This is a genomic window from Thioalkalivibrio sp. ALD1, from assembly GCF_000381245.1.
Lineage (GTDB): Bacteria > Pseudomonadota > Gammaproteobacteria > Ectothiorhodospirales > Ectothiorhodospiraceae > Thioalkalivibrio.
In genome coordinates, this window is record NZ_KB906243.1 from 56,975 (window position 1) to 113,254 (window position 56,280).

Here is a 56,280-nt window from a genome sequence, read left to right on the forward strand (position 1 = left end):
CCCGGATGGCGCCACCCTGCGCCACCGGATCGAACGGGCGCGCGACCGGATGACTACACTCGCGGCCCAGCGCGTTTCCCAGCACCGGCAGACGCTGAACGCCCTGTGGACCCGACTCGAACGGCGCCACCCGCGCCAGCTGATGGAACGCAACGCGCAGCGCCTGGACGACCAGAACGAGCGCCTGCAACGCGCCTGGCAGCGCCGGCACGAGCAGGCCGGCCAGCGCCTGCAGCATCTACGCCTGCGCCTGGCCGGGGCCTCGCCCGGCAACCGCATCGCCTCCGCGCGAATGCGCCTTGACCACCTGCACCAGCGTCTCGCGCGCGCCGCCCCGGCACACGACATCCCCACGCACCGCGAACGCCTCGCGCGCCTGCACCGGGATCTCGAATACCAGATGCGCCAGGCCCTGACGCTCCGCCAGCAGCGGCTGCAGGCCACCCGGCGCCAGCTGAGCGCCCTCGGCCCCCAGGCGGTCCTGGAACGCGGCTATGCGATCCTGCAAACGGAACAAGGACAGGTCCTGCGCGACGCCGCAAGAACCGAGATCGGCGCGCCGCTGAAGGCTCGCCTGGCGCGCGGCGCGCTCGAACTGAAGGTGACGGCGACGAAATCGCCCGAGGGAAACTGAAAAAGCGCTTCAGCCCGCCTGTTGGAGCGCGGCCTTCAGGCGCGCACGTACCCGCTCGCGCCCCAGATACTCGAAGATACGCGGCAGCTCGGGCCCATGCGTCTGGCCGGACAGCGCTGCGCGCAGCGGCATGAATAGCTTGCGCCCCTTCGCACCCGTCGCTGCGCCGACGGCCTTTGCCAGGGCCGGGAAATCCTCGGCCTCGTCCAGGGCATCCAGGGCGGCGCGGTAGAAATCGGCACCCGCCTGCTGCAGCTCGGCGGCGGCCGCCTCGCTCACCGGGGCCGGATCGGCGGCAAAGGCCTCCACCCAGATACGGGCGTCCTCGGCGCGGGTGATGTTGTCACGCAACAGCCCCGCCAGTGCCGGGCGCTGGTCCTCTGGCACCTGCCCGAATACATCGAAGTCCCCGAGATAAGCCAGCAGATCGGGATCGGACAGCTGGCGCAGGGCCTCGGCCTGCCAGTGTTCCAGCTGCTGTGCATCGTGGCGTGCAGCGCTGTGACCGATACGCTCCGGGCTGAACCCGGTCGCCAGTTCCTCAACGCTCAACAGTTCATCCGACTCGTACCGGTGCCCAAGGCGGGCGAGATGGTTGAGGATCGCGAGCGGCAGGTAGCCCGCCGTGCGCAGATCCTCGACGCTGGCCGAGCCATTGCGCTTGGACAGCGGCGCACCGTCGTGCCCCATCACCAGCGGCAGGTGGTGATAGGCCGGCGCCGCCAACCCCAGCGCCTCCAGCAGCAACATCTGGCGCGGGGTGTTGGCGATATGGTCCTCGCCGCGCACCACGTCGGTTACGCCCATCAGGGCGTCGTCGATCGCATTGGAAAAGAAGAAGGCGGGCGTGCCGTCGGAGCGGCGGATCACGAAATCGCCGATCTCGTCGGTGCGAAAGCTCACCGGCCCGCGCACCCCGTCCTCGAAACGGACCGTGCGGCCCAGCGGCACACGAAAGCGCAGGGTCGGTTTCTGCCCTTCGGCCGCGCGCCGCTCGGCCTCCTCCACGCTCAGATGGGCACAGGTCCCCGGGTAGCGCGGCGGCTTGCCCTGGGCGCGCATGCGCTTGCGCCCCCGTTCCAGCTCGGCGGGCGAACAGAAGCAGGGGTAGGCCTGACCGGCATCGATCAACTGCTGGTAATACCCATCGAAGATCCCGCCACGTTCGGACTGGGCATACGGTCCGGCATCGCCACCGGCGTCAACGCCCTCGTCCCAGTCCAGCTTCAGCCAGCGCAGGTCGCGCATCAGCGCGGCCACGAACTCCGGGCGCGAGCGCTCGGCGTCGGTGTCCTCGATCCGCAGCAGAAAATGCCCGCCGCGCGAGCGGGCGAACAGCGCGCTGAACAACGCGGTGCGCACGTTGCCCAGATGGAGGAGCCCCGTGGGACTGGGCGCGAAACGGGTCTTGGTCGGCGGTGTCGTCATCGCGCGCATGGTAGCGGAGCACCTCGCGGGCCACCAGCCGGGCTGGCCGTGGCCCTAGGGAGACGCTGATTGAATCGCACGTCCGCGTTGGTGCCCCCTGTTTTCCGAGACAAGGCGCGTCGTGCAGCGGGTAGTGGTTCTACCCGCCCGTTTTTGATGAATGCGGGGCGCAACGCAGGATCGGGGAACAGGGGGGCACCAACCCCACAAGCCATTGAAAGCAGGGGCTCGGCCGCCCGTTGTTGATCAAAAACGGGCGCGGGAACGGCGTTGCGGTTCCCTTGTGCAGAATGACTGCACGGCAGTCGCCGCGCCTTGTTCGCACGCAAAAGCGACTTGAGCGCGGACGCGCGATTCAATCAGCGTCTCCCTAGCAGCGTTGCTGGCAGGCACCCCGCCTGCCGGGTACCATGGCCGCCCGACATTCATCCGGAGGGCCAGTCCCGTGCAGCAATCCCGTTTCCGGCTTGGCATTGTGCTGGCCACCGCCCTTCTTGCCCTACTGCTTTCAGGAGCCCCCATGGCCGATACCAATCCGCAGGTCGCGATCGAAACCAACCATGGCCGCATCGTGCTGGAACTCAACGCCGAAGCCGCCCCGGAGACGGTCGCCAACTTCATGTCCTACGTGGATGACGGCTTCTACGACGGTACGATCTTTCACCGCGTGATCCCGGGCTTCATGGTCCAGGGCGGCGGCTTCGACAAGAACATGAGCCAGAAGTCCGCTGGCGAGCCGATCCGCAACGAGGCGGACAACGGCCTGAAGAACGAAGTGGGTGCGATCTCCATGGCCCGCACCCAGGATCCGCACTCGGCCACCGCGCAGTTCTTCATCAACGTGAACGACAACGATTTCCTCAACCACACGGCCCCGAATGCGCAGGGCTGGGGTTATGCGGTCTTCGGCAAGGTGACCGAGGGCATGGACGTCGTGCGCCAGATCGAGTCCGTGCCCACCGGGCGTTCCGGTATGCACCAGGATGTGCCGCAGGAGCCGGTCGTGATGGAAAGCGTGAAGCGCGTCGAGGACTGAGCCACCCCGTGGCTTCCAGCGCGCCGGCCCTGGTCATTTCCGACCTGCACCTGGATCGCGAGCCCGGCCCCCTGCTGGAGGCCACACTCGCCTTCCTGAAGGGACCGGCGCGCAACGCCTCGGCGCTGTACATACTCGGCGACCTGTTCGAATACTGGGTCGGCGATGACGCCGGCTTCCCGGCCGCCGAACAGCTCGCCGACGCCCTGCAGACACTCGAGAGCCCGGTGGCCTTCATCCATGGCAACCGGGATTTTCTCGTGGGTCCGGACTACGCCGCGCGCGCGGGGATGCAGCTGGCGCCCGAGCCGCTGCACGCGGCCCTGCCCTGCGGACCCGCCGTGCTACTGCATGGCGATTCCCTGTGCACCGACGACACCGAGCACATGGCCTTTCGCCAAGAGGTGCGCGGCGGCGAATGGCAGCGGGCCTTCCTGGCCCAGCCGCTGGAGGAACGCATCCGGCAGGCGGAGTCCATGCGCGCCACTAGTCGTGACAACAGCCGGATGAAGGCCGACGCGATCATGGACGTGAATGCCGACGCCGTAGCGGATACCTTCCGCGACGCCGATGTCCCGCTGATGATCCATGGCCATACCCACCGCCCCGCGATCCACGGCCTGAGGGTCGACGGGCAGCCGCGGCAGCGCTGCGTGCTCCCGGCCTGGGACAAGCACCCGGGCTACCTGGAAGTCGCGGCGACCGGCCCCGTCCTGCGCGAGCTGGACGGCTCCCCCTACCCCGCGCACCTGCTTCACGCCTGAACCACGCGCTTCGCGCCGTTGTAAAGCTGGGCCTCGTTCTCGGCACTCGGTGTTTACGGTGCCTTCGGCCGGCCGCCTGCCTGCGCTGTCTCGCCAGCGCGCCTCGAGTTCCTTCTTTGCTCGTGCAAAGAAGGAACCAAGAAACACGCCCGGGATTCGCCCGGGAACCTTGCTCCGGACGCGCCAGGCCGGCGGCGCTGAAACTCGCTACGCTGTCGCTTCGCTCAAACAGTCAGCGCCTTTTCTCCGGCCTGTCCCGCCCTCCACAAGGGGCTCATATCGGGAGGGAAGGTCCAAACAGAAGGTGTTCCAGCACCTGCGGTAAGCCCCGAACTGTAGGGTGCGTTGAGCACAGCGAAACGCACCATCCCGGCGCCGGGGCTAATCGCTGATGCGATTCGCTGCGCTCATCCGCATCCTACATGGGGTCTGGCGCCCGCTGGCGGGCGCGGCACGCCATGGCCGCAGGCCGAGCGTGCCCAGGATGTCGGAATACCTTGCCTCCATCCATTCGCAAGAACATGAGGATCGCCGTTGTCTTGACCTTCTCCCCCCGTATGAAGCCCCTTGCGGAAGGGTCCTCGGGACGGAAGAGAGGCGCTGACTGTCTGAGCGAAGCGAGTTTCAGCGCCGCCGGCCCGAGGGCCCTGGAGCAAGGTCCCCGGGCGGAATCCGGGTGCCCTTCTTTGGGTACTTTCTTGGGCAAGCAAGAAAGTACCTCGGGGTGCGCTGCCGAGACAGCGCTTGGCAGGCGGCGGACCAAAGCCACCGTAAACACCGGATGACGAACCAGGACCAGCCTCATCAAGGCAGGCGGTCGGGGTTATGGCGACGTTTCGGTGGTGGCCTGGGCCTCCAGTTGCGCCATCTCGGAGTCGGTGAAGCCGGCGGCGCGGCGGGCGGCGTGGGCGAAGGGCGGGCGTACGCGGCCCGGCATGTACTCGGCCAGCAGCTCGAGGAACAGCGGCTCGGGATCGAGCCCGCGTGCATGGGCCAGCTCGCGGAACCAGCGCGTGCCGATCGCCACGTGGGCGACCTCCTCGCGCTGGATGATCTCGAGAAGCGCCACGGTTGCGTGATCGCCCGCGGCCATCAGGCGCTCGATCATGCCGGGGGTGACGTCCAGCCCGCGCGCCTCCAGCACGCGCGGCACCAGGGCCATGCGGATCATCACGTCGTGGTCGGTCGCGAGTGCGGCCTCCCACAGCCCGTTGTGGGCCGGCAGGTCGCCGTAGTCCGCCCCCAGCTCGTGGAGCCGCGCACGCAACAGCCGGAAATGGCGCGCCTCCTCGGCCGCCACCTGCAGCCAGTCGCTGACAAAGGGTGCCGGCATGTCGCGAAAGCGATAGATCGCATCCAGCGCCAGGTTGATCGCGTTGAACTCGATATGCGCGACCGCGTGCACCAGGGCTACCCGCCCGGCCGTGCTGTGCAGCCCGCGCCGCGGCAACTCGCGCGGATGCACGAGCACCGGACGCTCGGGGCGGCCGGGCACCTCCAGGCGCCGCGGGGGTGGCGCCGTGGTTGGCGCCGTCGCACCGGACCACCAGGCGTCCATCAGCGCCAGCACGCGCTCGCACTTGGCCTCCGGATCGGATTCCAGCAGGGCGGCCCCGGCCGCCCTGTAGAGGTCCGCCTCCGGTCGCGGTGTCGTGTCCATGGATCTCCCTGTACGTGCAGGCGTGCCATCAGGCACGCACGCGGACGTTCACCATCATGTCGTTGTCCTCGTGCTCCAGGTTGTGGCAGTGGAACACGTAGAGCTGGTCGCCATCGTAGTCGTGTGTGAAGTCGATGGCGATGCGCACGGTCTCGCCCGGCCACAGCAGGACCGTATCCTTCCAGCCCAGATCCGCGACCGTCAGTCCGTCGTCATTGACCGCCCTGTCGCGCACGAAATCGGGGCCACCGGAGCGCGACAGAACCTGGAACGAGAAGCCATGGATATGCATCGGATGCGGCATGCTCTGGTCCGCATTGCGGATGACCCACACCTCCTTCGTGTTGGCATCGACCTCGATCGGCACCCGGTCCGGGTCATAGACCTCGCCGTTGATGCGCCACTGCATCGGGGCCATGTCCAGGCGGATGTCCCGCTCCCCGGCATCGGTGACGTCGATGGGCTCGATCCGCGACAGGCGTTCGGGCACCCGGGCGGTCACGGCCTCGCCCTCGCGGACCACGAATTCGAGCAGCGCGAGCGGGTCACCGTCGTGCATCGCGCCGCCCATCATGCGGCCCATGCCACCACGACCCATGCCTCCTCCCATGCCGCCGCGGCCCATCATGCCGCCGCCGGCCATCGGGTCGAATTCGAGGCTGTGCAGTTCCACCCGGTCGCCCCCGGCAAAGGCCGCGAAGTCGACCAGCACCTCCAGACGCTCGCCCGGTGACAGGAAGGCCTCTTTCACCTCCCGGGGCGACTCCAGCAGACCCGCGTCCGTGCCGATGACCTGGAACGGGACCACGTCGCCATCGGCCCGCAGGGCGAGGCGATAGATCCGGGCGGTGGATCCGTTCAGCAGGCGCAGGCGATGGATGCGACGCTCGACCTCGTGGCTGGCGGACGGTGTCATGTTCACCAGCACCTCGTCCCCGAGATACCCCATCATCCCCTGCATCGGATTCGGCCGGTACACCAGATGCCCGAGCCGGTCGAAGCGCTTGTCCTGCAGCACCAGCGGCAGATCGGTGCTGCCCAGCTCCAGATCCAGTGCCTCGTTCAGAGCGTCGTTGTCGTCATCCCCGACCAGCAGGAAGCTGGCCAGCCCCTGGTGGGCCTGGCGCGCGGTCCGGTGGTGGGCATGGGTGTGATACCAGTAGGTACCGCCGCGGTTGGTCACCTTGAAGCGGTATTCGTACTGCTCCCCGGGGTCGACCGTATGGATCGGGTGGCCGTCCTCCCGTCCCGGCACATGCAGGCCGTGCCAGTGGATGATGGTGCCCTCGTCGAGCTGGTTGTCCAGGGTCACGTCCAGTTCGTCACCCGTACGCAGCAGCAGGATCGGATTCTGATAGTCGGCGCCGTTCACCTGCGTGCGGTACCACAGGAATGGGGTCTCGCTACGGCCCGGCACCGGCAACCACCCCTGTTCGGCCACCAAGGTGAACGGCGCATCGGGCGCCAGTACTGCAAACGGCCCGTCACTCCCGGGCAGGAACAGCGTATTGTCGAAACGCGGGGCGGAGACCGCATGGTTGAACAGGGTCCAGCCGCCAAACGTGGTGACCACGGGCAGCGCCGCGGCCAGCCCGAGAAACTGACGTCGTTTCATGATTGTTCTCCTTTGGGCATGCTGCGGCGCAGCAGAATGGAGTTGCCGATCACCGAGAGCGAGCTGGCGGTCATCGCGATCACGCCGATCATCGGGTGCAGCAGACCGACCGCGGCGATGGGGATCGCGGCGGTGTTGTAGCCCCAGGCCCAGAACAGGTTCTGCACGATCTTGCGGAACGTCATGCGCGAGAGTTGCACGGCCTCGACGACCTTGGTCAGCTCGCCACGCACCAGAGTGACGTCGGCGGCCTCGATGGCCACGTCCGCCCCGGCCCCGATCGCGATGCCCACGTTTGCCTGCTGCAGCGCAGGGGCATCGTTGATGCCGTCACCGACCATCGCCACGTGATCACCGTACTCGGCCTGCAGTTCGCGGATCGCCTCGACCTTGCCCTCCGGCAGCACGCCGGCGCGGACCTCGTCGATCCCGACCTGCGCGGCCACGGCCTTGGCGGTGCGCTCGTTGTCGCCGGTCACCATCACGCAGCGGATGCCGAGGGCATGCAACTGTTCGATGGCGGCCTGTGACTCTTCCTTGAGCGTGTCGGCGACCGCGACGATGCCGGCCGGTCGATCGCCAATGGCCACCAGCATCGCGGTCTTGCCGGCATCCTCGAGCTGCCGCAGCGATTCCAGAAGGCCGGACGGATCCAGGCCATGTTCCTCCAGCAGCCGCTCGCTGCCCACCAGAACGCGTTCTCCGTCGAGGCGGGCCTCCACCCCGCGCGCGGTGTGCGACTGGAACTGTTCGACCTCGGCGATCGCCAGTTCCTGGTCGCGCGCGCCCTGCACAATGGCCTCGGCCAGCGGGTGCGCGGAGCCGGCCTCCACGGCCGCGGCCGCGCGCAGCACGCGCGACTCGTCAAAGTCCTCGGACGCGATCACGTCGGTCAGTGCCGGCTGCCCGCGGGTGATGGTGCCGGTCTTGTCGAGCACGATCACGCGGATGTCCTTCAGCGTCTGGATCGCGGCGCCCGACCGGATCAGCACGCCGCGCTCGGCCCCCATGCCGGAGCCCACCATCAGGGCGGTGGGCGTGGCCAGCCCCAGCGCACAGGGACAAGCAATGACCAGCACGGCAATGGCCGCGAGGATGGCCAGCACGATCGGCGGCCGCTCCGAGTCGACCCAGGGCAGGAACCCCTCGCCCCAGATCAGGATCGGCTGCAGCGCCCCGGAGAACGCCAGCCAGGCCGCGAACGCCGCCAGCGCGATGACCAGCACCGCCGGCACGAAGCGCGCAGTGATGCGGTCCGCCAGCTCCTGCACCGGCACCCGCGAACCCTGCGCCTCGTTCACCAGACGGATCACCTGCGACAGGAAGGTGTCGGCCCCCACGCGGGTCGCACGCACCTTCAGCCGCCCCTGCTGGTTCAGGGTCGCGCCGAGCACGGTATCGCCCTCGCCCTTGTCCACCGGTACCGACTCGCCGGTGGCGATGGATTCGTCTACGGTGCTCTCGCCAGAGACCACCTCGCCATCGGTGGGGACCTTTTCGCCCGGGCGCACGATCATCACCTCGCCCACCTGCAGCGATTTCACCGGCACCTCGACCTCTTCGCCATCACGTTCGACCCGGGCCGTCTTCGCGCCCAGATCCAGCAGCTTGCGGATCGCAGAGGAGGCTTCGCCCTTGGCGCGGTACTCCAGGTACCGCCCGAGCATGTGGAAGGCCATGATGGTCGCGGCCATCTCGATGAACGAGGTCATCGGATAGACGAAGCCGATCAGCCCGATCAGATAGGGCGGCAGCGAGCCCATGGAAATCAGCACGTCCATGTTGAGGCTGCCGCTTTTCAGCGCGCGCCAGGACGAACGGTGGGTCGCCGCACCGCCCGCCATGAACACCACCGGGAAGGCCAGCACGGCGATGATCAGGAGATAGCCGGGGATCTCCTGCCAGAACATGTGCGGCATCATCAGCACCATGATCGCGATGGTCGGGATCATCGCGATCCACAGCCGGCGCCAGGCCTGCTTCAGGTAGGCGGCGTCGATCTCGGCGTCGTCCGCCTCGCTGCCGGCCTCCTCGGTCTCCACCGCCGCCACGTCATATCCGGCCCCCTCGACCGCGGCGCGCAGGGCCTCGGCGTCGGGGCCTCCGGGACCGGGTTCCACGGTCACACGGTGATCGCCGATGTTGGTGCTCACCGCCTGGATGCCGTCCAGCTTCTCGATCGCACCGCGCACAATCCCCGCGCAGTGATCCGAACCCATGCCGGGTACCACCAGACGCACCGCACCGGCACCGCCCGCCGCGCCCTCGACCTGAGCAACATCGTAGCCGGCCCCTTCCACGGCGGCCCGCAACCCCTGCGGGTCCACCTGCTCGGGATCGTATCCCACGGTGACCCGGTGGCGGGCGATATTGGTCCCCACCGACGCCACGCCCGGCATCTTCTCCAGCGCCGCGCGCACAATCCCCGCGCAATGGTCCGACCCCATACCGGGGACGATCACTACTGCCTCGCGGGCATCCGCTGGCTTCGTTTCCGTCGTCATTGCACGATTCCTTTAGCGATTGCTGAACAGATATTTGATCAGGGCCGCGATCCCGAGGATCAGCAGCACCAGAATCAGGAGACCAATCCAGCCATGGCCGAAGCCGAGGCCCGTCATCCAGCCAAAACCTTGTTCATGCATCATGGTGTAGTCCTCCCGGGGACAGAGTGAAAAACGCAGTGCGCGTAAAGACGCATTGCACGGGTGGTCCACGACCACCCGGCGCCGGGCGGAACCCCGGCCAGGGAGGAATCAGAGCGGTGGGCGCAGATCCGGTGCTGCAGGGATACCGGGGCCCATGGCCACGGGAAGGGAGGCAAGAACGGGTGCCGCCGCGGTGACCGGCGTACCGGCGGGCGAAGGCAGGGCCGAGATCCCGCAGACGCCACAGACCGCGCAGGGCATCTCGCAGGCCGAAGGCTCGGCCTGGATCACGAGGTCCGAGGAAGGGTCCAACGACACGGGTTCCGAAAGCGATCCGGTACCCTGGTCCGGGCAGTGGCCCGCCGCCGTCATGCCACCGCGGGCATCGCCGTGCATCATCCCCGCACCGGCGATCGGCGCCAGCAACAAGGCGGCGACGATCAACAGGTTCAGCAGATGGTGCAGGGCTCGCGACACGGCAGGCCTCTAAGCGGCATGTTCTGTGCAAGTCTAGCACTGGCGCTGCGCCTGCACATGACACAGATCAAGCCTACCGGTCACTGCCTTGAACGCTAGTTGAAATCCCTCATTAGATTGTCCCCGCGTAGGCCGAGGACAACCTTGTGAGACGCCACATCTACAGCACCGGCGCCAGCAGATAGGCAGCCCGCGCGGCCACGCGGCGCCACAGCGGCAGGTCGTCCACGTCCTGCCGGGTCATCTCGCGCGAGCGGGCGAAATCGGCCTCGAACATGCGCGCCGTCTCGTGGGCAAACCCCGGGTCCATCACCAGCGCGGTGACCTCGAAATTCAGCCGGAACGAACGGTTGTCCAGGTTCACGGTCCCCACCGCCGCGCCCATGTCGTCCACCACGAAGGCCTTGCCGTGCAGGAAGCCCTCCTGATAGCGGTAGACGCGCACGCCGGCGTCCAGCAGCGGGCCCAGGAAAGCGTAGGCCGCATGCGTGGTCAACGGGTTGTCGGTGACCTCGGGGATCAGCACGCGCACGTCGACGCCACTGAGCGCGGCCAGCTTGAGCATGCCCTGCACACCCTCGTCCGGCACGAAGTACGGGCTGGCGATCCAGATGCGTCGCTCGGCCGCGTGGATCGCCTGCTGCATCATCAGGCTGGCGGTCTCGAACTCGTCGGCCGGGCCGGAGGGCAGGATCAGCACCGGGACACCATCGTCCGCCATGGTTGCCGGCTGCCATTCCAGCTCCGGGATCTCTTCGGTGGCCCAGTGCCAGTCCTCCAGGAAAACCGACTGCAGGGCCAGGGCGGACGGCCCCTCGATACGCAGGTGGGTGTCGCGCCAGGGCCCGATCTTCGGGTCCCGCCCGAGGTACTCGTCCCCCACGTTCAGGCCACCGACCCAGCCCTGTTCGCCATCGGCCACCACGATCTTGCGGTGGTTGCGGAAATTCAGCTGAAAGCGATTGCCCCGCCCGCGGGTGGAGTGGAAGTGCTGCACATGCACCCCCGCCTCGCGCAGGGTGTCCAGATAGTTCCCGGGCAGACGGTAGCTGCCGATCTCGTCATACAGGAAGTAGACCTCGACCCCGTCCTGCGCCCGCTCCACCAGCCGCCGCTGGAGTTCGCGCCCGATCGCGTCGTCGCGCACGATATAGAACTGCACCAGCAGGTAGCGCTCGGCCTCCTCGATCCCCTGAAAGATACTGTCGAAGGTCGCTTCGCCATCCACCAGGAGCTCGACCTCGTTGCCGTGCAGGAACGGCCAGCGGGCGAGCCGCTGTACGCCGTCCAGGTGCTTGCTCGGCTCTTGTGCGATGTACTGGTGCGACCACAGCTCCTCGGTCTTCGGCTGCAGGGCCCGAGCCAGGCTGGAATCCTCGTCGCGGCGCGCCACCACGTAGCCGCGAAACTCGCTGGCGCCGAATACCCAGTAGGCCGGGACGGCCACATAGGGGACGGTGTTAAGCGACACGATCCAGGCCACCGCGCCCTGCGGCGTGCGGGTGGACATCAGCGCATCCAGCGATGACAGAAATCCCAGCAGGTGGAAGCCAATAACAACCGTCAGCAGGATCCGCCAGCGCGGGCGCCGCCGCAGCTTCGGATGGACATCACCGGATCTAGGATTGGACATGCCCGTGCGGTCGATCCGGCTCCGGCGTCAGAGCGCGTCGAGCCCGCGGGCCAGGTCGCGCTGGATGTCGGCGACCGCCTCCAGCCCCACGGCAACCCGCACCAGGGCCTCGGTAATGCCCTGGGCCTCGCGCTTGTCCGGGTCCACGCGGCCGTGGGTGGTGGTGGCCGGGTGGGTGATGGTGCTCTTGGTATCGCCCAGATTTGCGGTGATCGACAGGAACCTCGTGGCGTCGATCACCGACCAGGCGGCCTCGCGTCCACCGGCGACCTCGAAGCTCAGCACACCGCCGAACCCGCTTTGCTGGCGCTTCGCGATCACGTGCTGCGGATGGTCCGCCAGCCCCGGATAATGCACCGCGGTGACCTTCGGGTGGGCCTGCAGCCACTGCGCCAGGGTCAGGGCGTTGTCGCTGTGGGCGCGCATGCGCAGGGCCAGGGTCTCCAGCCCCTTCAGGAACACCCAGGCGTTGAACGGCGACAGCGTCGGGCCGGCCGTGCGCAGGAAGCCGTAGACGTCCTTTCCGACACGCTCGGCGTCGCCGACCACCGCGCCGCCCAGGCAGCGACCCTGACCGTCGAGGAACTTGGTCGCCGAGTGGATAATGATGTCGGCGCCCAGATCCAGCGGACGCTGCAGGATCGGCGTGCAGAAGCAGTTGTCCACCGCCAGCAGCACGTCATGCCGATGCGCGATCTCCGCCAGCGCGGCGATGTCCACCACCTCGCCCAGCGGGTTGGACGGCGTCTCGCAGAAATACAGCCGGGTGTTCGGCTGTGTGGCGGCCTCCCAGGCCTCGAGGTTCGACAACTCGACGTAGGTGACCTCCACGCCGAAACGGCCGAGGTAATTGTTGAACAGCACCGTCGTCGTGCCGAACACCGAACGCGAGCAGACCACGTGATCGCCGGCCTTCAAAAGCCCCATCATGGTCGCGAGGATCGCGGACATGCCGGAGGCGGTGGCCACGCAGGCCTCGCCCCCCTCCAGCGCGGCCAGTCGGTCCTGGAAGGTGCGCACGGTCGGGTTGGTGAAGCGCGAGTAGATGTTGCCGGGGACCTCCCCACCGAAGCGCGCGGCGGCCTCCGCGGCCGAACCGAATACGAAGCTGGAGGTCGGGAAGATCGCCTCGGAGTGCTCGCCCTCCGGCGTGCGCTGGTAGCCATGCCGGATGGCCACGGTCTGCGGGTCGTAATCCCTGGGGTCAAAAGCGTCGGGGTCGAAGTCGGTCATCGCGGCATCCTAGGGAAACACTGATTAATGTGCACGCTCGCTGCTTCGTCGCTTTTGCGTGCGAACAAGGCGCGGTGACTGCCGTGCAGTCATTCTGTACAAGGGAGCCGCAACGCCGTGCGCGCGCCCGTTTTCGATAACAACTGGCGGCCGAGCCCCTGCTCTCAATACGTTGTGGGGTTGGCACCCCAGGTTCCCCGATCCTGCGTTGCGCCCCGAATCAATCGAGAACGGGCGGGTAGAACCACTACCCGCTGCACGACGCGCCTGGTCTCGGAAAACCTGGGGTGCCAACGCGAGTGTATACATTAATCAGTGTTTCCCTGGAATCCGGGATGCGACAGTGTATCAGCGCGCCGGCTGCAGGCGATCCGCCACGCGGGTCAACAGCTCGTAGCTGATGGTGCCAGCCGCGCGCGCGACCCGTTCCACCGGCAGCCCCTCGCCCCACAGCGTGGCAAGATCGCCGACCCCGGCCTGGGGACAATCCGTCAGGTCCACCGCCAGCATGTCCATGGACACGCGCCCTATCAGCGGGCAGATCCGGTCGCGTACCCGCACGGGCGTGCCTGAGGGGGCATGGCGCGGATAGCCATCGGCGTAGCCCATGGCCACGATGCCAGCCCGAGCGGGCGCATCAGCGGTCCAGGTCGCGCCGTAGCCGATCGTGCTGCCCGGCTCCAGGGGCTGAATTGCGATGATCGGCGCCTGCACGGTCATCGCCGGGCGCAGGTCGACCTGCGGCCCTTCCGGTGGCTCAGCCTCCGGGACGGAGACCGGGTGCACGCCGTAGAGCATGATCCCGGGCCGGGCCCAGCAGACTCGATCGGGCGCCAGTCCCTGCACCCGACCCCAGCCCGCAAACAGTGCCGCGGAGTTGGCCACACTGACGTGACCCGGGAGCGGCGAAACCGCCGCGGCGAAACGCTCCAGCTGGAGGACATTCTGCGGGTGTTCGGGTTCGTCGGCGCAGGCCAGGTGGGTCATCCAGTGCACCCCCCTGGATCCGTGTCCTGCCGCGCGGAGACGACGGGCCACACCTTCGGCCTCGACCGGGTCGAAGCCGAGACGGTTCATCCCGGTGTTCAGCTTGACCCACACGGTGGGCAGGCCAACCCGCACGCTTTCCAGATGTTCGAGCTGGGAGGCTTCGTGGATCACCGGTTCCAGATTCAACTCGTGGCAGGCGCGCACCTCGCTGGTCTCGTGGGGCCCCTGCAGCACCAGCAACGGACCGGCAAACCCCGCCTCGCGCAGGGCCCGCGCCTCGCCGATCTGGGACACGGCCAGACCATCGCTCGTCCCGGCGAGAGCCTCGGCCGCCCACAGCAGCCCATGGCCATAGCCCTCTGCCTTGATCACCGACCACATGGAAACCCCGGGGGCGAGCTCCCGTGCCACGCCCAGGTTGTGCCGCAGGGCCTCGGGATGGAGCTGGATGCTGGCCGCGCGTCTCACGCCTTGCCTCAGGCCTGACCGATCTCGCCGTAGACATCGGGGGCGTAGTTCTCGAAGCGGGTGAACTGCCCGCGGAAGGTCAGGCGCACCGTGCCGATCGGGCCGTTACGCTGCTTGGCAATGATGATCTCGGCTGTGCCCTTGTCCGGCGATTCTTCGTTGTAGACCTCGTCCCGGTAGACGAAGGCAATGATGTCCGCGTCCTGTTCGATGGCCCCGGATTCGCGCAGGTCGGACATCACCGGGCGCTTGTTCGGGCGCTGTTCCAGCGAGCGGTTGAGCTGGGAGAGCGCGATCATCGGCACGTTCAGCTCCTTGGCCAGGGCCTTCAACGAACGCGAGATCTCGGAGATCTCGTGGGCACGGCTCTCGCCACTGCCGGGAAACTGCATCAACTGTAGATAGTCGACCACGATCAGCTTGAGCCCCTTGTGCTCGCGCATCAGCCGACGCGTACGGGCACGCAGCTCGGTGGGTGACAGTGCCGGGGTGTCGTCGATAAAAAGCGGCGCCGAGGACAACATCTGCACCGCGCTGGTCAGCCGCGGCCAGTCACCGTCCTCCAGGCGGCCGGAACGCAGCTTCTGCTGGTTGATCCGCCCCATCGACGAGAGCAGACGCATCGCGAGCTGCTCGCCAGGCATCTCCATGGAGAAGATCGCGACCGGTTCGGCGTTCTTCATCGCCACGTACTCGGCGATGTTCATCGCGAACGAGGTCTTGCCCATCGAAGGTCGGCCAGCGACGATCACCAGGTCACCGGGGTTCAGGCCGGAGGTCAGGCGGTCCAGGTCATCGTATCCGGTGGCGACCCCGGTGATCGGGTTCTGGGTCTCGTAGAGATGCTCGATCTGCTCGACCGCGGCGGTCAGCAGCGGCTTCATACCGCGAAAGCCCTGGGACCCGCGCGCGCCCTGCTCGGCGATGCGGAAGACCTTCTGCTCCGCCAGGTCCAGGAGTTCCTTGGATTCCCGGCCATCGGGGACAAAGGCCGAGTCAGCGATCTCGGTGCCCACCGAGATCAGGGAACGCAGGATGGAGCGCTCGCGAACGATATCCGCGTAGGCGACGATGTTGGCGGCACTCGGGGTTTCGGACGCCAGGCGCCCCAGATAGGGCATGCCGCCCGCGTCCTCCAGCTCGGAGCTTCGCTCGAGCTGCTCCGAGACAGTCACCATGTCGAACGGGGCGTTGCGTTCGGCCAGGGCGGCCACCGCCCGGAAGATCAGGCGATGGTCGTGGCGATAGAAGTCTCCATCGGTAATGCGGTCCGCCACCCGGTCCCAGGCAGCGTTATCCAGCATCAGCCCACCGAGGACCGACTGTTCGGCCTCCTCGGAATGCGGCGGGATGCGCGGATTCGGCGTCATGGGCCGGTTCATGCCCGGGGGCACCCGAACCGGCCGGCCTGCCGGGCATCAGCGACCTGTGGCCACTCTCCCGACATGGAGAGGATCACTCCTCGCCGATGACCACGACGTGGATATCGACGTCCACGCCCGAGTGCAGGTGCAGCCCCACTTCGAACTCGCCGGTGGTGCGCAGCGGGCCTTCCGGCATGCGCACTTCCTTCTTCTCCACCTCGGTACCCTTGGCGGTCAGGGCATCGGCGATATCGGCGGGGCCGATGGAACCGAACAGCTTGCCCTCGCCACCGGCCTTGGCGGTGATCTCCAGAACGGTGCCTTCCAGCTGCGCCTTGCGCGCCTCGGCAGCGGCCAGCGCCTCGGCCGCAGCCTTTTCCAGCTCCGCACGGCGAGCCTCGAACTCGGCAATGTTCTCCGCGGTGGCGAACTTGGCCTTGCCCTGCGGCAGCAGGTAGTTGCGGGCGAAGCCGGAGCGCACGTTCACGCGGTCACCCAGACCACCCAGGTTATCGATTTTTTCCAGCAGAATGACTTCCATCTTCGGTATTCCTGTAACGTTGGGTCAGCCCCAAAACGAGGCATTTTACACCGGTCGCGGACCGGCCTCACGAATTGTTGTCACCACCCGGTCCATCACCCGGACCCTTGCGCTCGCCCAGCGCGCCCAGACGCGAGCGGATGTCCGCCCAGGCATCGATCACCCCGATCGTCGCCAGCAGCAGAAACACCTGGGGCAGGGCCAGCACCATCAGCACATACATGCCTACCAGCCAGAAGCTGCTCATGTTCTGGTGATGCGTCAGCGCATGCACCAGCGCGATCCCCTGGAGGAAGAACAGCACCCCCAGGATGAACGCCAGCTCGGTGGCCAGCGGCACCGGACCGAGATGCCCGATCAGCCCCAGCGCGACGGTCACGCCGCTCATGGCGCGACCGAACTGCAGTGCCCGGAACTCCTCGCCAAACGCCCCCGGGTTGTACAGAAGCGCCTGCCAGTAGCGGCCGATCAGCAGACTCAGCGTCAGGCTCAGCAGCACAATCCCGGCGAAAAGCCCCGTCAGGTAGGGCGCCGCACGGCGCAGCGCGGCCTCCAGTTCCTGCGGCCCGGTATCCGTACCCTCGACCAGCGGTCCCAGCAGGGCCATGCCCGCCTCGGACCAGGCCGTCTGCACGTCCGGTACCAGGGCATGCACTGCCAGCACGCCGAGCCCGGCGACCATCGCGCCGGCCTTCAGCGTCATGCGCCAGGACACCGTACGGCGCAGGACCTCGGCCAGCAGGACCACAGGTGCCCACTGCACAAACCCGGCGGCCACGCCCGCCATCGGCGGGGCCTCCGGGATCAGCACGAACATCGCGGCCCCGAGCACCAGCGCCGACAGCGCGGCGACGAGCAGAGCCTGCCCCAGGCCGACACGCAGACCGACCAGTGCAATCAGGGCACTGCTGACGATCGCGATCGGCGGCAGGAAGAGCCCCGCAACGCCAAAACCGGAGACCGCACCCACGGCGCGGCCCCGGCTTTTCATCGCGAATTCGGCCAGTACACGCATGGCCGTGCGTCCGGGCGAACCGGAGCGCGGATCAGTGGTTGTCGCTGTACGGCAGCAGCGCGAGGTAGCGCGCGCGCTTCACGGCCGTGGCCAGCTGGCGCTGATACTTCGCGCTGGTACCGGTGACGCGGCTGGGCACGATCTTGCCGGTCTCGGTTACAAAACCCTTCAGCAGGTTCAGGTCCTTGTAATCGATGTAATCGATGCCTTCGGCGGTGAACTTGCAGTATTTGCGACGACGCGGAAAACGGGCCATTTCAGATCTCCTTCGAAAATTCGGTCAACGGACGGGCGGGGCTTACTCGGCGGAGGCCGAGTCGTCGGAGGCGGCCTGGCCACCTTCGTCGTCACGCTCGCGGCGACGGCCCTTGGCACCTTCCTCTTCCTGGCCCTTGGCCAGCGGGGAGGTTTCGGTGACGGCCTCTTCCATGCGCATGGCCAGGTGGCGCAGCACGGCATCGTTGAACCGGAAGGCACTGACCAGTTCTTCCAGCGCCTCTTCCGAGGCCTCGATGTTCATCAGCACGTAGTGGGCCTTGACCAGCTTCTGGATCGGGTAGGCCAGCTGACGACGGCCCCAGTCTTCCAGACGGTGGATCTTGCCCTCGTGACCTTCGACCAGGCCCTTGTAGCGCTCGATCATCGCCGGGACCTGCTCGCTCTGGTCCGGGTGGACCAGGAACACAACTTCGTAATGACGCATTTTCGACTCCTTGCGGGTATCAGCCTCCCGTCCACGCGGTGAGGCAAGGATGCCGCCCGCCGGAAAAACCGGCAGACGGAAAGGCGCGATACCTTAAACGAACTGGGCTGCGGCAACAAGCCCGATGGCCCTCGCCGGCAGCACCGCGCCACGCGCGGCGGTGGGCTCACTCCTCGTTCACCGGCCACTCGTCGTCCGGGATGATCCCGTCGTCGCGCTGCTCGTGCCGCACCCAGGCGACGATATCCGCCACATCCTGGTGATCCAGCCCGGGGACCGGCGGCATGTCGCCATACTCCCAGTGGTGCGCGATCACCCCGCGCTCGACCGCGATGAAGAACGTGACATCGGCATGATGGGACGGCTCGTAGATCCGGTGGATCAGCGCGGGCCCCTGCTCGGTACCGCGGGCATCGGCGCCATGACACTCCGCACAGCTCTGTGCGAAGCGCTCCCGCCCGACCTGTGGATCCCCCACCAGTTCGATATTAATGCCCTGGATGGGATAGGGCGCGCGCTCCTGCTGTGCCGCATCCGAGGCTTCATCGCCACATCCCGCGAGGACCAGGCTCAGCCCCACGACCACGGTGGCCAGGGTGGACCGGGTGATAATGAACGCTCCTCTTCCCGCGCCCTTCCGGTCAAGCGCCGGGTGCGGACGGCCCGCCAGGGCACGGACCATGGTTCGGTTTTTCTTTGGCATGTTGAATCCCTCTCACTCGAAAACGAAAACGGATGCCCGCCAGGACATCCTGGACGCACAACGCGTCAGGTCTTCGGCGGGGGATTGGGGGGTTCGGCGGGCGTTCTCGCGCTCAAAGGCCCAAACACTGCGGTTGCCGCCAATGGGCCGGAGACCACGGACGGGCTGGCGGACGGAGGCGCCACGCAACAGCCATGACCGAGGCATTCGGCCGTCTCCGAGCCATGCTCACCGTGGAGGTCCACACACAACACGCCCGGATCGCTATCGTTCATGGTCGCCGCCGCGGCTGGCTGCACGAAGGCGAGAACCAGGGCCACCACCAAGGCCAACAGCAACCGCCACTGCACTGAACCGGATCGCACGCACATTCCAGGAGCATATCAGCGCTGACGCTGACGCCGGACCTCGAACAGCGTGATACCGGTCGCCACCGAGACGTTCAGACTCTCCACCGTGCCAGCCATCGGGATCCTGGCGAGATGATCGCAGGCCTCGCGGGTCAGGCGCCGCATGCCCTCGCCCTCGGCCCCCATCACGATCGCGGTCGGCGGCCGCAGATCCACCGCATAGAGGTCCTCGCGCGCGGCACCGTCCAGGCCCACGGTCCACATGCCGGCCTCCTTCAATGCCGCCAGGGTCCGCGCGAGGTTGCCGACGGCGACCACCGGCACGGTTTCCGCCGCGCCCGAGGCGACCTTGATCGCCGCCGGCGTGAGCGCCGCGCTGTGGTGTCGGGGTGTCACGATCGCACCCGCGCCGGCCGCGTCCGCGGTGCGCAGGCAGGCGCCCAGGTTGTGCGGATCGGTCACCCCGTCCAGCACCAGCACGAGGTCCAGCCCGTCCTGTACCCGCCGGACCAGGGTCTTTTCCTCCATCACCGGGCGCGGGGCGCAATGCACGATCACGCCCTGATGCTGGAAACCGGGGTGGTGCTGGTCGAGCTTGTCGCGCCCCGCCCGCTCGATCGAAATCCCGCACGCCTGAGCCTGCTCCAGCAAATGAGCCAGCGCCGGCTCCAGGGTGCCGCTCGCCAGCTGGAGCAGACGCACGCGTTCCGGGGCATGCTGCAGCACGGCGGCGACCGCGTGGATCCCGCCGAAGGACTCACCGCGAGGTCCCTTGCCGCCCTTGCCCATCGCTCAGGTTCCTAGGAGGAGCTGGACGAACGGCGCCGCCGACCACGACGACGCCGGCCGGACTTGCCGCCGGGCTCGCCACCGGCGCCGGACGACGTCTCCGAAGTGTCGGCGGCCGGGGCCTCGGCCGAGGATTCAGCAGCGGACTCCGGCGACCTGCCGCGACCGCGCCCACCGCGACGGCGGCGCTTCTTCTTCGGCGGGGCATCGTCCTGGCCCTGCTCGGGCGCGGCCTCCGGCGCCGGCTGCACGGCCTCGGCGTCCTTGCGTTTGCGGCCACGGCCGCCCTTCTTCTTCGGCGCCGCCTCGGCTTTCGGCTCTTCGGCCAGCGCCAGATCGATCTTGCGATCGTCCAGGCTGACACGCACGACCTGCACACGCACCTCGTCGCCAATACGGAACACGCGACCGCCGCGTTCGCCGGTCAGCGTGTGGCGCGACGGCTCGAAGTGGTAGAAGTCGTTATCGAGTGCGGTCACATGCACCAGGCCCTCAATGTAGACATCCTTGATCTCGACGAACAGCCCGAACCCGGTCACCCCGGAGACCACGCCGTCAAAGGTCTCGCCGACCTTGTCCTGCATGTATTCGGCCTTGAGCCAGGCGACCGCGTCGCGCGTGGCGTCGTCCGCACGGCGCTCCGCCATGGAGCAGTGCTCGCCGAGCGATTCCATGTCGTTGTGCGAATACGGAAAGCCCTTGTTGCTGCCCTTGCGCAGCACATGGCGGATTCCGCGATGCACCAGCAGGTCCGGGTAGCGCCGGATCGGCGAGGTGAAGTGGGCGTAGTCATCCAGCGCCAGCCCGAAGTGGCCGTCCAGTTCCGGGGCGTACACCGCCTGACTCAGCGAGCGCAGCAGCACGGTCTGGATCAGCTGCTGATCGGGGCGCTTCTTCGCCGCCTTCAGCACCTCGGTGTAGTCGCGGGGGCTCGGTTCACTGCCCCCGCCGAGCGTCAGGCCCACGCCATTGAGGAAGTCGCGCAGGTCGTCGACCTTGTCCGTCGGCGGCTGGTCATGGATGCGGTAGAGCGCCGGCACCTTGTGCTTCTTGAGAAAGCGCGCGGCCGCCACATTGGCCATGATCATGCATTCCTCGACCATGCGATGCGCGTCGTTGCGCTCGGTCGGCACGATCTGCTCGATCTTGCGGTCCTCGCCGAACAGGATCTTGGTCTCGGTGGTATCGAAATCGATCGCCCCGCGGCGGTTGCGCGCGGCGTGCAGCGCCTTGAAGACCTCGTGCAGGACCTCCAAATGAGGCATCACGTGGGCGTTCCGCTCGCGCAGGGCCGTGTCCCCGTCGAGCATCGCCGCGACGTCCTCGTAGATCAGGCGCGCATGCGAGCGGATCAAGCCTTCGTGGAAGCGATAGTTCTTCAGCGCGCCACGGGCACCGATCTCCATCTCGCAGACCATGCTCAGCCGGTCCACGTTCGGGTTCAGCGAACACAGCCCGTTGGACAGGACCTCCGGCAGCATCGGGATCACGTTGTTCGGGAAATACACCGAGGTTCCGCGCGTACGTGCCTCGCGATCCAGCGCCGCATCCCGCTCGACATAGTGCGACACATCCGCGATGGCCACCCACAGCCGCCAGCCCTTGCCGTCGCGCTCGCAATACAGCGCATCGTCAAAGTCGCGCGCGTCGTCGCCGTCGATGGTCACGAACGGCTTCTCGCGCAGATCCAGGCGGCCCTTCTTGGCCTTTTCGCTGACCTCGGCGCCCAGCTCGTCGGCCGCCGCGGTCACCTCTTCCGGCCACTCGTGCGGCAGACCGTGGGCACGGATCGCGATATCGATCTCCATACCGGGCGCCATGTGCTCGCCCAGCACCTCGATCACATCGCCGCGCAGGCGTGCAGTGCGCGACGCGGACTCGCGGATGCGTACCACCACGATCTGGTCGTCACCGGCCTCGCCCAGACCATCGGGTGGCACGAGGATGTCGTGCGTAATGCGCTTGTTGTCCGGGGTCAGGGTGCCCACCCCGTCCTCGATGCGCAGGCGCCCGACCACCTGGGTGGTGTTGTGCTCGAGCACCTCGACGATGCCGCCCTCGCGGCGACCACGACGATCCACGCCCATGACCCGCGCCAGTACACGGTCGCCATGGAACACCCCGCGCATCTGGCGCGGCGAGAGGAACAGATCGTCGTCCTGTTCATCCGGCACCAGAAAGCCGAAGCCGTCCGGGTGCCCGATCACGCGACCGCGAATCAGGTCTTCCTGGTTGACCGGGAGATAGGCGCCTCGGCGGTTGCAAAGGGCCTGGCCATCGCGCTCCATCGCCTTCAGGCGGCGGCGCAGGGCCTCGAGACGGTCGTCGTCGGCAATCTCCAGCCGCTCGGCGATCTCGTCATAGGACAGGGGGTTGTCGGCTTCCTGCAGGAGCCCGAGGATGAACTCGCGGCTGGGGATGGGATTGTCGTACTTCTGCGCCTCGCGCTCGAAATTGGGATCGGCCGGCGCCTTGCTTCTTTTTCTTGGCATTCAAACAACTCGTTGGATGATTCGGTGGCTGCCGGCGCAGAGCCGGCAACACAAGCAACCTATTATGCGGCATGTGAAGATTCGCTGCCGGAGCTTCCGGACAGCAACACGCGACGCCGATCGCGCGTTCGCATCCGTCACCGGCTTCCCGCTGACGGACGTTGACAGGCCTCTGGCCGCGCACTATATTGCGCGCTCCTGAAGCGCAGGATCCGGTTTCTTACCGGCGCTCCGACCTCGTGCCGAGGTGGCGGAATTGGTAGACGCGCTAGCTTCAGGTGCTAGTGAGCGAAAGCTCGTGGAGGTTCAAGTCCTCTCCTCGGCACCATTTCTCTGCTTCCCGAATCCCCGAAACGAAAGCACCCTCGCCAACCATCCAGTTGGATCATGGCGCCCTCGCGCATGCGGCCCGGACCAGCCCGCACCATATGCCGGGACAACTCCCGGGGCGACAGCCCGTGATCAGCGATCGAAAGGATCCCGCATCACCAGCGTCTCGTCACGATCCGGCCCGGTGGAGATCATGTCGATCGGGACACCCACTACGTCCGACAGGCGCTCCAGATAATCCCGCGCGGCCGGCGGCAGTTTGTCGTACTCGCGTATCCCCACGGTGGATTCCTGCCAGCCCGGCATCTCCTCGTAGATCGGCTTGCAGGCTGCATAGGCCTCGGCCCCGGACGGCGGCACCTCGCGACGCTCGCCATCACAGTCATAGCCGACACAGATCTGCACGCTCTCGAGTCCGTCCAGCACATCCAGCTTGGTCATGCACAGGCCGCTGATGCTGTTGATCGCGACCGCACGCTTGAGCGCGACCGCATCGAACCAGCCACAGCGTCGGGCACGGCCGGTAGTGGAACCAAACTCGTTGCCCCGGGTGGCCAGGTGCTCGCCCATGTTGTCGAACAGCTCGGTCGGGAACGGCCCCGCCCCGACACGGGTCGTGTAGGCCTTGGTAATCCCCAGCACGTAGTCGATGTCACGCGGACCGACGCCGGAGCCCGTCGAGGCGCCGCCGGCGGTGGTGTTGGACGAGGTGACGAACGGGTAGGTCCCGTGGTCGATATCCAGCAAAGTGCCCTGCGCACCCTCGAACATCACGTCCTTGCCCTGTGCACGCAACTCGTGCAGCCGCCCGGCCACGTCCGCCACCATCGGCTGCAGCCGCTCGGCGTGCGCCAGGCACTGCTCCAGCACCTCCTGCTGGTCGATGGTCGGGGCCTTGAAATAATGCTTCAGGGCGAAGTTGTGGTAATCCATCACCTCGCCCAGCTTGGCGGCCAGACGTTCGCGATGAAACAGGTCGTCCAGGCGCAGGCCGCGACGCGCGACCTTGTCTTCGTAGGCGGGTCCGATCCCACGCCCGGTCGTCCCGATCGCGGCCTTGCCGCGCGCCTTCTCGCGCGCGTGGTCCAGTGCCACGTGGTAGGGCAGGATCAGCTGGCATGCATCCGACAGGCGCAGTCTGTCGGCCACCGGCACATCCTTGGCCTCCAGTTCCTCCATCTCGGTAATCAGGGCTTCGGGCGAGAGCACGACACCGTTGCCGATCATGCACTCCACACCCGTGCGCAGGATCCCCGACGGAATCAGGTGCAGCACGGTCTTTTCGCCACCAATCACCAGCGTGTGCCCGGCATTGTGCCCGCCTTGAAAGCGCACGACAGCGGCTGCGTCCTCGGTCAGGCGATCGACGATTTTACCCTTGCCCTCGTCACCCCATTGACTGCCCAGTACGACTACGAAACGTCCCATCGGCTCAGTACTCCACTACCGTCCAGGCCCCGTCGCGCAACTGCAGGCACGCATCGGCGGGGGATTCATTGGTTTGCCCTTCCAGATCGCGCACCACACGATTACCGCGCGCACGCAGATCGGCGATGGCGGCCTCCATGGCCACGTCACCGGAGGCCGGCGCGCGCACCGTGCGGCGCGGCACTGGCGGCGCCAGATCGGCCCGGCGCAGCAACTCGCGCAGATCCGTGCTGAATCCGGTCGCGGCACGAGCCCGGCCAAAGACACGGCCGATGTCGTTATAGCGTCCGCCACGTGCGATCGCCTGCCCGGAACCCGGAACAAACACCGCGAACACCAGCCCCGTATGGTAGGCGTAACCACGCAATTCGCCGAGATCGACGTGGAGATCCACATTCGGCTGCGTCGCCTCCAGGCGCTCGGCCACTGCCTGAAGATGATCCAGCGCCGCACCCACCTCGGCCGGTGCGCCGTCCAGGGCCTCGCGCGCGGTCGCGATCACGCCGGCGTCACCATTGAGATCCACCAGCGCACGCAACCGCCGGCAGACGGCCGCATTCATGCCTTCTGCCTCCCATGCTTCGAGGGTCTCTTCGATCTCGGGGACGCTCTTGCGCTGCAACTGGTCGAAGAAGGCCTCCTCGCGTGCGTTGTCCAGACCGGCCTCTCGGGCCAACGCGCGATAGATGCCGACGTGCCCCAGGTCCATGCTGGGTTCGTAAACCCCGCAAACCTCGAGCGTCGCCAGCATCAGACGGATGATCTCGAGATCGGAATCCAGTCCGTCATGGCCAAACAGCTCCGCCCCGGCCTGCAGGGGGCTGCGCGATCCGGACCACTCGTCTGCACGCGTGCGCAGCGTACTCCCGACATAGCAAAGGCGGTTGGGTGCCTCGACCTTCAGACGATGGGCGTCGATGCGTGCCACCTGCGGGGTCAAGTCCGCGCGCACCCCCATCAGCCGACCGTTCATCTGGTCGGTCAGCTTGAAGGTCTGCAGATCCAGCGCGTGGCCCGCGCCCACCAGCAAGGACTCCAGGTATTCCGCCAGCGGCGGCATTACCAGGTCGTAGCCCCAGGTGTCGAACTGATCCAGCACCCGGCGCCGCAGGCCCTCCAGGTGCCGCGCAGCGTCCGGCAGCGCCTCGTCGAGGCCATCCGGCAATAGCCAGCGGTTGATCTCGGTCATCTCGTCCCTGCCTTGTCCTTGTGTCACCCGGTAGACAGCAGTGCCCGGCATGACTCGGGCCCGGAAGACCGGGCCCGAGTCAAACGGTCATCACGCACCGGACACCTGCGATGGCGCCCGGCCCCGGTGTTAGCGGGTCGGCAGCGGTTCCGGCCGCTCCCCGCCCGGGGCGTTAAAGAACTGGAAGAACTCCGAATTCGGCTCCAGGATAAAGGTGCTCTTCTCGCCGCTCATGCTGTTGCGGTAGGCGATCAGGCTCCGGTAGAAGCGGAAGAACTCCTCGTCCTCGCCGAACGAGCGGCCCAGCGTCTCGGTCGCGCGCGCGTCACCGGCACCCCGGATCTCCTCGGAGTCGCGGTAGGCATTCGCGAGGATGACCGTGCGGTCACGGTCGGCACGCGAGCGAATACGTTCGGCCTCCTCCTGACCGCGGGCACGGAAATCCTGCGCCACGCGCTCACGCTCGGCACGCATACGCTCGTACACCGACTCGGAGACCTCGTCCGGCAGATCCATCCGGCGCACACGCACGTCCACCAGATTGATCCCCAGCTCCAGCGCTGTCTCCAGCGCCGTCTGGCGCACCGCGCCCAGGATCTCGAGGCGCTCGCCGGCGACGACTTCCTGCAGTTCGTACCGCGCGAACTCGTTACGCATCCCGTCGCGCAGGATCTGCGCGAGGCGCTCCTCGGCCAGACGTTCGTCACCGCGGGTCGAGCGGTAGAACTGGCCGACATCGTCGATCCGCCACTTGGCATAGAAGTCGACGATGATGTTCTTTGCCTCGGAGGTCAGGAACCGATCCGGCGGGATGTTCAGCGTCATGATCCGGGCGTCGAACTTCTCGACGTTCTGGATCAGCGGAAACTTGAAGTGAAGACCGGGCTCGGGGTCGACCTGGCGGATCTCGCCCAGGGCAAACTTGATCACGCGCTCGCGCTCGTCGACGGTGTAGGTCGACAGCGCCACCACGATCCCGATGACAACAACGGCGATACCGGCTATGCGTAGCATTAGCGCACCTCCCGCGAGCGCTGGGCCGCCGGATCGCGGCTACCCAGTCGATTGACACCTGACCCAGTAGTGGCGCCCAGGCCACCGCGGCTGGTATCGATGGGTTGCGGGGTCGGCATCTCACCCGAGTTGGTGCGGGTGCCGGTGCCGCGGAACAGCTGATCCAGCGGCAGCATCATCAGGTTGTTGCTGCTGCCCACGTCGAGCATGACCTTGCGCGAATCCTCGAGCACGGCCTCGACGGCCTCCAGGTACAGACGGTCGCGGGTCACTTCCGGGTACTCCTGGTATTCGACCAGCAACTGGTCGAAGCGGGAGGCATCACCCTCGGCCTGGGCGATCACCTGATCGCGATAGGCCTCGGCCTCTTCGATGATACGGGCCGCCTGACCACGGGCCCGCGGGATCACACCGTTGGCGTAGGCCTCGGCCTCGTTTCGGAAGCGGACCTCGTCCTCGCGAGCACGGATGGCATCGGCAAAGGCCTCCTGCACCGGCTCCGGCGGCTGGGCCTGCTGCATGGACACGGCGGTCACCGTCACCCCGGCCCCATAGGCATCCAGACTCTCCTGCATCACCACGCGCGCGGAGGATGCAATCTCCCCACGCCCTTGACCGAGGATGAAGTCCAGATTGGAACGTCCCACGCGCTCGCGAATCGCCGATTCCATCACGTGGTTCACGGTGGAGTCCGGGTTGCGCACGTTAAAGAGGAAGTCAACCAGGTCAAGGATCCGGTACTGCACCGCGATATCAATATCGATGATGTTCTCGTCCCCGGTCAGCATCAGCGCGCGGTGCTCGATGGTCCGCACGTTATCCACGTTGACGATCTCGATGCGCTCGATCGGATACGGCAGATGCCAGCCGGGTCCGGGGTTCTTCACTTCCTGGAAGGCGCCAAAACGCAGCACCACGCCGCGCTCGCCCTCGGAGATGATATGGAACCCGGAGGCCAGCCAGACCACCAGGGCGATGATCAGCCCGAGGCTGACCAGGGCCTGGGTACCACGACCCATGCCACCACCGGAGCTTCCCCCGGAGCCACCGTCGCCACCACCGCCGAAGATCCCGTTCAGATGGCGCGACAGCTTGCGCATCATTTCTTCCAGATCGGGGGGCTGGTTGCCCCCGCCGCCACCGCTACCACCGCCGCGCTGGCCACCGCCGCCCCCACTCCAGGGGTCGCGGTTACTATTTCCCGGTTCGTTCCAGGGCATGGACTGGACTCCGTCACTCGCTCAGGGCTGACACCATCCGTTCACCCGACACGGATGGGCATAAGGGGCCACATTCTAGGGAGCCGCCCCCACCCGGGCAACCACGCCCGGAGGGAAAAGCGGGTTACTCGTTGCCTTCGATAACCACAAAGGCCTGCGCATACTCGCGCTCGTCGCTAATACTGAGGTGGATGACGCTCACCCCGAGCCGCTCGGCGGTCGATTGCGCGCGGCCTCCCAGCACAAACTCGGGGCGGCCGCGGGCGTCATGGATCACCCCCGCCTCGGACAGTGCCATGTCCGCACCAACCCCGCACCCCAGCGCCTTGGCCAGGGCCTCTTTGGCGGCGAAGCGCCGGGCCAGAAACCCTCCCGGTTGCTCCAGCGGCAAATCCGCACGTTCCACAGGGTGCAGGATACGCTCTGCCAGTCGGTGACCGTGACGATCCCACATGCCTTGCATGCGTGCCACCTGGACGAGGTCGGTTCCGATCCCCAGGATCATGTAGCGATCACACCGGGTACTGGCCGACCGGCAGGCCGGCGCGGGCGGCATCCATCAGCCCGCGCATATGACTGACTGCCTCGGGCAGGCCGGTGAACAACGCGCGCGCCACGATGGAATGCCCGATATTGAGTTCGTGGAACACCGGGTTGGCCGCGATCGGGCGCACGTTGTCGTAATCCAGACCGTGACCCGCATTGATCACCAGCCCAATGGCCTGGCCCGCAGCGGCGGCCTCGTTAATCCCGACGAGCAGGCGTTCACGCTCGGCCGCCTCGCGGGCATTGGCATAGGCCCCCGTATGCAGCTCCACCACCGGGGCCCCGATCGCGACGGCCGCTTCCAGTTGGCGAACATCCGGTTCCACAAACAGCGAGACATCGATCCCGGCCGCGGTCAGCGGGGCGACAAAATCGCGCAACCGCTCGAGTTGCCCGGCCGCGTCCAGCCCACCCTCGGTAGTCAGTTCCTCGCGTTTTTCCGGCACAATGCAGCAGGCCTCGGGCCGCAGTTTCAGTGCGATGGCCTGCATGCCTTCCGTAGCCGCCATTTCGAGATTCATCGGGACGGTCAGGCGCGGCTTGATACCAAACACGTCATCGTCCTGTATGTGACGGCGGTCCTCGCGCAGGTGCAGGGTGATCGAATCCGCTCCGCTCGCCTCGGCCAGGCGCACCGCCTGCATCAGATCCGGATACGGCGTGTGGCGGGCCTGCCGGATCGTGGCGATGTGGTCGAGGTTGACCCCCAGCTTGAGCGATACGGGATGCGACATGATGCGAGTGGCCTTCGTTATGGATCAGGACGTGGGCTACAGCAACGCCCGCGTGCGTAGCGCGCGGCCGGCCAGGTGGTGGTCGATCAGGGCACGCATAAAGTCACGTGCCGAGCGGGCATGATTATCCGGGACCTCCTGCTCCAAGGCCAGCGCCCGCAAGACCTCCCCGGCGACGGCGCCCGCACGACCCGGCTGTGTGGGTTCAAGCCCCCTCTCGGGCTCGTAGCGATACCAGACACCGGACTCAAGGTCGGCAGAATCCAGATGTTCCAGCCCGGAATCGATCGGCAACAGCAGCGCCCACTCGGCGCGGCGCAGCACCACGTCCGCGCGCTCCCGGGCCGCCAGCCGCGCGTAGGCCGTCAACAGGGCCGGCAGCGCCTCGGGGATCGGGGCCTCGCGCGGGTAAAGACGCAGCACGAGTTCGTTCAGGTACAAACCGCAGACCAAAGCCCGCCCGGTCAGCGGAAAGACCCTCTGCTGCTCCGCCACCTGCAGCGTGGGGAGCTCGCCACGGCCGCGCCAGGCCAGATCGAGCAGCACAAAGGGCTGTACCGACCCCGCCTTGCCCCGCACCACCGCCGCCACACGCCCGGCCTCGCCGGTCAGCAGTTCCAGTACACGGCTGTTTTCGCGCAGGGCGCGTGCATGCAGGACCACACCCTGGGTAACCGCCGTCGCCGCGCCACTCATGCGCGCCGCAGAGCCTTCACCGGGGTTCTTCGATGCCCAGCTCGCGCAGGGCGCGCGGGTTCCGGGTCCAGTCCGCCTCGACGCGCACCGTCAGGCGCAGCATGACCTTGCGTCCCAGCAATTCCTCCAGCTGCAGGCGCGCCGCCTGTCCGATGCGCTTCAGACGCTGACCGCCCTTGCCGATCACGATCCCTTTCTGGCTGTCGCGCTCGACCAGGATGACCGCGTCGATATGCGTGGTCCTTGGCTCGTCGGCCCACTGCTCCACGCGCACCGCCACCGAGTACGGAACCTCCTGTCCCAGGCTCTCCAGCAGGGACTCGCGGATCATCTCCTCGGCGCGAAAGCGCTCCGGGCGATCGGACAACTGCTCGGGGTCGTAGAGGAAGGGGCCCGTGGGCAGATGCACCCGAATCTCGTCGATCAGGCCCCCGACGTTGGAACCCGTCTTCGCCGACAGCGGCACGACACCGGCATAGGGCATCGCTTCCATCCGCGCCGCGATAAACGGCAGCAATTCTTCTTTTTCCCGCGCCCGGTCGACCTTGTTGATGACCAGTAGCGCAGGCCGTTCGGACTGGCGAATCAGCTGTTCGATGCGCTCGTCGCCCTCGCCAAAGCGTTCCGCCTCGACGAGGAAACACACCAGGTCGGCGTCGGCCAGGGCCTGGCTGGCCGTGCGGTTCAGTACCCGGTTCACCAGACGCGTGCGTTCGGTGTCGATCCCCGGGGTGTCCATCAGCACGATCTGGTCGTCCCCCTCGGTCACGATGCCGAGGATGCGATTGCGCGTGGTGTGGGGACGCCGCGTGGTGGCCGCCAGCTTCTCGCCCACCAGGCGGTTCATTAGCGTGGTCTTGCCAACATTCGGGCGCCCGACCAGGGCGACCAGACCACAACGGGTCCCGAAATCGGGGGTGCTCTCCATGTCGCTCACTGCTCCTGGGCCTGCTGCTGCAACCGCCGCAGCGCCGCCTCGGCCGCGGCCTGCTCCGCGCGGCGTCGCGACGAACCCTCGCCCCGCTGTCCCCAGCCCTGTGTGGGTAAATGCACGGAGACGGTAAAGCGGCGCTCGTGATCGGGGCCCACCACATCCAGCACCTCGTAGACAGGCAGTTCCGCGTTGCGGCCCTGCAGCTGTTCCTGCAGCCGGGTCTTCGGGTCCTTCAGGGATTCGGCCGAGGGGAGGTTCCTCAGGCGCTCGGAATATAGAGCCAGGGTGAAGTCACGGGCGGCCTGCATACCCGCCTCGCGATAGGTTACGCCGATCAGTGCCTCGACCGCATCGGCCAGGATGGAGTCGCGCCGCTGCCCCCCGCTCTTGCGCTCGCCCTGGCCGAGATTGAGCATCCCCTCGAGCCCCGATTCGCGGGCCAGGGCCGCCAGCGACTCGCGGTTGACCAGGGCCGCGCGCAGGCGGGTGAGGTCCCCCTCTGGCGCGTCCGGCAACTGCTCGTAAAGGGCATCGGCTATAACCAGCCCCAGGACCGCATCGCCCAGAAACTCCAGGCGCTCGTTGTTACGCCCGCCGGCACTGCGATGGGTCAGGGCCTGGCGGATGCCCTCGCCCTCGCGCACAGCCTTCGGCAGCAGATCGCGAAAATCGCGACTCGCGGCAGACCCTTGCAGATGGTGTTCCGACAATCCCACGGTGACTCGTACGAACAGCCTAAGGCGCCAGGGTTTCGCTGCGGGAGAAGCGCGCGACCACATCCACGTTGCCCAGAAACTCGCGGCGGACTTCGTACTCCAGATGCATTTGCCTGCGATCGCCGCTCTCCGTCACGGAGAAGTCATCCTCCTCGATCCCGTCATATACCGAGTTGATCTGGAACCGGCGATTCATCTCGCGCCACAGCTCGCGCTCGCTCTTGTCGGCCGCACCTGGCTGAGCCGCGACGTCCTGCATGATAGAGCGCACAGTGAGGTACTGGGTGTACTGCGTACCCATCTTGATCACGAAGGTCCCGACCAGCAGGGCCAGCAGGATCAGGGCCATCACCGTCAGGGCTCCCGCCCCGCGCATGGAATGTCTGGAATGCTGCATCGCGCTACCCCTTGGTTGCCTGCGCCCCGCGGAACGCGCTAGGGAAACGAAAGTTTCCCTAACGAATCGCCTGGCCAATCCGCGAAAAGTCCCTGTGCCCTTCATTGTAATCCCAATGCAACCAGATAAAGAGGGCACGCCCCACTAGCAGGTCCTCGGAGACAAAGCCCCAGGTCCGGCTGTCATTGGAATTGTCGCGATTGTCGCCGACCATAAAGTAATGACCCTCGGGCACGGTCACCGAACCATCCAGACTCGGGCGCTCCTCGCGCATCAGCGTCGTGTAGGTGCGTCCGTCGAGCGTTTCCTCGTACAGCGACGCCCCCGACATGACTTCCCCGGAGCCCTCGCCCTCGAAGGTTCCCACACGCTCGGCCGACTGCGCCTCGCCGTTGACATACAGCACACGATCACGGAACTCGATGGTATCTCCCGGCAGCCCGATTACCCGCTTGATGTAGTCCTCTTGCGGGTTGCGCGGGTACTTGAACACCACGACCTCGCCACGTTCGGGCTCGCCCATGTCAAAGACCTTGGTACGCGTAACCGGCAAACGGATCCCGTAGGAGAACTTGTTCACCATGATGAAGTCGCCCACCAGCAGGGTCGGCATCATGGATCCCGACGGGATGCGAAACGGCTCGGCCACGAACGAGCGCAGCACCAGCACGATCAGCAACACCGGGAAGAATGATCGCGAGTAGTCCACGAACCACGGCATGCGCGCCTGGCGCTCGGGGCTCAGCCGCCGCCGCAGGAGCACCCAGCCCAGCCAGATCAGGCCCGTTGCGGCCGTGGCCAGTACCAGGATCAGTTCCAGATTCGCCATGTATTGTCCTCATCACCGCCTTGCGGCGTGCCCGCTCCGACCCGGGCGTTATTTGTCGTCGCCGACCGACAGCACCGCCAGGAAGGCCTCCTGCGGCACATCCACCTTGCCAATCGACTTCATGCGTTTCTTGCCGGCCTTCTGCTTCTCCAGCAGCTTGCGCTTGCGCGAGACGTCGCCACCGTAGCACTTGGCCAGCACGTTCTTGCGCATCGCCTTGACCGTGGAACGCGCGATGATCTTCGAGCCGATCGCCGCCTGGATCGCCACCTCGTACATCTGACGCGGGATGATCTTGGCCATGCGCTCGGTCAGTTCGCGACCGCGCGACTCCGCATGGTCACGATGCACGATCCCGGACAAGGCATCCACCCGCTCGCCGTTGATCAGGATATCCACGCGCACCAGCGGAGCGGCCTGGAAGCGCCGCGGCTGGTAGTCGAACGAGGCGTAGCCGCGGGTTGCGGACTTCAGCCGGTCAAAGAAGTCCAGCATCACCTCGGACATCGGCAGTTCATAGGACAACTGCACCTGACGCCCCAGATACTGCATCTTCGTCTGTACCCCGCGCTTCTCGATGCACAGGGTGATCACCGCGCCCACATAGTCCTGCGGCACGAGGATGTTGGCCTCGATGATCGGCTCCCGAATTTCGGCGATCTCGTTGCTCGGCGGCAGCCCGGAGGGGTTGTGCACCATGACCACCTCGCCGTCGCTCTTTTCCACCTCGTAGACCACCGTGGGTGCGGTGGTAATCAGGTCGAGGTCGTACTCGCGCTCTAGGCGCTCCTGCACAATCTCCATGTGCAGCATACCCAGGAAGCCACAGCGAAAGCCGAAGCCCAGCGCCTGCGAGGTCTCCGGTTCGAAGGACAGCGCCGCATCGTTCAGGCGCAGCTTGTCCAGCGCCTCGCGCAAATCGTTGAAGTCGTCCGCGCTGACCGGGAACAGCCCGGCGAACACCCGTGGCTGGATCTCCTGGAATCCCGGCACCGGCTCGTCGGCCGGGTTGTTGAAGTCGGTGAAGGTATCCCCGACCTTGGCCCCGGAGATGTCCTTGATGGTCGCGATCAGATAGCCGACCTCGCCGACCTCCAGGGTCTCGCGGTCCACCGGTTTGGGCGTAAACACACCGACCCGGCTGACCTCGTGGGCGCGTCCGACGGACATTGCCTTGATCTTCTGGCCTGCATAAAAGCGCCCGGCCTTGACTCGCACCAGCGCGACCACGCCCAAGTAGTTGTCGTACCAGGAGTCGATCACCAGCGCCTTGGGCGCTGCCTCGGCATCCCCCTCCGGCGGCGGGATACGGCGCACGATCTCCTCCAGCAGCTCGGCGATGCCCTCGCCGGTCTTGGCGGAGACCCGCATGGCGTCGGTGGCCTCGATACCGATCACGTCCTCGATCTCGGCCGCCACGCGGTCGGGTTCGGCCGCCGGCAGGTCGATCTTGTTCAGCACCGGGACGACCTCGAGCCCCTGGTCAATCGCGGTGTAACAGTTGGCCACACTCTGCGCCTCCACGCCCTGCGACGCATCGACCACCAGCAGCGCGCCCTCGCAGGCATACAGCGAACGTGACACCTCGTAGGAAAAGTCCACATGCCCCGGGGTATCGATGAAGTTCAGCTGGTAACGCTGGCCGTCCTGGGCGTCGTAGAACAGCGAGACGCTCTGTGCCTTGATGGTGATCCCGCGCTCGCGCTCCAGGTCCATCGAGTCCAGCACCTGCTCGGACATCTCGCGCTCGGTAAGGCCATGGCAGCCCTGGATCAGGCGGTCGGCCAGCGTGGACTTGCCGTGGTCGATATGCGCGATGATGGAAAAATTACGGGTCAGGCGAGTTTCGGTCATGCAGGGGCCAGTAGGTCCAGCAGTGCCTTTCGGTCGAGGAAATGGCAGCAAAGAATGTCGCCGTCGACCGCAAGCACCGGGACCTTCGCGTTGAAACGCGCGCGCAGGTCCGGGTCCTCGTCGATGTCGACGACCTCGAGGACGAAAGTATAACGGCTTTTGAGGGCCGAAAGCTCTGTGAGCATCTGCTCGCAGAGCCCGCAGCCCTCGCGGTGATACAGCGTCAGCGTCCGCATCATGATCGCCGCTGCCCGGGCGCTGGGCGCCCGGACCGGGGCACGATCATCATTCAGACGGGATGCGCAGGGCGATAAAGGTCGGGTTGCCGTCGCGCTGGATCAGGACCGGCACCGTACGCCCGGCACCGGCGGCCTCGATCTGCTCTTCCAGCTCTTCCAGCGAATCCACCGAGTGACGACCGAACTGCACGATTACATCACCCGGGCGAATGCCGGAGGAACGCGCCGGATTGCCCGTCACCTCGGTCACCACCAGTCCGCCGTCCAGACCCAGCTCCTCGGCCTGGGCGGCATCCAGCGGTTCCAGATGCATCCCGAGCAGGCTTTGCGGCTTGGCAGGATCTTCCTGCTCCGGCTGGCGGCCGCCGCGCTCCGCCGCGATATCGTCCGGCAGGCGTTCGATCTCGACCGTAATGGTCCGGGTTTCCTCGCCTCGGCGAATCTCCACCTCGGCCTCGGTGCCGACCGGCGTCCGCCCCACAATCGGCGGCAGGGCGGAGGAGTTCGGGACCTCGATGCCATTGAACTTGAGGATCACATCCCCGGTCTCGAAGCCGGCCTTCTCTGCCGGGCTGTCCGACTGCACCCGGGCAACCAGAGCGCCGCTGGGCTTGTCCATGCCGAACGACTCGGCCAGATCACGCGTCACTTCCTGGATCAACACGCCCAGCCAGCCGCGGGTGACCTCGCCGTGCTCGCGCAGTTGCGTGACGACATCCTCGACCATCTCGATCGGCACCGCGAACGACAGCCCCATGAAGCCACCGGTCCGGCTGTAGATCTGGGCGTTGATGCCCACGACCTTGCCGTCCAGGTTCAACAGCGGACCACCGGAATTACCCGGATTGATCGCGACATCGGTCTGGATGAACGGGACGTAGTTTTCAGTCGGAAGGTTGCGCCCCTTGGCGCTGACGATCCCGGCCGTCACGGAATGGTCGAAGCCGAACGGCGAGCCGATCGCCAGCACCCACTCGCCGACCTTGAGGTCATCCGACGAACCCAGCTCCAGCGTAGGCAGGTCGTCGGCGTCGATCTTCAGCAGGGCCACGTCGCTTTGCGGGTCCTTGCCAACCACCTCGGCATCGAAAACGCGCCGGTCGGAGAGATGGACGACGACCTCGGAGGCCCCCTCCACGACGTGGTTCGCCGTGATGATGTAGCCATCCTCGGTGTAGATGAAGCCAGAACCCAGCGAGCTGCGCTCGGGCATACGGCCTTCACCGCCCTCGCCTCGGCCGCCGCCCGGAGGCGCGCCGAAGAAACGCTCGAACAGATCCTCGAACGGAGAGCCCTCGAAATCGGGGTGCCCGCCCGTCTGGCCACCCTCGCGCTCTCGCGTGGTGGAGATATTGACCACCGCCGGGCTGTGTTCCTCCGCAAGCGGCACGAAGTCCGGCAGCATGCGCGCCGAGGCCGGCAGGGAAAAGGCGAAAAGGATCAGCCCCAGCAGGGCCCATTGCATCGGTCGCGTCATGGTTAAAACCGCTTTTGTTCGTGCGTTCATGCTCTAGAAAATCCGCGCCGGGACAAGTTCCCGGCGGTCACATTCATTGGTCAATCGGGCGCGGGCGACCTCGCACTCACAACGCCTGTATCGGTCTCGCGCCGCAGGAACACCGGCGCCAGATCCGGCGCGCGGTGGCGCATCCAGTAACGCACGCCGCCCAGGCCGAGCACGAAACCGGCCACACCCGCCAGCAGCAGCCAGCCCTCGCCGAGTAACGGCCATATCCACATCAACAGGCCTGGCACCACGACCAAGCCCAGCAATGGCAGCAGATACATCGCGAGGGCACCGGAGACAAGCGCCTGGTCCCGAATCCCGATAATCACGCGGTCGCCTGCGCGGAGCTGGCCAGGGTGACCGATGGTCACCTCCACGGCCTTGCGCCCCAGCACCTCCGACAGCACACCACTGCCACAGCCAGTACGGGCCGAACAGCTGCCACAGGTGGACTGGCGCTCGATCCGCACGCGCGCGCTGTGCGCCTCGGCCGAGAGCACCACACCCTGTTCCTCGATCCAGTGCGCCACGGGTATTAGTCGCCCGCGGCGTCCCGATAGGAGACCGCATCCAGCACCTGCTGGACCGTCGTATGGGGCACATCACCCACCGCCGTAACCTGATGCCCCGCCATCACCCGCGCGGCGGCATGGGTGGCGCCGGCACGGGTCGTACCCTCGAAACTTTTGTCACCATCCGCCGGTTCCACGTAGACCGACACCGAGGCCAGGCCATCACTCAGCACGAAATGGCGCGAGACCTCGTCTCCGTTGCCAAGCGAACGCTCGCTGGCGGCCACCGCCTGAAAGCCCGAGGGCAATTCACCGAACTTCCAGCCACCCAGACCATTGTCTTCGTCCCACTGGGGCTTCTTGTGGCCACGGTCGGCGCGTACCTCGATAAATTCGGCCTGGTCGGTCGTCGGCTCAAGCTCACTCTCGGCGATTTCGGCAGACAGTTCGAGATCGGTGAAGGCAAGACGTTCGAGCAGTTTCCCGCTCGGATCGTACAACTCGCTCAACAGCGGGAGGGCGCTTTCCAAGTGGAGACAGTAGCGATGACTGTAGCGCAGAGTGTCGCGTGCACGCGCTAGAACCAGGGTGCAGGAGTAACCGGCCACACGATCCAGGCCCTGGACCTTCAGGGCATAGAGGTCGTGTTCTTTGAGCAGGGAAACCGGCGCGCCGGCAGGGCCCAACGGCGACTGCGCACCGTCGCCCGAGGCGCCACGCGCTCCCTTGATTGCACTCAGGCGGTCCACCGATCGGACAATCTCGCGCTCGGCGCCCGTAAGGGTCTCCAGACGTTCGCGATAGCCACCATCCTCGGCGATGTGCACCACGCGAATGGTGTCGATGCGGTCATCGCGCTGCAGAACGAAGGTGCCCTGATAGCTCTCCGCATGCAGGCTTGTCGTCATGCGCTCAAGCCATTCCAGCGGCGAGGCCTCGTCCGCCAGGGTCTGCGCCGGAAGGCAGAGGGCGGTTGCGGCCAGAACGAGCGGCAGCCCACGCCACATGGCGTATTACTCGTCGCTGACCGAGTAGCGTACGCGTCCCAGGGCCGAAGAGCCCGGGCCGGTCAGTTCGGCATGGTTCTCGAGGTAGCGGGCGAACCGCGGATCCAGAGACTCGCCAACCTCCGTCTGCGCCGAATCTTCGGCACTGGCCCGGGAGCTGGCCGTTTGCACGTCGCCTGCGGCTGCCGGGGTGCCGCTTTCCACGGCCACCGGGGTCGCATCCTGACCGGGGCGATCCCCCAGCATCTGCATGCCGACCAGCGTGACCATCGCCACGGCCGCGGCCACACCCGTACCGGCTACCGGCTTCAGCCAGCGCGGCGACTCGCGCCGGGGCACGCCCTGCAAGGCGGGTTCGTCCGCCAGGGCCGTTCGAATGTCATCCATGAAATGTGCGGGGGCCGTGTTGCGCAGCCCGCCGCGGAGACTGTCACCGATCAGGTGATAGCGTTCCCACTGACTGCGATCTTCTTCGGATTTGACCAGTTCGTCGATCAGGCGCCGCGTCTCGAAGTCATCCGTTTCTCCGTCTACGAGGGCGGATAGACGTTCACTCTTGGTGACTTGTTCTTTCATGGTGCTTCTCGTCATTCGTCGTCTAACAAAGGACGCAAGGTCCGGTCGATGGCCTCGCGGGCCCGGAAGATGCGCGACCGTACGGTACCGATCGGACATCCCATCGTCTGCGCGATTTCTTCGTAACTCAGTCCCTCGATCTCGCGCAGCGTAATCGCCATGCGAAGGTCGTCGGGCAGTTTCTCGATGGTGCGCTGCACCGCGCCTTCTATCTCCTCGGACAAGAGCTCCCCCTCCGGGGTTGCATTGTCCTTGAGAGCGGAGTCCCCGCTCATCTGTTCCGCATCCTGCGCATCGACTTCGGCCTCGGGCCGCCGCCGTCCCTGGGAAACCAGATAGTTCTTGGCCGTATTGATGGCGATACGGTAGAGCCAGGTATAGAACGCACTCTCGCCGCGAAAGTTCGCCAGTCCCTTGTAAGCCTTGATGAAGGCCTCCTGGGACACATCCAGGGCAGCAGCCTGATCATGCACATAGCGCCCGACCAGGTTCACGATCTTGTGCTGGTACTTCAGCACCAGAATGTCGAAAGCCGCCTTGTCGCCGTTTTGTACGCGTTTGACCAGGGCCTCGTCGGAAGCCTTCTCGCTCATGCGGGGGCTCCCGCGACGACGCCGGTCTCCGGTAATCTATGGTGCATGGACCGCCTGACTCGCATTAAGTTCGCTTTCCGCACAACACTGTTGCGAAAGGGCCACGATTTGCTCGGGCAACAAGCGCAGCACGTTACCTGAGCCATGGAAACAGTACAACAACCTCGCCTGGCCGACGTACTGGTGATCGGGAGCGGCGCAGCGGGACTCTCGGCCGCCCTGCATCTGGCCCCGTATCGCCGCGTGACGGTGATCAGCAAGGGCCCGGTGGACGAGGGCTCGACCCGCTATGCCCAGGGCGGAATCTCCGCCGTTCTCGACCGCGCCGACTCGTTCGATGCCCATATCGCCGACACCCTGGATGCAGGAGCCGACCTGTGCGATCCGGACGCCGTGCGCCGCACCGTGGCCGCCGGCCCCGAGGCGATCCAGTGGCTGCTGAACCTCGGTGTGCCGTTCACCCGCGAGGCCCTGGAGGGGCGCAGCCGCCTGCACCTGACCCGCGAGGGGGGCCACAGCGCCCGGCGCGTCGCCCATGCCGCCGACGCCACCGGCCGCGCAATCGAGGATGCGCTTGTAAAGAGCGCCTCCGGGCAGGCCAGCATCGAGGTCTTCGAGCGCCACGTGGCGGTGGACCTGATCACCCAGCCCGTGGACGGCACCCGGCGCGTGGTGGGCGCCTATGTGCAGGACGCCAAGACCCGCGAGGTGGAGACCATTCTCGCCCCGACCGTAATCCTGGCGACCGGTGGCGCGAGCAAGGTCTATCTGTACAGCTCCAACCCCGACGGCGCCACCGGCGACGGCATCGCGATGGCCTGGCGGGCCGGCTGCCGCATCGCGAACATGGAGTTCATGCAGTTCCATCCGACCTGCCTGTTCCACCCGCGCGCCAAGTCGTTCCTGATCTCCGAGGCGGTACGTGGCGAGGGCGGGCTGCTGTTGCTCCCCGACGGCGAACGCTTCATGCCGCGCTTTGACGAGCGCGCGGAACTGGCCCCGCGCGACATCGTCGCCCGCGCGGTCGACCACGAGATGAAACGCCTCGGCCTGGATCACGTGAACCTGGATATCAGTCACAAACCGGCGGAGTTCATCCGCGAGCACTTCCCGACGATCTACGAGCGCTGCCTGCAGTTCGGCTTCGACATGACCCGCGAACCGCTGCCGGTGGTGCCGGCCGCGCACTACACCTGTGGCGGTGTGATGGTGAACCACTTCGGCCAGACCGACCTGCCCGGCCTGTACGCGGCCGGCGAGGTCTCCTACACGGGCCTGCACGGGGCCAACCGCATGGCCAGCAACTCGCTGCTGGAGTGCCTGGTCTACGCCCGCGGAGCCGCCGAGCACATCCTGTCGCAGACCGATCTGCCCGCTCCGGAGCAACTCACGGCACCGCCCGCCTGGGACGAGTCACGCGTTACGGAATCCGAGGAAGAGGTCGTGGTCGCCCACGACTGGGACGAACTGCGCCGCCTGATGTGGGACTACGTGGGCATCGTGCGCACCCGCGAGCGCCTGCACCGTGCCGAGCGCCGCATCCGCATCCTGCAGGAAGAGATCCACGAGTATTACAGCCACTTCCGCATCTCGCCGGACCTGCTCGAGCTGCGCAACCTGGCGATGGTTGCGGAGATCATCGTGACCAGCGCCCTGTCCCGCAAGGAAAGCCGCGGGCTGCATTTTATCCGCGACTACCCGGAGACCGACCCGGCCCTGGATGGACAGCCGACGATCCTGGCCCCGGACAACGCTCTGCGCCCGGGCGACAGCCGTCGACCGTAACCTGCTCTCCCCAGTAGCAGCACGGCCAGCGCGCTAAGGGAGACGCTGATTGGATCGCACGTCCGCGTTGGTGCCCCCTGTTTTCCGAGACAAGGCGCATCGTGCAGCGGGTAGTGGTTCTACCCGCCCGTTGCTGATTGATTCGGGGCGCAACGCAGGATCGGGGAACAGGGGGCACCAACCCCACAAGACATTGGAAGCAGGGGCTCGGCCGCCCGTTGTTGATCAAAAACGGGCGCGCTCACAGCGTTGCGGCTCCCTTGTGCAGAATCGCTGCACGGCAGTCACCGCGCCTTGTTCGCACGCAAAAGCGACTCGAGCGCGGACGCGCGATTAAATCAGTGTCTCCCTAAGGCATTACCACCACTTCTCGTATTTGAGCTGCGTCTCGGGGATCCCCCATTCGGCCAGCAGCGTGGCCATGTCCTCGATGAACTCGCGCGAACCGCAGAAATAGAACAGGGCATCGCGCGGCAGCTTCAGCGACTCCAGCAGCTCGTGGCTGATGCGCCCGGTGTGCCCCAGCCAGTCTTCGGCCTCGCGCGTTACCGTGAGGGTTATGTCGATGTTCTCGGCCTTGGCCAGGTGCGCCAGTTCGTCCGGGAACAGCATCTCGTCCTGGTGCGCGACGCTGTAGACGAGATGGGCGTAGACGTCCGGCATGCCGTCATTGACCGCGCGCAGAATGCTGAACAGTGGCGTGACGCCGATCCCCGCGCCCAGCAGCACGACGTTCTGCGCCATGCCCGGCTCGAAGAAGAAGCTGCCCTGCCCGGGGGTGATGTAGACCGTATCCCCCTCGCACGCGGTGGTGTGCAGGTAGTGCGTGGCGTGATGGTGATCGGCGTACTTGATCGCGAGCTGCAGCCGCCCGTCATCGCGCGGCGCGGAGACCACCGAGTAGCCCCCGACAAACGGCTTGCCGGCAGCCTGCGGGATCACCAGATCCAGCCACTGCCCGGCCTTGCTGGAAAAACGCGCCGGGTCGGCCGACAGGGTAAAGACCTTGATCAGCGGCGTGACGGGTTCGATCGCCTCGATCCGGGCCGGCATGAAGTGTTCGGGCAGTTCAACGGCGTGTGTCATTTGGGGTCCGTGCTAGTGTCGCGTTCGCGCCGCCGGGCCTCCTGGTAGAGGGCCTCCTGGGCGTCGAAATCCAGCTGTTCAAGGGCCTGCCCCTGCTCGCGGGCCAGGGCCTCCATGGTACGAAAGCGCGCCTCGAACTTGCGCGTAGTCCCGCGCAGCGCGCCTTCCGGCTCCACTCCCAGATGACGCGCCCAGTTGGTCACGGCAAACAACAGATCGCCGATCTCCTCGGCCACGCGGTCGGGATCGGCGTCGCCGGCCAACTCCTCGTGGACCTCGTCCAGTTCCTCGTGGATCTTCTCCAGCACCGGAGCCGGCTCATCCCAGTCGAAGCCCAGCCGGGCCGCGCGGCGCTGGGTTTTGGCGGCACGAGCCAGGGCCGGCATCGCCAGCGGGATGTCGTCCATCGCGCTGTGGTGGTCGCGGGCGGCGCGCTCCTCGGCCTTCGCCGATTCCCAGGCCGCCTCGCGGGCGGCATCATCCGCGTACTCGGCATCGGCGAATACATGCGGGTGGCGCCGCACCAGCTTGTCGCCGATCGCACGGGCGATGGCGTCGAGATCAAAGCGCCCGGCCTCCTCCGCGATCCGTGCCTGGAAGACCACCTGAAACAGAAGATCGCCCAGCTCGTCGCGCAGCTCACGAGTGGCTGCCTCGCTGCCATCGTCGCGAGCGATCGCGTCGGCCAGCTCGAAGGCCTCCTCCAGCGTGTGGGGCACGATGGTCTGGGCGGTCTGCTCCCGATCCCAGGCACAGCCCTGCTCGGGATCACGCAGGCGCGCCATGATCGCGCGCAGGCGCTCCACGGGATTGGTATTCCTCATGAGGGCGGAGTGTAAGGGGTCCAGTGGGCGGGCAAAACCGCCTGCCACACTCCGATGCCAGTGCCGGGGCCGTGCAATCGGCCCCGACACCCTCGATCAGCCCTGCTGGTCCGGTTCGCAGAGACGCTTCTTCTCGTCGGGCAGGTTGTCCGGGCAGATCCCGCAGCCCTCGTTGCCGGGCAGCGCCCAGTCAATCTTCTTCGGATACGGCAGATCCATCTCCTCCATGATCTTGACGAACTCGGCCTCGGGCTTGTTCTTGCCCAGGCGCGGGTTGCGCATCTTCTCCTGCCCGATGGTGGTGATCTGACGCTCTTCGTAATCGTGGCACGGATACACCAGCGTCTCGTCCGGCAGGGTAAAGAACTTGTCGTGGATCGACCGGTACAGGGTCTTGGCGTCACCTGACTGGAAGTCGGTGCGGCCACAGGCCTCGATCAGCAGGGCATCGCCGGAGAACAGCATCTTCAGCCCGACATGATCCATCAGAAAGGCGTGATGGGTATCGGTATGCCCGGGGGTGTAGAGGGGGTTAATCACCAGATTCCCCAACTGGAAAGGTTCGCCCTCGCGCAGGCCGACGTCGCGGCAAGGCAGCTCGTCCAGCGCCGGGCCGGCCAGCTGGCAGCCCGTCCTCTCGCGCAGCATCTTGCCCCCCGTGATGTGGTCGGCGTGGATATGCGTCTCGATGGCGTAGTCGAGGCTCAGTCCCATCTCCTGCAACACACGCAGATCGCGGTCCACAGTCTCGATGACCGGATCGATCAGGGCGGTCTTGCCCGTGTCCGGGCAGCTCAGCAGATAGGTATAGGTGGACGATTCTTCTTCGAACAGCTGCTTGAAAATCATGCGATGTCCTCCGTGAGCGCCAGGCGCTTTTCAATCGGTTGGCTCGATGCTAACCGGCGGTCAGCCGATGCACCAAGCCGGCACACTGGACGCGCGCCCTTGTCCGTTTCGGAGCCCCTGGACCGCCACAAGTTCCCCTCTGGGAAAGGCCCCACCCTTCTGTCATGACACGCCACTGGCTATCATGCGTCCTTCGCCGACACAGACACCAAGGACCCATCATGGAAGCCAATCAAGTGGCCGAGCTCATTCGTGCCGGCCTGCCGGAGGCCGAAAAGGTCGAGGTCACCGGGGGCGAGGGCAAGTTCGAGGCCCTGGTCGTCAGCCCGCAATTCGCCGGAATGAACAAGGTCAAGAAGCACCAAACCGTCTACGCCACGGTGCGTGACCAGATCGACTCCGGCGAGGTCCACGCACTGTCCATCCGCGCCCTGACGCCGGAAGAAGCCGCAGGCGCCTGAGCACCGCGCCGGGATGCTCTCGCCCAAGGGCCGCGAGGAGATCGAGCGCCTGCTGGAGGGCGGCCTGGTTCACGACTGGGGCGAGGCCGAGACGACGCTGCGCAATGTCACGCGCATGCTGTTGACCACGCGCCCGGACCTGCTCCGTCTGTACTTCAGCCCCGAGGCGTGGGAACAGATTACTGCCTGGCCGCAGAAAAAGGCCGCCAACGCGATCATCGCCGCATTGCGTACCGGCGTGGTCGACGCCCTCGGGCGGCCGGCCATCGCCAACCGCGAACAGGCCCGTTTCTACTTGCTCTGCTTTCAGGACGACCTCGCCGAACGGGTGGACGCCTGGTGCCGCGAGCACCCTGAGGAATGTCCGCGTCGCAGCCGCGCACGAACCCAAACCCTCCCTGGCGACTCCGAGCCATGACCCCCGATGTTCTCGAATGCGGTCAGCCCGCGATTGAAGGACCGCTGCGCCAGCTGCTAGGACGCTACGGGCTGAAACTGGTCATGCACCCGCCGGGCGCGGCGCTGCCCGGAACCTGGTGGGGCGAACCCGAGGCGGGGATCATCGGGCATACCGTACATGTCCGCCCCGACACACCGCTGCACTCGGCGCTGCACGAAGCCAGCCACCTGATCTGTATGGAACCGCAGCGCCGCGCGACACTGCATACCAATGCCGGGGGCGACGACCTGGAGGAGTGCGGGGTTTGCTACCTGCAGATTCTGCTGGCCGATGCCCTGCCCGGAGTGGGTCGCGAACGCCTGATGCGGGACATGGACGCCTGGGGCTACAGCTTCCGTCTGGGTTCGACCGCGCGCTGGTTTGACGAGGACGCCGACGATGCACGGGTCTTCCTCCGCTCCGAGGGGCTGATCGACTCGCGCGAGCGGCTTTCATTCGCCTGTCGCGGGGCCCTCGAGACTGCGCGGGATGCTACACTGAGATCCACGTCACAAGACGCGACTCCCCCGGAAAACGCCAGCCAGGATCCAATGCGGTGATTGCGCTGCCGGGCACAGCGCGCCGGGCAATCACGAACCCACTGGCCACCCTCCCGGGCTGGGGATCAATGGAAACACAGGCAACGGAACCGCTCATGGACACGACGACCATCGACAGTCTGCTCCAGGAAATGGATCTCACCGCGCACCTGTCGGAGTCCGCCCGCGCAGAACTCGCCCAGGCATGCGCCAGCCCGGAGCTGCCCGCCGGTAAGCGACTGCGTCCACAGGACGTTGCCGACCGGCACCTGTTCCTGCTGAGCGGCCAGCTGGTACGTGTCAGCGGCGGTACGCCATCCCGCATTACCGTTGGCGATGGCAACGGCGAGCCACCACTGCAGATGTTCGACGGTGGGGCCGGCCAGCAGGACTTCATCATTACCGAGAAGCCCTGCCGCATGCTGGAGGTACCCACTGCGGCGCTGGAGCAGGCCCACAGTGCTTCGCTGGTGATGCACGACACCGAGCTGGACGACACGGAAGGCGCCTTTTTTGGCGAGTTGTACGACCTGATTACCAGCAATCGTCTGGAGCTGCCGACCATGCCCGAGGTCGCTCTGCGCATCCAGGAACTGACCCGAGATCCGGATGCGGATATCGACAAGCTGACCGAGGTCATCCAGCGCGACGGGACCATCGCGGGTGCCCTGTTGCATGCCACGAACAGTCCGCTGTTCCGCGGGTCCCAGCAGATCCAGTCGGTACGCGACGCGGTCACTCGCCTGGGCTTTCGCAACACCCGCATGCTGGCGATGAACATGGCCATGCGACAAGCCTTCAAGGCACGTCACGCCGCCACACGCAATGCCATGGAGGCAGTCTGGCAACACGGGGTATTGCAGTCGGCCTATGCCTACCTTGTGGCCGACTCCCTGAAGCTGCTGGACCGAGAACGAGCGCTGCTCGCCGGCCTGGTCGCCGGCATCGGGGCCGTCCCGATCATCCAGTTCATCGAGGTACGCGAAGACCACCCGGATCCCGAGCGCATCGCTCGCCTGGTTCGCCGCCTGCGCAACCTCGCCGGGGTCCTGGTCATCAACTACTGGGACCTGGGCGGAGACCTGGTCAACGTCGCCGAACACAGTAGCGACTGGGGCTACCGACCCGCGGAGCCCGACTACGCCAGTATCGCGCTGGTCGCCCAGTACGCTGCCTTGCAGGCGGAGGGCGAGGAACTGCCGCCACCGTCCGAGGTCAAGGCTTTCGAACTCCTGGGCATCGATGCCCCCGCCCCCGGGGAACCGATTGCGTTCCTGGAGGCCCGCTCCGAGGATCTAGCGGAGTTGCAGAAACTGTTCGATATGTGAGGCTGAAGCGCCGGTGCTCGAGGAACGTCTTCCACAACTGGTCCCGTTTACCGATCTCGGAGAACGGGCGCGCCAGAAGCTCCTGCAGCACGCGAGCACCCTGGATATCACGCCCGGTCTCAAGCTGCATGCACGCGACGAACGGCGCTACCTGATCTTTCTTCTCGAAGGCCGGCTCATCCTGTCCGACGACGGCCACACGGTAATGCTCAAGAGCGGCAGTCCGGAATCCCTGCACCCGGTATTCGATGAGCGCGACTATCACAGCCATGCCATCGTAGCGAGCCGCGGCCGCATCGCGCTGTTCGACCGCAAGGTCTACGAGAACCTGATCGACGGGGCGCACGAAGGGGTCGAGGTAAGCGAGATCGAACTCTCCGACCTCGAGGGCGAATTGTTCACCAGCATCTACACCCACGCGTTCTCCGGCGAACTGGAACTGCCCCAACTGCCCGAGGTCGCGCTGCACCTGCAAGCGGCGCTGAAGGACCCGGACGTCGACATCGAGCGAGTCACCCGGATCATCGAAGAAGACCCCAGCGTCGCCGCGCGCCTGCTGTCGGTGGCCAACAGTCCGGCGATGGGGAGCCAGCGCGAGGTCTCGCGACTGGGGGATGCCGTTTCCCGCCTTGGCCTGGAACGTACACGACAACTGGTGATGGCCCTGGCCGCACACCAGGTGTTCATTCACCACGACAGTCCCTACCACCGGTTGCTGGAACGCCTGTGGCGCCGTTCGGCCCGTATCGCGGCCATCAGCTGTGTACTGGCCGACCAGAGCGAGGCCGTGGATCCGCAGAAGGCCCTGCTGGCAGGCCTGCTCCATCGGGTCGGCGCTTTGCCCATCATCGGTGAAGTCGCCCGCAACCACCCCGATCGCAGTGCCGAAGACATCGAACGCATCCTCTACCGTCTGGAAGGCCTGATCGGCGAACTGGTTGCTCAACAGTGGGGCCTGGCTTCCGATATCATGGAAGCTATTCGCGATTCCGGTGGCCCGGAAACCGCTACGGCAGCACCCCTGACCGACATCGTGCGCATCGCTCGCAGCGCCTGCACGCGCGATGGCGATAACGCCCTTGCGGACCGGACGCCACTGGCCGAGTTGAACGCCGTGCCACGATTCGGCTTCGTACTCGACGACAACGGGCAGTTACCTGCAATCGACACGGCCCGCCGCGAGATTGACGCGCTGATCCGCGAAGTCGCCTGACCCCGATCGCGCCGCCACCGCCCCCGATAGGGCGGAGCGACCGCAACCCATTCAGGGAAGACCCTATGACCACTCGAACCCGACCCCAACCTGGCGAAAAGCAACGCGCCGCCGACAAGGTCGCGCGCATCCCGGTCAAGATCAGCCCGACCGAGCGCCCACAGCGCAAGCCGAAGTGGATCCGCGCCCAGAGCCAGGCGCGGCCCGAGGTGCAGCGCATCAAGCGCATCCTGCGCGAGCAGAAGCTGCACACCGTCTGCGAAGAGGCGAGCTGCCCGAACCTCGGCGAATGTTTCGCCCATGGCACCGCCACCTTCATGATCATGGGCGACATCTGCACCCGCCGCTGCCCGTTCTGCGACGTCGCCCACGGCCGCCCCGAGGCCCTCGACCCGGACGAGCCTCGCCACCTGGCGAAGACCATCCAGGCGCTGGGCCTGAAGTATGTGGTCATCACCTCCGTGGACCGCGACGACCTGCGTGACGGTGGTGCCGGCCACTTCGTGGAGTGCATCCGCGAGGTCCGCACGCTGAATCCGAACACGAAGATCGAGATCCTGGTACCCGACTTCCGCGGCCGCATGGACCGCGCGTTGGAGATCATGCACCAGGCCCCGCCAGACGTCTTCAATCACAACCTCGAGACGATCCCGCGGCTTTACCGCGAGGCGCGCCCCGGTGCCGATTATCAGTGGTCGCTGGAGCTGCTGAAGCGCTTCCGCGAACAGCACCCGGGGGTGCCGACCAAGTCCGGTTTGATGCTCGGTTTGGGCGAGACCCGTGAGGAACTGCTGGAGGTCCTGGCAGACCTGCGCGAACACGGCTGCGACATGCTGACCCTGGGCCAGTACCTGCAGCCCTCGCGTCATCACCTGCCGGTCACGCGCTTCCTGACACCCGAGGAGTTCGACGAGCTCGGCGAGGCCGCGCGCGAAATGGGCTTCAAGCAGGTGGCCAGCGGGCCTATGGTGCGCTCCTCCTACCACGCCGACCTCCAGGCACAGGGACTCGAAACCGCCTGATCAGCCCCGCGCCCCTCCCCTAGGGCGTTGCCCCGCGCCCTGAGGCTGGCCCTGGTTCGGCATCTGGAGTTTACGGTGCCTTCGACTGACTGCCTGCCTGCGCTCACTCGCGAGCGCGCCGCGCCCGTTTTGATCAACAACTGGCTTTCTTGCTTGCCCAAGAAAGTACCCGTCGAGGCGCACCCGGATTCCGCCCGGGAACCTTGCTCCAGGGCCCTCGGGCCGGCGGCGCTGTAACTCGCTGCGCCTTCGGCTTCGCTCAGACAGTCAGCGCCCCGTGTCTATTTTGAATCGTCCGTCCCGAGAACCCTTCCGCAAGGGGCTTCATACGGGGGGAGAAGGTCAAGACAACGGCTGGCCTGACGTTCGTGCCAGTGGATGGAGGTGGGTATTCGGACATCTTGGCACGCGCGGCCTGCGGCCCTGGCGTGCCGCGCCCGCAAGCGGGCGCCAGACCCCATGTAGGATGCGGATGAGCGCAGCGAATCGCATCAGGGGTTACCCCGGCGTTGGGATGGTGCGTTTCGCTGCACTCAACGCACCCTACAGCTCGGGATTTAGACAGGTGCAGGAACACCGGCGGTTTTGACCTACCCTCCCGATATGAGCCCCTTGTGGAGGGCGTGACAGGCCGGACGATTCAAAATAGACACGGGGCGCTGACTGTCTGAGCGAAGCGAGTTTCAGCGCCGCCGGCCTGGCGCGTCCGGAGCAAGGTCCCCGGGCGAATCCCGGGCGTGTTTCTTGGTTCCTTCTTTGCACGAGCAAAGAAGCCCGTTTTTGAATAACAACTGGCGCGGTGCGCTCGCGAGTGAGCGCAGGCAGGCGGCAGGCCGAAGCCAACGTAAACTCCAGATGTTGAACCAGGCCCAGCCTCAGGGTACGGGGCAATGACCCAGCGCCAGCACCCGGACGAGCTCGGGCGGCAAAGACGGTTCATGCCGGATGCTCGCGGCATCGGCGGGAAACAGCTGTTCGGCGAGATGGGCGAGCAGCTGCTCGCGGACGCGGGTGGCGTCCAGCGGGCCGAGCAGATGCTGCATGGAGGTCGCGGCGAGACCAGGATAGCCACAGGGGTTCATGCGCTGAAACGGCGCCAGATTCGGGGCGATGTTCAGCGCCAGCCCATGGATGCTGCGTCCTTGCCGGATGCGCAGGCCCAGCGCCGCAATCTTGGCACCGTCGACATACACCCCCGGCGCCTTCTCCCGGCGCTGCGCGTGGATGCCCCATTGCGCGAGCGTATCGATCAGCGCCTGCTCCAGCACCTCGACCAGGCGCCGGACCCCAACCCCCAGCCGCGGCAGGTCCACCAGCGTGTAGACGACCAGTTGCCCGGGGCCATGCCAGGTCACCTGCCCCCCGCGATCGATCGCCACCACCGGCGTCGCGCCGGGGTCCAGCAGATGCTCGGGGCGGCCATTACGGCCCTGGGTAAAAACGGGGGGGTGTTCGACGCACCAGAACTCGTCCGGACGGGTCGCATCGCGCTCCCGGGCCTGGAGCTGCATCGCCTGCCAGACGGGTACATAGGGCTGCACACCCAGCAGACGGACCACGGGCCCGCCGGGAACGAGCGGGCCGTTCACAGGATCATGCGGACCCGGTCACAACGCCCCAGGGCCCGATAAAGGTCATCGAGCTGAGCCTGGCTGGTCGCGGTGAACGTGATGGTGATGCCGAGGAAGCGCCCGCCACTGGAGGCGCGTTGCTGGATCACGGCATCGTCGGGGTCCGGCACATGCTCGGCCACGCAGGCCTCCACGGCCTCCAGGAGTTCCGGGTGGGAGTCCCCCATCACCTTGATCGGAAAGCGGCAGGGGAACTCGATCAGGCTTTCGCGCTTGTCCGTCATGCACACCCCTTGACCGCCGCTCGGGACTGCCTTGCCGTGGCCTTCTCCTGCTGGTAGGCAGCATGAACCGACTTCCAGGCCGGTCCGGGTGTCCCGAGTCCCACCGGCTGGCCATCAAGGCGGCAGACAGGCAGGACCTCCTTTGTGGAACTGGTCAGCCAGATCTCGTCGGCGGCGCGCAACTCGGATTCGGACAGGGCCCGCTCCATGACCTGAAGGCCGCACTGGGCGGCAAGACGCAGGACCAGGGCCCTTGTCACACCCGGCAACAGCGATGGCGCCAGCGGCGGTGTCACCAGCGTGCCGTCGACCAGCGCGAACACATTGCTGGCCGCACCCTCGGTCACCTGCCCGTCGTGCAGCAGAATGGCCTCGACCGCATCCTGGTCACGCGCATCCTGGCGCGCAAGCACATTCGCCAGGAGCGTCGTGGCCTTGATGTCACAACGGGCCCAGCGCGTGTCGGATCCCGTTACCACCGCAACCCCGGACTGGCGGATCGTGTCCGGCAGTGGCGCGATCGGGTTCGCCATGGCAAAAACCGTTGGCGCCCCGCTGGCAGGAAAGGCATGGTCACGCGGGGCAACGCCCCGCGTGACTTGCAGATACAGGCCGAGATCGGCGGCCTCGTCACCCTCGTTGCGCCGGACGAGCTCCTCCAGCATGGCCCGCCACTGGTCGAGCGACAGCGGCGTCTCAAGACGAATGGCGTCCAGCGAACGCTGCAACCGTTGCAGGTGTTCCCTCAACAGAAACAGCTGCCCGCCGTAGCTGGGGATCACCTCGTAGACCGAGTCCCCGAACAGAAACCCGCGATCCAGCGGCGAGATGCGCACGGATTCAAGCGGTATGAACTCGCCATTGAAATACGCAATGCCCACACTCGCCCCGGCTCAGAACGGCCAGACCGAGCGCAGCGACAGGGCAGCACCGTCCCACAGGCGACGCACCAGGCCGCCCTCCTCGACCTCTTCAAGGGCAACCACGGGCTGTTGCCCGATCAACTCGCCATTCAGACGGGCATGCACCTCGCCCACTGCGGCCCCTGCGGCCAGCGGCGCTTCCAGCGGCTGATTCAGTTCCATCGTGGCCTCGAGGCCGTCACCACGACCCGGCGGCACGATCACCCAGAAGTCCTCGGCGACCCCGACGGAAACCTCGCTATTCGTACCGCGATAGACGCGCGGGCTGCCCAGCTGCGTACCCGCCTCGAACAAGCGCTGCGGCTCGGTAAAGCGCATGCCCCAGTTGACCAGGGCCTGCGACTCGTTGGCCCGACGAGTACCGCCCTCCTGGTGATTGGAGGCCTCGATGCCCAGCACCACGGCAACCAGGCGGCGATCGTTGCGCTTCGCCGACGAAACCAGATTGTAGCCAGCCGCGGAGGTCCAGCCTGTCTTCAGGCCATCGAACCCGGCATCGCGCCACAGCAGCATGTTGCGATTGCTCTGCGAGATGTCGTTGTATTCGAACGAGCGCTCGCTGTAGTAGCCATAAAGGTCAGGGAAATCGCGAATCAATGCCCGCGCCAGCAGCGCCATGTCCTGCGCGGAGGTGGACTGCGCCTCGTCGGACGGCAAGCCGTGCGAGTTGGTGAAATACGAGTTCATCATCCCGAGTTCACGCGCCTGGCTGTTCATCATGTCAACGAACGCGCCCTCGGAACCCGCCACGGCCTCGGCCAGCGCGGTGGAGGCGTCATTCCCGGACTGAATAATCATCCCGCGCAGCAGGTCCTCGACCTCCACCTCGTCGCCAACCTCGATGAACATGCGCGATGCGCCCCGCATACCCGTGCGCCAGGCCCGCTCGCTGATGGTGACCGTGTCCTCCAGTCCCAAACGCCCGTCACGGATCTCGCCAAACACGACATAGGCCGTCATCAGCTTGGTCAGGCTGGCGGGCTCGCGGTCCACATCCGGCTCGCGCGAGGCCAGCAGCAGACCGGAGTCGAAATCCATCAGCGCATAGCTTTTCGCCGTCACGTCAGAGGGCGGGCTCGGGACCCCGCTCGGCATGCCCCCGCCACTCCCGGGTACCGGCAGTGGTTCGTCCGCAATCACCGGCATTGCGGCAACACACGCAGCCAGGGACAGAGTCATCAGGACGCGGCGGGCAAACGTATGGAGAGGGGCGGTCATGGTATTTAGAGGCCTCCTGTAGAGATGGCTAACGATAGCAGACCGAACCCGCGCAGATGAACGCACACAGGCCGGTCGGCATGAACAAAAGACAAGGAACCGCGGAGTCAGTCGTCGACGATGCGATAGTCGACATGGGCGGCCTCCTGCAGGCGCTCGGTTGCCTCCTGCAACTCGACCTCTTCCAGCGGACCGATACGCACCCGGTGCAGATCCGCCTGCGCGTCGCGTTCCAGCGTGGAAATCTCGACCGACTCGAACCCCAGGGCCTGCAGATCCCGCTGAATCTCCTCCGCCGTTCGGCGCTCGGAAAATGCCCCGACCTGTACCCAACGGCCGTTGCTCGCGGGCACCTCCGAGGCATTCGACTCGGTGGCGGTCGGGGCGTCATCAGACGATGCCGGGGTTGAGCTTGTGTTGACACCCTCGCCAGCATCGGCCAGCTCGATGGGTTCCGGCGCTGGCGAGCGCGGCTCGGCCACACGAGGAGGGTCCACGTCATCCGGTCCCACTGCACGGATCCGCACCGGCGCCACACCGGCATCGGTCATGTCCAGCCGATGGGCGGCCGCATAGGAGAGGTCGATAATGCGGTCGTCCACGAAGGGCCCGCGATCATTAACCCGCACAATCACGCGGCGGTCATTCTCCAGGTTCACGACCTCGACATAGGTGGGCAGCGGCAGCGTCTTGTGGGCCGCCGTCATCGCGTACATGTCGTAGGGTTCGCCACTGGATGTGCGCCGGCCGTGGAATTTGGTCCCGTACCAGGAGGCCAGTCCCTCTTCCTCGAACCCGGTGCTGGTACGCAGGGTGCGGTAGCGCTTCCCGAACACTTCGTATTCGGCCGGATTCCCGTAGCGACTCGGAGGCTCGTCCTTCGGCACGGCATCGGGAATCAGCGCCAGATCCTGCGGGATGTCATCCGGATCCGGATAGGCGTCAAACGCCGCATCGCCCAGCGGGCGGTCCGGATCGGCCTTGCGATCGGGGGCGGACGAACAACCCGCCAGCATCAGCGCGCACGACACCGCCAGCGCGGCGGCCGCCGCGCCAAGCCGGCAGCGGTTACTCGGCAAAGGCCTCGGCCAGCTGGTGGACAGCCATCGCATACAGCGGGCTCCGGTTGTAACGCGTGATCACATAGAAATTGGGATACCCCAGATAGTACTCGTAGCCGTCCTCGCCCTCGAGACGAATAAACGAGTACTTCCCGTCCTCGGCCACGGACTCGTCGGGATAAATGCCGTGCTCGGCAAGTTCGTCGAGGTCGAAGCGCGCCTGGAAATTGCGGCTGATCAGTTCCTCGTGAGCATCACCCTCGACCCGGGCACGCGCCACCACCGGCTCGCCGGTGCGCCAGCCATGCTCGCGGAAGTAGTTGGCCACGCTGCCGATCGCATCCGGCCAGGAATTGAGCAGATCGCGGCGGCCATCCCCGTCGAAGTCCACCGCATAGTGGCGATAGCTCGACGAGATGAACTGTCCGCGCCCCATGGCTCCGGCGTAGGAACCCCGTGTTTCGCGGACATCCAGATCCTCCTCCTGCACCAGGGTCAGGAACTGGCCCAGCTCACTGCGGAAGAAATCCGCACGCGGCGGGTAGTCAAAGCCCAGCGTGACCAGCGCGTCGAACACGCGGAAGCCCCCGGTGTTGCGCCCGTAGTTGGTCTCCACGCCAATGATCGCGGTGATCAGCGCCTGCTCGACACCGAAAGCCTCCTCGGCCCGGGCGAGCGTCTCGGCCTGCTCCTCCATGAAGCGCTCGCCACGCTCGATGCGCAGGTCGTTCACGAAAATCGGGCGATAGTCCTTCCAGGGTCGCGCCTCGGCGGGCGCCGAGATCAGGTCGAGGATGCGCTGCTGAGGATCGGCCTCGGCAAACAGGCCCTCCAGTTCGTCGCGATCCATGCCCGCCTCGACTTGTTCGTCGATAAAGGCCTGGACCTCCTCGCGCTCCAGGTAAGGCGGGTCGCCGGCGCGAAACTCGGACCCCGAGACGTTCGACAGGGAGCAGGCCCCCAGTGACATGATCAAACCGGCCTGCAGGAGGACGGAACGAAGGGTGCCCAGGGGGCGGAGGTTCAGGGTCATCGATTCACCAGGCGCTTTTGCGACGCGATGCTCATGAGAATACCGAAGGCGACCATAAGCGTCACCAATGATGTACCGCCGTAGCTCACCAGCGGAAGCGGCACGCCAACCACGGGCAGAAGCCCCGTCACCATGGCGATATTGACCGCCATGTAGACGGCGAAGGTCAGCGCCAGGCTGCCGCCCAGCAAACGGGCGAAGCGATCCTGGGCCAGGGCAGAGATCCACAGCCCGCGCGCCACGATCGCAAAATACAGCAACAACAGGAGCGCGACACCGATAAACCCGAATTCCTCGGCATATACCGCAAAAATGAAATCCGTGGAACGCTCCGGCAGAAAATCGAGATGCGACTGCGTACCGTTCAACCAGCCCTTGCCGTACAGCCCGCCGGAGCCGATCGCGATCTTGGACTGGATAATGTGATAGCCCGCCCCCAGCGGATCCGACTCCGGATTGAACAGTGTCAGCACCCGCTGGCGCTGGTAATCGTGCATCTGTAGCCACAACGCCGGAATCGCGGCGGCCGCGGCCAGCCCGAGCCCGACAAACCAGCGCCAGCTCAGCCCTGCCAGGAAGATCACCAGAAAACCCGCGGCGCCTACCAGCATCGCGGTCCCCAGATCCGGCTGACGCATGATCAGGAACACGGGCACCAGGATCAGCGGCACCGTCACCAGCAGGTCGCGAAAACGCGGGCGATCATTACGCGTCGACAGGTACCACGCGACCATCATTGGCACGGCAAGCTTCATGATCTCCGACGGCTGAAAGCGCATGAAGCCGAGATCCAGCCAGCGCCTTGCGCCCTTGCCAATCTCGCCCGCCACCATTACCGCCAGCAACAACGCAATTCCGGCCACGAACAGCCACGGCGCCAGGGACCGCAGGGTACGCACGGGGATTTGCGCGACCATCACCATCGCGGCCACCCCCAGTCCGATACGCATGGTCTGCCGCTCCAGCGCAATCATGCTCTCGCCGGAGGCACTGAACAGCACTGCCAGACCGACCAGCAGGAGGATGCCAATCAGCACCAGCAGCACGCCATCCAGGCGCAGGCGCCCCAGCAGCCACTGGCCCAGCGGCATCTCGCGCCCCGTCACGCTGATCATTCGTCCTCCGACACGTCGAGCGTCATTCCAGCATCACCCTTCAGGAAGGCGTCCATCACCTCGCGGGCCACCGGCGCGGCCACACGACCACCCGACCCCCCATGCTCGACCAGCACGGCCACCGCAATCTGTGGATCATCCGCGGGCGCATAGCCGACGAACAGGGCGTGATCCCACAGATGCCGGGGCAGCTCGTCCTCATCGTATTCCTCGTCCTGCCCCAGCCCGAAGACCTGCGAAGTGCCGGTCTTGCCCGCGATGCGATAATTCGTCGGCGGGCGGCTGCCAATCGAGCCCCAGGCAGTGCCATGCCTCGCATGCACGGCTTCGATCAGCGACTCGTGAATCGTGTCCCAGTGTTCCGGGGCTGTATGCACCGGCTCGCGGGGTTGCGGCAGCAACCGTTCGAGCTCGCCGTTGCCATTGTCCATCGACTGCAGCAGGCGCGGCTGAATGCGCTGTCCGCGCCCGGCCAGGGTCGCCGTGAAATCCGCCATCTGCATCGGCGTCGACAGCATGTAGCCCTGGCCAATCGCCGTAATCAGCGTCTCGCCGGGGAACCAGACCTGGTCATGTGTGGCCCGCTTCCAGTCGCGGCTTGGAAGGATGCCCGCGCGCTCGCCCGTCGCATCGATACCGACTCGCTGCCCGATGCCGAAGGCCCC

General features: G+C 66.3%; 56 protein-coding genes and 1 tRNA gene (2 of these 57 only partly in view). 11 read left to right on the forward strand and 46 right to left on the reverse strand.

The window, feature by feature from the left end:
- Positions 1–634, forward strand: partial view of an exodeoxyribonuclease VII large subunit gene (gene xseA, locus F623_RS0107560; RefSeq protein WP_018868436.1) — the 3' end only. Its footprint begins 782 nt before the window's first position; only the last 634 of its 1,416 coding nucleotides appear in the window; its start codon lies beyond the left edge, outside the window; it ends in the stop codon at positions 632–634.
- 9 nt (positions 635–643) lie between these two features.
- Here the strand turns inward: xseA and gltX are convergent, their stop codons facing one another.
- Positions 644–2,071 carry a glutamate--tRNA ligase gene (gene gltX, locus F623_RS0107565; protein ID WP_018868435.1) on the reverse strand — a complete coding sequence of 476 codons (1,428 nt, stop codon included), beginning with the start codon at positions 2,069–2,071 and terminating at the stop codon, positions 644–646.
- Between the two features lie 511 nt (positions 2,072–2,582).
- On the opposite strand from gltX, the gene F623_RS0107570 reads away from it, so the two are divergent.
- Together F623_RS0107570 and F623_RS0107575 are read left to right on the forward strand one after the other, a co-directional pair.
- Positions 2,583–3,098: a peptidylprolyl isomerase gene (locus F623_RS0107570; protein ID WP_018137548.1), complete on the forward strand. Its 516-nt coding sequence runs from the start codon at positions 2,583–2,585 to the stop codon at positions 3,096–3,098.
- Between the two features lie 8 nt (positions 3,099–3,106).
- Positions 3,107–3,862 (forward strand): UDP-2,3-diacylglucosamine diphosphatase, encoded by a 756-nt coding sequence (locus F623_RS0107575; RefSeq protein ID WP_018868434.1) that lies wholly within the window; start codon positions 3,107–3,109, stop codon positions 3,860–3,862.
- 823 nt (positions 3,863–4,685) lie between these two features.
- Here F623_RS0107575 and F623_RS0107580 read toward each other — a convergent pair.
- The 16 genes from F623_RS0107580 to rnr form a co-directional block, all read right to left on the reverse strand.
- Entirely contained in the window at positions 4,686–5,522 is an 837-nt protein-coding gene (locus F623_RS0107580; protein WP_018868433.1) for a ferritin-like domain-containing protein, read from the reverse strand.
- A 28-nt stretch (positions 5,523–5,550) separates the two neighbouring features.
- A complete protein-coding gene (locus tag F623_RS0107585; protein ID WP_018868432.1) occupies positions 5,551–7,137 on the reverse strand; it encodes a multicopper oxidase family protein in 1,587 nt (528 codons plus the stop codon).
- On the reverse strand, positions 7,134–9,641 hold the full coding sequence (locus F623_RS0107590) for a heavy metal translocating P-type ATPase (RefSeq protein ID WP_018861923.1): 2,508 nt from the start codon (positions 9,639–9,641) through the stop codon (positions 7,134–7,136). The genes F623_RS0107585 and F623_RS0107590 overlap by 4 nt, the downstream gene beginning before the upstream one ends.
- A 12-nt stretch (positions 9,642–9,653) precedes the next feature.
- Positions 9,654–9,785 (reverse strand): hypothetical protein, encoded by a 132-nt coding sequence (locus F623_RS13590; protein WP_018861924.1) that lies wholly within the window; start codon positions 9,783–9,785, stop codon positions 9,654–9,656.
- A 108-nt stretch (positions 9,786–9,893) separates the two neighbouring features.
- Positions 9,894–10,262, reverse strand: coding sequence for a hypothetical protein (locus F623_RS0107600; RefSeq protein ID WP_018861925.1), 369 nt, complete (start codon positions 10,260–10,262; stop codon positions 9,894–9,896).
- 160 nt (positions 10,263–10,422) lie between these two features.
- The gene (cls, locus tag F623_RS0107605) at positions 10,423–11,895 is read right to left on the reverse strand and encodes a cardiolipin synthase (protein ID WP_018868431.1); all 1,473 of its coding nucleotides are present in this window, start codon (positions 11,893–11,895) and stop codon (positions 10,423–10,425) included.
- A 27-nt stretch (positions 11,896–11,922) separates the two neighbouring features.
- On the reverse strand, positions 11,923–13,128 hold the full coding sequence (locus F623_RS0107610) for an O-succinylhomoserine sulfhydrylase (RefSeq protein ID WP_018868430.1): 1,206 nt from the start codon (positions 13,126–13,128) through the stop codon (positions 11,923–11,925).
- 348 nt (positions 13,129–13,476) lie between these two features.
- Entirely contained in the window at positions 13,477–14,586 is a 1,110-nt protein-coding gene (gene alr / locus F623_RS0107615) for an alanine racemase (RefSeq protein WP_018868429.1), read from the reverse strand.
- Positions 14,587–14,594: 8 nt separating this feature from the next.
- Positions 14,595–15,956 (reverse strand): replicative DNA helicase, encoded by a 1,362-nt coding sequence (gene dnaB / locus F623_RS0107620; protein ID WP_018868428.1) that lies wholly within the window; start codon positions 15,954–15,956, stop codon positions 14,595–14,597.
- An 85-nt stretch (positions 15,957–16,041) separates the two neighbouring features.
- The gene (gene rplI, locus F623_RS0107625) at positions 16,042–16,491 is read right to left on the reverse strand and encodes a 50S ribosomal protein L9 (RefSeq protein WP_018868427.1); all 450 of its coding nucleotides are present in this window, start codon (positions 16,489–16,491) and stop codon (positions 16,042–16,044) included.
- Positions 16,492–16,558: 67 nt separating this feature from the next.
- Positions 16,559–17,506 carry a hypothetical protein gene (locus F623_RS0107630; RefSeq protein WP_018861931.1) on the reverse strand — a complete coding sequence of 316 codons (948 nt, stop codon included), beginning with the start codon at positions 17,504–17,506 and terminating at the stop codon, positions 16,559–16,561.
- A gap of 31 nt (positions 17,507–17,537) precedes the next feature.
- Positions 17,538–17,762, reverse strand: a complete 225-nt coding sequence (gene rpsR / locus F623_RS0107635; protein WP_012983300.1) for a 30S ribosomal protein S18 — start codon at positions 17,760–17,762, stop codon at positions 17,538–17,540.
- Positions 17,763–17,804: 42 nt separating this feature from the next.
- Positions 17,805–18,209 (reverse strand): 30S ribosomal protein S6, encoded by a 405-nt coding sequence (gene rpsF / locus F623_RS0107640; protein WP_012983301.1) that lies wholly within the window; start codon positions 18,207–18,209, stop codon positions 17,805–17,807.
- 166 nt (positions 18,210–18,375) lie between these two features.
- Positions 18,376–18,891: a cytochrome c gene (locus F623_RS0107645; protein WP_018861932.1), complete on the reverse strand. Its 516-nt coding sequence runs from the start codon at positions 18,889–18,891 to the stop codon at positions 18,376–18,378.
- 404 nt (positions 18,892–19,295) lie between these two features.
- On the reverse strand, positions 19,296–20,051 hold the full coding sequence (rlmB, locus tag F623_RS0107655; protein ID WP_018861934.1) for a 23S rRNA (guanosine(2251)-2'-O)-methyltransferase RlmB: 756 nt from the start codon (positions 20,049–20,051) through the stop codon (positions 19,296–19,298).
- 11 nt (positions 20,052–20,062) lie between these two features.
- Positions 20,063–22,543 (reverse strand): ribonuclease R, encoded by a 2,481-nt coding sequence (rnr, locus tag F623_RS0107660; RefSeq protein WP_018868426.1) that lies wholly within the window; start codon positions 22,541–22,543, stop codon positions 20,063–20,065.
- 241 nt (positions 22,544–22,784) lie between these two features.
- Between rnr and F623_RS0107665 the strand changes: the two genes are divergently transcribed.
- Positions 22,785–22,871: transfer RNA gene (locus F623_RS0107665), tRNA-Leu, on the forward strand.
- A gap of 134 nt (positions 22,872–23,005) precedes the next feature.
- Here F623_RS0107665 and F623_RS0107670 read toward each other — a convergent pair.
- The 18 genes from F623_RS0107670 to rpoE form a co-directional block, all read right to left on the reverse strand.
- A complete protein-coding gene (locus F623_RS0107670) occupies positions 23,006–24,301 on the reverse strand; it encodes an adenylosuccinate synthase (protein ID WP_018861936.1) in 1,296 nt (431 codons plus the stop codon).
- A gap of 4 nt (positions 24,302–24,305) precedes the next feature.
- Positions 24,306–25,490 carry an ATP phosphoribosyltransferase regulatory subunit gene (locus tag F623_RS0107675; RefSeq protein WP_018861937.1) on the reverse strand — a complete coding sequence of 395 codons (1,185 nt, stop codon included), beginning with the start codon at positions 25,488–25,490 and terminating at the stop codon, positions 24,306–24,308.
- Between the two features lie 129 nt (positions 25,491–25,619).
- Positions 25,620–26,504, reverse strand: coding sequence for a protease modulator HflC (hflC, locus tag F623_RS0107680; RefSeq protein WP_018861938.1), 885 nt, complete (start codon positions 26,502–26,504; stop codon positions 25,620–25,622).
- Positions 26,504–27,724, reverse strand: a complete 1,221-nt coding sequence (hflK, locus tag F623_RS0107685) for an FtsH protease activity modulator HflK (protein ID WP_018868425.1) — start codon at positions 27,722–27,724, stop codon at positions 26,504–26,506. The genes hflC and hflK overlap by 1 nt, the downstream gene beginning before the upstream one ends.
- Positions 27,725–27,848: 124 nt before the next feature.
- Positions 27,849–28,229 carry a holo-ACP synthase gene (acpS, locus tag F623_RS0107690; protein WP_018868424.1) on the reverse strand — a complete coding sequence of 127 codons (381 nt, stop codon included), beginning with the start codon at positions 28,227–28,229 and terminating at the stop codon, positions 27,849–27,851.
- 7 nt (positions 28,230–28,236) lie between these two features.
- Positions 28,237–29,004 carry a pyridoxine 5'-phosphate synthase gene (locus F623_RS0107695; RefSeq protein ID WP_018861941.1) on the reverse strand — a complete coding sequence of 256 codons (768 nt, stop codon included), beginning with the start codon at positions 29,002–29,004 and terminating at the stop codon, positions 28,237–28,239.
- 36 nt (positions 29,005–29,040) lie between these two features.
- Positions 29,041–29,700, reverse strand: coding sequence for a DNA repair protein RecO (locus F623_RS0107700; protein ID WP_018861942.1), 660 nt, complete (start codon positions 29,698–29,700; stop codon positions 29,041–29,043).
- Between the two features lie 16 nt (positions 29,701–29,716).
- Positions 29,717–30,628: a GTPase Era gene (gene era, locus F623_RS0107705; RefSeq protein WP_018861943.1), complete on the reverse strand. Its 912-nt coding sequence runs from the start codon at positions 30,626–30,628 to the stop codon at positions 29,717–29,719.
- A gap of 5 nt (positions 30,629–30,633) precedes the next feature.
- The gene (gene rnc / locus F623_RS0107710) at positions 30,634–31,344 is read right to left on the reverse strand and encodes a ribonuclease III (RefSeq protein WP_018861944.1); all 711 of its coding nucleotides are present in this window, start codon (positions 31,342–31,344) and stop codon (positions 30,634–30,636) included.
- Between the two features lie 25 nt (positions 31,345–31,369).
- The gene (locus F623_RS0107715; protein ID WP_018861945.1) at positions 31,370–31,726 is read right to left on the reverse strand and encodes a DUF4845 domain-containing protein; all 357 of its coding nucleotides are present in this window, start codon (positions 31,724–31,726) and stop codon (positions 31,370–31,372) included.
- Between the two features lie 79 nt (positions 31,727–31,805).
- Positions 31,806–32,576, reverse strand: a complete 771-nt coding sequence (gene lepB, locus F623_RS0107720; RefSeq protein WP_018861946.1) for a signal peptidase I — start codon at positions 32,574–32,576, stop codon at positions 31,806–31,808.
- A gap of 48 nt (positions 32,577–32,624) precedes the next feature.
- Entirely contained in the window at positions 32,625–34,430 is a 1,806-nt protein-coding gene (lepA, locus tag F623_RS0107725; protein ID WP_018861947.1) for a translation elongation factor 4, read from the reverse strand.
- Entirely contained in the window at positions 34,427–34,666 is a 240-nt protein-coding gene (locus F623_RS0107730) for a glutaredoxin family protein (RefSeq protein WP_026278721.1), read from the reverse strand. Before F623_RS0107730 ends, lepA begins: the two co-directional genes overlap by 4 nt.
- A 49-nt stretch (positions 34,667–34,715) precedes the next feature.
- Positions 34,716–36,134 carry a DegQ family serine endoprotease gene (locus F623_RS0107735; RefSeq protein ID WP_018861949.1) on the reverse strand — a complete coding sequence of 473 codons (1,419 nt, stop codon included), beginning with the start codon at positions 36,132–36,134 and terminating at the stop codon, positions 34,716–34,718.
- A 92-nt stretch (positions 36,135–36,226) separates the two neighbouring features.
- Positions 36,227–36,706, reverse strand: coding sequence for a SoxR reducing system RseC family protein (locus F623_RS0107740; protein ID WP_018861950.1), 480 nt, complete (start codon positions 36,704–36,706; stop codon positions 36,227–36,229).
- 5 nt (positions 36,707–36,711) lie between these two features.
- Entirely contained in the window at positions 36,712–37,695 is a 984-nt protein-coding gene (locus tag F623_RS0107745; protein ID WP_018861951.1) for a MucB/RseB C-terminal domain-containing protein, read from the reverse strand.
- Between the two features lie 6 nt (positions 37,696–37,701).
- Positions 37,702–38,271, reverse strand: a complete 570-nt coding sequence (locus tag F623_RS0107750) for a sigma-E factor negative regulatory protein (protein WP_018861952.1) — start codon at positions 38,269–38,271, stop codon at positions 37,702–37,704.
- An 11-nt stretch (positions 38,272–38,282) separates the two neighbouring features.
- On the reverse strand, positions 38,283–38,864 hold the full coding sequence (gene rpoE, locus F623_RS0107755; protein ID WP_018861953.1) for an RNA polymerase sigma factor RpoE: 582 nt from the start codon (positions 38,862–38,864) through the stop codon (positions 38,283–38,285).
- A gap of 144 nt (positions 38,865–39,008) precedes the next feature.
- On the opposite strand from rpoE, the gene nadB reads away from it, so the two are divergent.
- Positions 39,009–40,649 (forward strand): L-aspartate oxidase, encoded by a 1,641-nt coding sequence (gene nadB / locus F623_RS0107760; protein WP_018861954.1) that lies wholly within the window; start codon positions 39,009–39,011, stop codon positions 40,647–40,649.
- A gap of 357 nt (positions 40,650–41,006) precedes the next feature.
- Here the strand turns inward: nadB and F623_RS0107765 are convergent, their stop codons facing one another.
- The 3 genes from F623_RS0107765 to F623_RS0107775 all read right to left on the reverse strand — a co-directional run bounded on the left by F623_RS0107765 (position 41,007) and on the right by F623_RS0107775 (position 43,408).
- A complete protein-coding gene (locus tag F623_RS0107765; protein WP_018861955.1) occupies positions 41,007–41,735 on the reverse strand; it encodes a ferredoxin--NADP reductase in 729 nt (242 codons plus the stop codon).
- The gene (gene mazG, locus F623_RS0107770; RefSeq protein ID WP_026278722.1) at positions 41,732–42,559 is read right to left on the reverse strand and encodes a nucleoside triphosphate pyrophosphohydrolase; all 828 of its coding nucleotides are present in this window, start codon (positions 42,557–42,559) and stop codon (positions 41,732–41,734) included. Before mazG ends, F623_RS0107765 begins: the two co-directional genes overlap by 4 nt.
- A gap of 96 nt (positions 42,560–42,655) precedes the next feature.
- The gene (locus F623_RS0107775; protein ID WP_018861957.1) at positions 42,656–43,408 is read right to left on the reverse strand and encodes an MBL fold metallo-hydrolase; all 753 of its coding nucleotides are present in this window, start codon (positions 43,406–43,408) and stop codon (positions 42,656–42,658) included.
- Positions 43,409–43,629: 221 nt separating this feature from the next.
- Here F623_RS0107775 and F623_RS0107780 point away from each other — a divergent pair, with 221 nt between their 5' ends.
- From F623_RS0107780 to lipA, 6 genes are all read left to right on the forward strand, one after another.
- Positions 43,630–43,869, forward strand: a complete 240-nt coding sequence (locus F623_RS0107780; RefSeq protein ID WP_017925704.1) for a BolA family protein — start codon at positions 43,630–43,632, stop codon at positions 43,867–43,869.
- 13 nt (positions 43,870–43,882) lie between these two features.
- Positions 43,883–44,287, forward strand: a complete 405-nt coding sequence (locus F623_RS0107785) for a hypothetical protein (RefSeq protein WP_018861958.1) — start codon at positions 43,883–43,885, stop codon at positions 44,285–44,287.
- Positions 44,284–44,868, forward strand: a complete 585-nt coding sequence (locus tag F623_RS0107790) for a hypothetical protein (protein WP_018861959.1) — start codon at positions 44,284–44,286, stop codon at positions 44,866–44,868. Before F623_RS0107785 ends, F623_RS0107790 begins: the two co-directional genes overlap by 4 nt.
- A 95-nt stretch (positions 44,869–44,963) precedes the next feature.
- A complete protein-coding gene (locus F623_RS0107795; protein WP_018868422.1) occupies positions 44,964–46,175 on the forward strand; it encodes an HDOD domain-containing protein in 1,212 nt (403 codons plus the stop codon).
- A gap of 13 nt (positions 46,176–46,188) precedes the next feature.
- Positions 46,189–47,388 carry an HDOD domain-containing protein gene (locus F623_RS0107800; RefSeq protein WP_018868421.1) on the forward strand — a complete coding sequence of 400 codons (1,200 nt, stop codon included), beginning with the start codon at positions 46,189–46,191 and terminating at the stop codon, positions 47,386–47,388.
- Positions 47,389–47,453: 65 nt separating this feature from the next.
- Positions 47,454–48,410, forward strand: coding sequence for a lipoyl synthase (gene lipA / locus F623_RS0107805; RefSeq protein ID WP_018861962.1), 957 nt, complete (start codon positions 47,454–47,456; stop codon positions 48,408–48,410).
- 875 nt (positions 48,411–49,285) lie between these two features.
- Here the strand turns inward: lipA and lipB are convergent.
- The 8 genes from lipB to mrdA form a co-directional block, all read right to left on the reverse strand.
- Entirely contained in the window at positions 49,286–49,999 is a 714-nt protein-coding gene (gene lipB, locus F623_RS0107810; RefSeq protein WP_018861963.1) for a lipoyl(octanoyl) transferase LipB, read from the reverse strand.
- The gene (locus tag F623_RS0107815) at positions 49,996–50,265 is read right to left on the reverse strand and encodes a YbeD family protein (RefSeq protein WP_018861964.1); all 270 of its coding nucleotides are present in this window, start codon (positions 50,263–50,265) and stop codon (positions 49,996–49,998) included. The genes lipB and F623_RS0107815 overlap by 4 nt, the downstream gene beginning before the upstream one ends.
- On the reverse strand, positions 50,262–51,146 hold the full coding sequence (locus tag F623_RS0107820; protein ID WP_018861965.1) for a D-amino acid aminotransferase: 885 nt from the start codon (positions 51,144–51,146) through the stop codon (positions 50,262–50,264). Before F623_RS0107820 ends, F623_RS0107815 begins: the two co-directional genes overlap by 4 nt.
- A 12-nt stretch (positions 51,147–51,158) precedes the next feature.
- Positions 51,159–52,406, reverse strand: a complete 1,248-nt coding sequence (locus tag F623_RS0107825) for a D-alanyl-D-alanine carboxypeptidase family protein (RefSeq protein WP_018868420.1) — start codon at positions 52,404–52,406, stop codon at positions 51,159–51,161.
- A gap of 107 nt (positions 52,407–52,513) precedes the next feature.
- Positions 52,514–53,518, reverse strand: coding sequence for a septal ring lytic transglycosylase RlpA family protein (locus tag F623_RS0107830; protein WP_026278723.1), 1,005 nt, complete (start codon positions 53,516–53,518; stop codon positions 52,514–52,516).
- On the reverse strand, positions 53,475–54,500 hold the full coding sequence (gene mltB / locus F623_RS0107835; RefSeq protein ID WP_018861968.1) for a lytic murein transglycosylase B: 1,026 nt from the start codon (positions 54,498–54,500) through the stop codon (positions 53,475–53,477). Before mltB ends, F623_RS0107830 begins: the two co-directional genes overlap by 44 nt.
- Positions 54,497–55,615: a rod shape-determining protein RodA gene (rodA, locus tag F623_RS0107840; RefSeq protein WP_018861969.1), complete on the reverse strand. Its 1,119-nt coding sequence runs from the start codon at positions 55,613–55,615 to the stop codon at positions 54,497–54,499. Before rodA ends, mltB begins: the two co-directional genes overlap by 4 nt.
- On the reverse strand, positions 55,612–56,280 hold the 3' portion of the coding sequence (mrdA, locus tag F623_RS0107845) for a penicillin-binding protein 2 (RefSeq protein ID WP_018861970.1). The gene runs 1,212 nt beyond the window's last position; only the last 669 of its 1,881 coding nucleotides appear in the window; the start codon falls outside the window, past its right edge; its stop codon occupies positions 55,612–55,614. The genes rodA and mrdA overlap by 4 nt, the downstream gene beginning before the upstream one ends.

What these genes read in the sequence shown, in the direction of transcription:
- gltX (WP_018868435.1), bottom strand. Translation starts at nt 2,071, where the DNA reads ATGCGCGCGATGACGACACCGCCGACCAAGACCCGTTTCGCGCCCAGT.
- F623_RS0107570 (WP_018137548.1), top strand. Translation starts at nt 2,583, where the DNA reads ATGGCCGATACCAATCCGCAGGTCGCGATCGAAACCAACCATGGCCGC.
- F623_RS0107580 (WP_018868433.1), bottom strand. Translation starts at nt 5,522, where the DNA reads ATGGACACGACACCGCGACCGGAGGCGGACCTCTACAGGGCGGCCGGG.
- F623_RS0107585 (WP_018868432.1), bottom strand. Translation starts at nt 7,137, where the DNA reads ATGAAACGACGTCAGTTTCTCGGGCTGGCCGCGGCGCTGCCCGTGGTC.
- F623_RS0107590 (WP_018861923.1), bottom strand. Translation starts at nt 9,641, where the DNA reads ATGACGACGGAAACGAAGCCAGCGGATGCCCGCGAGGCAGTAGTGATC.
- F623_RS13590 (WP_018861924.1), bottom strand. Translation starts at nt 9,785, where the DNA reads ATGATGCATGAACAAGGTTTTGGCTGGATGACGGGCCTCGGCTTCGGC.
- cls (WP_018868431.1), bottom strand. Translation starts at nt 11,895, where the DNA reads ATGTCCAATCCTAGATCCGGTGATGTCCATCCGAAGCTGCGGCGGCGC.
- F623_RS0107610 (WP_018868430.1), bottom strand. Translation starts at nt 13,128, where the DNA reads ATGACCGACTTCGACCCCGACGCTTTTGACCCCAGGGATTACGACCCG.
- dnaB (WP_018868428.1), bottom strand. Translation starts at nt 15,956, where the DNA reads ATGACGCCGAATCCGCGCATCCCGCCGCATTCCGAGGAGGCCGAACAG.
- rplI (WP_018868427.1), bottom strand. Translation starts at nt 16,491, where the DNA reads ATGGAAGTCATTCTGCTGGAAAAAATCGATAACCTGGGTGGTCTGGGT.
- F623_RS0107630 (WP_018861931.1), bottom strand. Translation starts at nt 17,506, where the DNA reads ATGCGTGTACTGGCCGAATTCGCGATGAAAAGCCGGGGCCGCGCCGTG.
- rpsR (WP_012983300.1), bottom strand. Translation starts at nt 17,762, where the DNA reads ATGGCCCGTTTTCCGCGTCGTCGCAAATACTGCAAGTTCACCGCCGAA.
- rpsF (WP_012983301.1), bottom strand. Translation starts at nt 18,209, where the DNA reads ATGCGTCATTACGAAGTTGTGTTCCTGGTCCACCCGGACCAGAGCGAG.
- F623_RS0107645 (WP_018861932.1), bottom strand. Translation starts at nt 18,891, where the DNA reads ATGGTCCGTGCCCTGGCGGGCCGTCCGCACCCGGCGCTTGACCGGAAG.
- rlmB (WP_018861934.1), bottom strand. Translation starts at nt 20,051, where the DNA reads ATGGGCAAGGGCGGCAAGGGACCTCGCGGTGAGTCCTTCGGCGGGATC.
- rnr (WP_018868426.1), bottom strand. Translation starts at nt 22,543, where the DNA reads ATGCCAAGAAAAAGAAGCAAGGCGCCGGCCGATCCCAATTTCGAGCGC.
- F623_RS0107670 (WP_018861936.1), bottom strand. Translation starts at nt 24,301, where the DNA reads ATGGGACGTTTCGTAGTCGTACTGGGCAGTCAATGGGGTGACGAGGGC.
- F623_RS0107675 (WP_018861937.1), bottom strand. Translation starts at nt 25,490, where the DNA reads ATGACCGAGATCAACCGCTGGCTATTGCCGGATGGCCTCGACGAGGCG.
- hflC (WP_018861938.1), bottom strand. Translation starts at nt 26,504, where the DNA reads ATGCTACGCATAGCCGGTATCGCCGTTGTTGTCATCGGGATCGTGGTG.
- hflK (WP_018868425.1), bottom strand. Translation starts at nt 27,724, where the DNA reads ATGCCCTGGAACGAACCGGGAAATAGTAACCGCGACCCCTGGAGTGGG.
- acpS (WP_018868424.1), bottom strand. Translation starts at nt 28,229, where the DNA reads ATGATCCTGGGGATCGGAACCGACCTCGTCCAGGTGGCACGCATGCAA.
- F623_RS0107695 (WP_018861941.1), bottom strand. Translation starts at nt 29,004, where the DNA reads ATGTCGCATCCCGTATCGCTCAAGCTGGGGGTCAACCTCGACCACATC.
- F623_RS0107700 (WP_018861942.1), bottom strand. Translation starts at nt 29,700, where the DNA reads ATGAGTGGCGCGGCGACGGCGGTTACCCAGGGTGTGGTCCTGCATGCA.
- era (WP_018861943.1), bottom strand. Translation starts at nt 30,628, where the DNA reads ATGGAGAGCACCCCCGATTTCGGGACCCGTTGTGGTCTGGTCGCCCTG.
- F623_RS0107715 (WP_018861945.1), bottom strand. Translation starts at nt 31,726, where the DNA reads ATGCGCGGGGCGGGAGCCCTGACGGTGATGGCCCTGATCCTGCTGGCC.
- lepB (WP_018861946.1), bottom strand. Translation starts at nt 32,576, where the DNA reads ATGGCGAATCTGGAACTGATCCTGGTACTGGCCACGGCCGCAACGGGC.
- lepA (WP_018861947.1), bottom strand. Translation starts at nt 34,430, where the DNA reads ATGACCGAAACTCGCCTGACCCGTAATTTTTCCATCATCGCGCATATC.
- F623_RS0107730 (WP_026278721.1), bottom strand. Translation starts at nt 34,666, where the DNA reads ATGCGGACGCTGACGCTGTATCACCGCGAGGGCTGCGGGCTCTGCGAG.
- F623_RS0107735 (WP_018861949.1), bottom strand. Translation starts at nt 36,134, where the DNA reads ATGCAATGGGCCCTGCTGGGGCTGATCCTTTTCGCCTTTTCCCTGCCG.
- F623_RS0107745 (WP_018861951.1), bottom strand. Translation starts at nt 37,695, where the DNA reads ATGTGGCGTGGGCTGCCGCTCGTTCTGGCCGCAACCGCCCTCTGCCTT.
- F623_RS0107750 (WP_018861952.1), bottom strand. Translation starts at nt 38,271, where the DNA reads ATGAAAGAACAAGTCACCAAGAGTGAACGTCTATCCGCCCTCGTAGAC.
- rpoE (WP_018861953.1), bottom strand. Translation starts at nt 38,864, where the DNA reads ATGAGCGAGAAGGCTTCCGACGAGGCCCTGGTCAAACGCGTACAAAAC.
- nadB (WP_018861954.1), top strand. Translation starts at nt 39,009, where the DNA reads ATGGAAACAGTACAACAACCTCGCCTGGCCGACGTACTGGTGATCGGG.
- F623_RS0107765 (WP_018861955.1), bottom strand. Translation starts at nt 41,735, where the DNA reads ATGACACACGCCGTTGAACTGCCCGAACACTTCATGCCGGCCCGGATC.
- mazG (WP_026278722.1), bottom strand. Translation starts at nt 42,559, where the DNA reads ATGAGGAATACCAATCCCGTGGAGCGCCTGCGCGCGATCATGGCGCGC.
- F623_RS0107775 (WP_018861957.1), bottom strand. Translation starts at nt 43,408, where the DNA reads ATGATTTTCAAGCAGCTGTTCGAAGAAGAATCGTCCACCTATACCTAT.
- F623_RS0107780 (WP_017925704.1), top strand. Translation starts at nt 43,630, where the DNA reads ATGGAAGCCAATCAAGTGGCCGAGCTCATTCGTGCCGGCCTGCCGGAG.
- F623_RS0107785 (WP_018861958.1), top strand. Translation starts at nt 43,883, where the DNA reads ATGCTCTCGCCCAAGGGCCGCGAGGAGATCGAGCGCCTGCTGGAGGGC.
- F623_RS0107790 (WP_018861959.1), top strand. Translation starts at nt 44,284, where the DNA reads ATGACCCCCGATGTTCTCGAATGCGGTCAGCCCGCGATTGAAGGACCG.
- F623_RS0107795 (WP_018868422.1), top strand. Translation starts at nt 44,964, where the DNA reads ATGGACACGACGACCATCGACAGTCTGCTCCAGGAAATGGATCTCACC.
- lipA (WP_018861962.1), top strand. Translation starts at nt 47,454, where the DNA reads ATGACCACTCGAACCCGACCCCAACCTGGCGAAAAGCAACGCGCCGCC.
- F623_RS0107815 (WP_018861964.1), bottom strand. Translation starts at nt 50,265, where the DNA reads ATGACGGACAAGCGCGAAAGCCTGATCGAGTTCCCCTGCCGCTTTCCG.
- F623_RS0107825 (WP_018868420.1), bottom strand. Translation starts at nt 52,406, where the DNA reads ATGACCGCCCCTCTCCATACGTTTGCCCGCCGCGTCCTGATGACTCTG.
- F623_RS0107830 (WP_026278723.1), bottom strand. Translation starts at nt 53,518, where the DNA reads ATGCGATGGCTGTCCACCAGCTGGCCGAGGCCTTTGCCGAGTAACCGC.
- mltB (WP_018861968.1), bottom strand. Translation starts at nt 54,500, where the DNA reads ATGACCCTGAACCTCCGCCCCCTGGGCACCCTTCGTTCCGTCCTCCTG.
- rodA (WP_018861969.1), bottom strand. Translation starts at nt 55,615, where the DNA reads ATGATCAGCGTGACGGGGCGCGAGATGCCGCTGGGCCAGTGGCTGCTG.